The 55,299-nt window shown below is 72.9% G+C and carries 53 protein-coding genes and 1 pseudogene; 22 read left to right on the top strand and 32 right to left on the bottom strand.

Translation table 11 applies throughout. The features are described from left to right. Positions 1 to 130 precede the first annotated feature (130 nt). Positions 131 to 439, top strand: coding sequence for a hypothetical protein (locus ACZ68P_RS25940; protein WP_471010131.1), 309 nt, complete (start codon positions 131 to 133; stop codon positions 437 to 439). Between the two features lie 3 nt (positions 440 to 442). Here the strand turns inward: ACZ68P_RS25940 and ACZ68P_RS25935 are convergent, their stop codons facing one another. The 14 genes from ACZ68P_RS25935 to ACZ68P_RS25870 all read right to left on the bottom strand — a co-directional run bounded on the left by ACZ68P_RS25935 (position 443) and on the right by ACZ68P_RS25870 (position 11,777). Beyond that, positions 443 to 1,069, bottom strand: coding sequence for an OmpA family protein (locus ACZ68P_RS25935; RefSeq protein ID WP_471010129.1), 627 nt, complete (start codon positions 1,067 to 1,069; stop codon positions 443 to 445). Then, complete coding sequence (locus tag ACZ68P_RS25930) at positions 1,069 to 1,650, bottom strand: hypothetical protein (protein ID WP_471010127.1); 582 nt, start codon at positions 1,648 to 1,650, stop codon at positions 1,069 to 1,071. Before ACZ68P_RS25930 ends, ACZ68P_RS25935 begins: the two co-directional genes overlap by 1 nt. A gap of 31 nt (positions 1,651 to 1,681) precedes the next feature. Further along, positions 1,682 to 2,317: a pilus assembly protein TadG-related protein gene (locus ACZ68P_RS25925; RefSeq protein ID WP_471010183.1), complete on the bottom strand. Its 636-nt coding sequence runs from the start codon at positions 2,315 to 2,317 to the stop codon at positions 1,682 to 1,684. Between the two features lie 23 nt (positions 2,318 to 2,340). Continuing rightward, complete coding sequence (locus ACZ68P_RS25920) at positions 2,341 to 2,565, bottom strand: Flp family type IVb pilin (protein ID WP_471010125.1); 225 nt, start codon at positions 2,563 to 2,565, stop codon at positions 2,341 to 2,343. Positions 2,566 to 2,673: 108 nt separating this feature from the next. Further along, positions 2,674 to 3,384: a response regulator gene (locus tag ACZ68P_RS25915; RefSeq protein ID WP_471010124.1), complete on the bottom strand. Its 711-nt coding sequence runs from the start codon at positions 3,382 to 3,384 to the stop codon at positions 2,674 to 2,676. Next, positions 3,381 to 4,673, bottom strand: coding sequence for a sensor histidine kinase (locus tag ACZ68P_RS25910; RefSeq protein WP_471010121.1), 1,293 nt, complete (start codon positions 4,671 to 4,673; stop codon positions 3,381 to 3,383). The genes ACZ68P_RS25915 and ACZ68P_RS25910 overlap by 4 nt, the downstream gene beginning before the upstream one ends. A 7-nt stretch (positions 4,674 to 4,680) precedes the next feature. After that, entirely contained in the window at positions 4,681 to 5,568 is an 888-nt protein-coding gene (locus ACZ68P_RS25905) for a DUF5936 domain-containing protein (protein WP_471010118.1), read from the bottom strand. A gap of 17 nt (positions 5,569 to 5,585) precedes the next feature. Further along, on the bottom strand, positions 5,586 to 6,524 hold the full coding sequence (locus ACZ68P_RS25900; protein WP_471010116.1) for a type II secretion system F family protein: 939 nt from the start codon (positions 6,522 to 6,524) through the stop codon (positions 5,586 to 5,588). Between the two features lie 15 nt (positions 6,525 to 6,539). Then, the gene (locus ACZ68P_RS25895; RefSeq protein ID WP_471010115.1) at positions 6,540 to 7,880 is read right to left on the bottom strand and encodes a CpaF family protein; all 1,341 of its coding nucleotides are present in this window, start codon (positions 7,878 to 7,880) and stop codon (positions 6,540 to 6,542) included. Then, complete coding sequence (locus ACZ68P_RS25890) at positions 7,877 to 8,323, bottom strand: TadE family protein (protein ID WP_471010113.1); 447 nt, start codon at positions 8,321 to 8,323, stop codon at positions 7,877 to 7,879. The genes ACZ68P_RS25895 and ACZ68P_RS25890 overlap by 4 nt, the downstream gene beginning before the upstream one ends. 107 nt (positions 8,324 to 8,430) lie before the next feature. Next, positions 8,431 to 8,751, bottom strand: coding sequence for a pilus assembly protein (locus ACZ68P_RS25885; protein ID WP_471010181.1), 321 nt, complete (start codon positions 8,749 to 8,751; stop codon positions 8,431 to 8,433). Positions 8,752 to 8,811: 60 nt separating this feature from the next. Further along, positions 8,812 to 10,125, bottom strand: coding sequence for an AAA family ATPase (locus tag ACZ68P_RS25880; RefSeq protein WP_471010111.1), 1,314 nt, complete (start codon positions 10,123 to 10,125; stop codon positions 8,812 to 8,814). A 7-nt stretch (positions 10,126 to 10,132) separates the two neighbouring features. Further along, entirely contained in the window at positions 10,133 to 10,840 is a 708-nt protein-coding gene (gene cpaB, locus ACZ68P_RS25875; RefSeq protein ID WP_471010110.1) for a Flp pilus assembly protein CpaB, read from the bottom strand. A gap of 82 nt (positions 10,841 to 10,922) precedes the next feature. After that, positions 10,923 to 11,777: a hypothetical protein gene (locus tag ACZ68P_RS25870; protein WP_471010179.1), complete on the bottom strand. Its 855-nt coding sequence runs from the start codon at positions 11,775 to 11,777 to the stop codon at positions 10,923 to 10,925. Positions 11,778 to 12,110: 333 nt separating this feature from the next. Between ACZ68P_RS25870 and ACZ68P_RS25865 the strand changes: the two genes are divergently transcribed. Next, positions 12,111 to 13,820: a chitinase gene (locus ACZ68P_RS25865; protein ID WP_471010109.1), complete on the top strand. Its 1,710-nt coding sequence runs from the start codon at positions 12,111 to 12,113 to the stop codon at positions 13,818 to 13,820. Between the two features lie 131 nt (positions 13,821 to 13,951). Here the strand turns inward: ACZ68P_RS25865 and ACZ68P_RS25860 are convergent, their stop codons facing one another. Beyond that, positions 13,952 to 15,322, bottom strand: a complete 1,371-nt coding sequence (locus ACZ68P_RS25860) for a serine/threonine-protein kinase (protein WP_471010106.1) — start codon at positions 15,320 to 15,322, stop codon at positions 13,952 to 13,954. A 120-nt stretch (positions 15,323 to 15,442) separates the two neighbouring features. Between ACZ68P_RS25860 and ACZ68P_RS25855 the strand changes: the two genes are divergently transcribed. The 4 genes from ACZ68P_RS25855 to helR all read left to right on the top strand — a co-directional run bounded on the left by ACZ68P_RS25855 (position 15,443) and on the right by helR (position 22,082). After that, positions 15,443 to 16,780 carry a M14 family metallopeptidase gene (locus ACZ68P_RS25855; RefSeq protein WP_471010104.1) on the top strand — a complete coding sequence of 446 codons (1,338 nt, stop codon included), beginning with the start codon at positions 15,443 to 15,445 and terminating at the stop codon, positions 16,778 to 16,780. Between the two features lie 135 nt (positions 16,781 to 16,915). Beyond that, positions 16,916 to 18,886 carry a serine/threonine-protein kinase gene (locus tag ACZ68P_RS25850; protein ID WP_471010101.1) on the top strand — a complete coding sequence of 657 codons (1,971 nt, stop codon included), beginning with the start codon at positions 16,916 to 16,918 and terminating at the stop codon, positions 18,884 to 18,886. Further along, positions 18,868 to 19,746 carry a TIGR04222 domain-containing membrane protein gene (locus ACZ68P_RS25845; protein ID WP_471010100.1) on the top strand — a complete coding sequence of 293 codons (879 nt, stop codon included), beginning with the start codon at positions 18,868 to 18,870 and terminating at the stop codon, positions 19,744 to 19,746. Before ACZ68P_RS25850 ends, ACZ68P_RS25845 begins: the two co-directional genes overlap by 19 nt. A 203-nt stretch (positions 19,747 to 19,949) precedes the next feature. Next, positions 19,950 to 22,082, top strand: a complete 2,133-nt coding sequence (helR, locus tag ACZ68P_RS25840; RefSeq protein WP_471010099.1) for an RNA polymerase recycling motor ATPase HelR — start codon at positions 19,950 to 19,952, stop codon at positions 22,080 to 22,082. 46 nt (positions 22,083 to 22,128) lie between these two features. On the opposite strand, the gene ACZ68P_RS25835 is transcribed toward helR, so the two are convergent. The 4 genes from ACZ68P_RS25835 to ACZ68P_RS25820 all read right to left on the bottom strand — a co-directional run bounded on the left by ACZ68P_RS25835 (position 22,129) and on the right by ACZ68P_RS25820 (position 25,909). Then, a complete protein-coding gene (locus tag ACZ68P_RS25835; RefSeq protein ID WP_471010096.1) occupies positions 22,129 to 23,574 on the bottom strand; it encodes a GntP family permease in 1,446 nt (481 codons plus the stop codon). 100 nt (positions 23,575 to 23,674) lie between these two features. Continuing rightward, positions 23,675 to 24,085 (bottom strand): RidA family protein, encoded by a 411-nt coding sequence (locus tag ACZ68P_RS25830; protein ID WP_471010094.1) that lies wholly within the window; start codon positions 24,083 to 24,085, stop codon positions 23,675 to 23,677. Between the two features lie 10 nt (positions 24,086 to 24,095). After that, on the bottom strand, positions 24,096 to 24,848 hold the full coding sequence (locus ACZ68P_RS25825; RefSeq protein ID WP_365714327.1) for an IclR family transcriptional regulator: 753 nt from the start codon (positions 24,846 to 24,848) through the stop codon (positions 24,096 to 24,098). Continuing rightward, a complete protein-coding gene (locus ACZ68P_RS25820; protein WP_471010176.1) occupies positions 24,845 to 25,909 on the bottom strand; it encodes a sugar kinase in 1,065 nt (354 codons plus the stop codon). The genes ACZ68P_RS25825 and ACZ68P_RS25820 overlap by 4 nt, the downstream gene beginning before the upstream one ends. Before the next feature lie 228 nt (positions 25,910 to 26,137). Between ACZ68P_RS25820 and ACZ68P_RS25815 the strand changes: the two genes are divergently transcribed. Together ACZ68P_RS25815 and ACZ68P_RS25810 are read left to right on the top strand one after the other, a co-directional pair. Beyond that, positions 26,138 to 27,514, top strand: a complete 1,377-nt coding sequence (locus tag ACZ68P_RS25815; RefSeq protein ID WP_471010092.1) for an alanine racemase — start codon at positions 26,138 to 26,140, stop codon at positions 27,512 to 27,514. Positions 27,515 to 27,529: 15 nt separating this feature from the next. Further along, on the top strand, positions 27,530 to 29,155 hold the full coding sequence (locus ACZ68P_RS25810; protein ID WP_471010091.1) for an N-acyl-D-amino-acid deacylase family protein: 1,626 nt from the start codon (positions 27,530 to 27,532) through the stop codon (positions 29,153 to 29,155). 113 nt (positions 29,156 to 29,268) lie between these two features. On the opposite strand, the gene mptB is transcribed toward ACZ68P_RS25810, so the two are convergent. Continuing rightward, positions 29,269 to 30,822, bottom strand: coding sequence for a polyprenol phosphomannose-dependent alpha 1,6 mannosyltransferase MptB (mptB, locus tag ACZ68P_RS25805; RefSeq protein WP_471010089.1), 1,554 nt, complete (start codon positions 30,820 to 30,822; stop codon positions 29,269 to 29,271). 196 nt (positions 30,823 to 31,018) lie between these two features. Further along, positions 31,019 to 31,528 carry a hypothetical protein gene (locus tag ACZ68P_RS25800; protein WP_471010087.1) on the bottom strand — a complete coding sequence of 170 codons (510 nt, stop codon included), beginning with the start codon at positions 31,526 to 31,528 and terminating at the stop codon, positions 31,019 to 31,021. Between the two features lie 164 nt (positions 31,529 to 31,692). Here ACZ68P_RS25800 and ACZ68P_RS25795 point away from each other — a divergent pair, with 164 nt between their 5' ends. Together ACZ68P_RS25795 and ACZ68P_RS25790 are read left to right on the top strand one after the other, a co-directional pair. Beyond that, positions 31,693 to 32,904 (top strand): pyridoxal phosphate-dependent aminotransferase, encoded by a 1,212-nt coding sequence (locus ACZ68P_RS25795; RefSeq protein WP_471010085.1) that lies wholly within the window; start codon positions 31,693 to 31,695, stop codon positions 32,902 to 32,904. A 103-nt stretch (positions 32,905 to 33,007) separates the two neighbouring features. Beyond that, on the top strand, positions 33,008 to 33,400 hold the full coding sequence (locus ACZ68P_RS25790) for an SCO4983 family protein (protein ID WP_365714320.1): 393 nt from the start codon (positions 33,008 to 33,010) through the stop codon (positions 33,398 to 33,400). Positions 33,401 to 33,704: 304 nt separating this feature from the next. Here ACZ68P_RS25790 and ACZ68P_RS25785 read toward each other — a convergent pair whose 3' ends face one another. Next, positions 33,705 to 35,528, bottom strand: a complete 1,824-nt coding sequence (locus ACZ68P_RS25785) for a phosphoenolpyruvate carboxykinase (GTP) (RefSeq protein ID WP_365714319.1) — start codon at positions 35,526 to 35,528, stop codon at positions 33,705 to 33,707. A gap of 207 nt (positions 35,529 to 35,735) precedes the next feature. Between ACZ68P_RS25785 and trhA the strand changes: the two genes are divergently transcribed. Further along, on the top strand, positions 35,736 to 36,410 hold the full coding sequence (gene trhA, locus ACZ68P_RS25780; RefSeq protein WP_471010084.1) for a PAQR family membrane homeostasis protein TrhA: 675 nt from the start codon (positions 35,736 to 35,738) through the stop codon (positions 36,408 to 36,410). 8 nt (positions 36,411 to 36,418) lie between these two features. After that, positions 36,419 to 37,042: a TetR/AcrR family transcriptional regulator gene (locus ACZ68P_RS25775; protein WP_471010082.1), complete on the top strand. Its 624-nt coding sequence runs from the start codon at positions 36,419 to 36,421 to the stop codon at positions 37,040 to 37,042. Here the strand turns inward: ACZ68P_RS25775 and ACZ68P_RS25770 are convergent. The 3 genes from ACZ68P_RS25770 to ACZ68P_RS25760 are packed head-to-tail and all read right to left on the bottom strand — an operon-like array spanning position 37,008 to position 39,195. Next, complete coding sequence (locus ACZ68P_RS25770) at positions 37,008 to 38,027, bottom strand: glycoside hydrolase family 26 protein (protein WP_471010080.1); 1,020 nt, start codon at positions 38,025 to 38,027, stop codon at positions 37,008 to 37,010. The genes ACZ68P_RS25775 and ACZ68P_RS25770 overlap by 35 nt on opposite strands. A gap of 1 nt (position 38,028) precedes the next feature. Next, on the bottom strand, positions 38,029 to 38,673 hold the full coding sequence (locus ACZ68P_RS25765) for a vitamin K epoxide reductase family protein (RefSeq protein WP_471010076.1): 645 nt from the start codon (positions 38,671 to 38,673) through the stop codon (positions 38,029 to 38,031). An 18-nt stretch (positions 38,674 to 38,691) separates the two neighbouring features. Then, positions 38,692 to 39,195: a DUF5949 family protein gene (locus ACZ68P_RS25760; RefSeq protein ID WP_471010074.1), complete on the bottom strand. Its 504-nt coding sequence runs from the start codon at positions 39,193 to 39,195 to the stop codon at positions 38,692 to 38,694. 174 nt (positions 39,196 to 39,369) lie between these two features. Between ACZ68P_RS25760 and ACZ68P_RS25755 the strand changes: the two genes are divergently transcribed. Further along, a complete protein-coding gene (locus tag ACZ68P_RS25755; RefSeq protein ID WP_471010071.1) occupies positions 39,370 to 39,822 on the top strand; it encodes a tyrosinase family oxidase copper chaperone in 453 nt (150 codons plus the stop codon). Further along, a complete protein-coding gene (locus tag ACZ68P_RS25750; RefSeq protein WP_471010069.1) occupies positions 39,806 to 40,672 on the top strand; it encodes a tyrosinase family protein in 867 nt (288 codons plus the stop codon). Before ACZ68P_RS25755 ends, ACZ68P_RS25750 begins: the two co-directional genes overlap by 17 nt. 76 nt (positions 40,673 to 40,748) lie before the next feature. On the opposite strand, the gene ACZ68P_RS25745 is transcribed toward ACZ68P_RS25750, so the two are convergent. The 6 genes from ACZ68P_RS25745 to ACZ68P_RS25720 all read right to left on the bottom strand — a co-directional run bounded on the left by ACZ68P_RS25745 (position 40,749) and on the right by ACZ68P_RS25720 (position 44,804). Further along, complete coding sequence (locus ACZ68P_RS25745; protein ID WP_471010067.1) at positions 40,749 to 41,027, bottom strand: chaplin; 279 nt, start codon at positions 41,025 to 41,027, stop codon at positions 40,749 to 40,751. 291 nt (positions 41,028 to 41,318) lie between these two features. After that, entirely contained in the window at positions 41,319 to 41,831 is a 513-nt protein-coding gene (locus ACZ68P_RS25740) for a hypothetical protein (RefSeq protein WP_471010064.1), read from the bottom strand. Between the two features lie 166 nt (positions 41,832 to 41,997). Continuing rightward, a complete protein-coding gene (locus ACZ68P_RS25735) occupies positions 41,998 to 43,014 on the bottom strand; it encodes a hypothetical protein (RefSeq protein ID WP_471010061.1) in 1,017 nt (338 codons plus the stop codon). A 259-nt stretch (positions 43,015 to 43,273) separates the two neighbouring features. Then, positions 43,274 to 43,540: a hypothetical protein gene (locus ACZ68P_RS25730; protein WP_471010059.1), complete on the bottom strand. Its 267-nt coding sequence runs from the start codon at positions 43,538 to 43,540 to the stop codon at positions 43,274 to 43,276. Between the two features lie 246 nt (positions 43,541 to 43,786). Then, a complete protein-coding gene (locus tag ACZ68P_RS25725) occupies positions 43,787 to 44,308 on the bottom strand; it encodes a hypothetical protein (RefSeq protein WP_471010056.1) in 522 nt (173 codons plus the stop codon). Positions 44,309 to 44,564: 256 nt separating this feature from the next. Further along, positions 44,565 to 44,804 carry a chaplin gene (locus tag ACZ68P_RS25720; RefSeq protein WP_471010055.1) on the bottom strand — a complete coding sequence of 80 codons (240 nt, stop codon included), beginning with the start codon at positions 44,802 to 44,804 and terminating at the stop codon, positions 44,565 to 44,567. Between the two features lie 469 nt (positions 44,805 to 45,273). Here ACZ68P_RS25720 and ACZ68P_RS25715 point away from each other — a divergent pair, with 469 nt between their 5' ends. From ACZ68P_RS25715 to ACZ68P_RS25680, 8 genes are read left to right on the top strand one after another with little or no spacing between them, the layout of a single operon-like run. Beyond that, the gene (locus ACZ68P_RS25715; protein ID WP_471010053.1) at positions 45,274 to 46,428 is read left to right on the top strand and encodes a glycosyltransferase; all 1,155 of its coding nucleotides are present in this window, start codon (positions 45,274 to 45,276) and stop codon (positions 46,426 to 46,428) included. Beyond that, positions 46,425 to 47,879, top strand: a complete 1,455-nt coding sequence (locus tag ACZ68P_RS25710) for a sugar transferase (RefSeq protein WP_471010051.1) — start codon at positions 46,425 to 46,427, stop codon at positions 47,877 to 47,879. Before ACZ68P_RS25715 ends, ACZ68P_RS25710 begins: the two co-directional genes overlap by 4 nt. Before the next feature lie 2 nt (positions 47,880 to 47,881). Continuing rightward, positions 47,882 to 49,192 carry an O-antigen ligase family protein gene (locus ACZ68P_RS25705; RefSeq protein WP_471010048.1) on the top strand — a complete coding sequence of 437 codons (1,311 nt, stop codon included), beginning with the start codon at positions 47,882 to 47,884 and terminating at the stop codon, positions 49,190 to 49,192. Next, complete coding sequence (murJ, locus tag ACZ68P_RS25700) at positions 49,185 to 51,194, top strand: murein biosynthesis integral membrane protein MurJ (protein WP_471010046.1); 2,010 nt, start codon at positions 49,185 to 49,187, stop codon at positions 51,192 to 51,194. Before ACZ68P_RS25705 ends, murJ begins: the two co-directional genes overlap by 8 nt. Then, on the top strand, positions 51,091 to 51,939 hold the full coding sequence (locus tag ACZ68P_RS25695; protein WP_471010043.1) for a polysaccharide deacetylase family protein: 849 nt from the start codon (positions 51,091 to 51,093) through the stop codon (positions 51,937 to 51,939). The genes murJ and ACZ68P_RS25695 overlap by 104 nt, the downstream gene beginning before the upstream one ends. Continuing rightward, positions 51,936 to 53,081: a glycosyltransferase gene (locus tag ACZ68P_RS25690; RefSeq protein WP_471010041.1), complete on the top strand. Its 1,146-nt coding sequence runs from the start codon at positions 51,936 to 51,938 to the stop codon at positions 53,079 to 53,081. Before ACZ68P_RS25695 ends, ACZ68P_RS25690 begins: the two co-directional genes overlap by 4 nt. Next, complete coding sequence (locus ACZ68P_RS25685) at positions 53,078 to 53,797, top strand: YveK family protein (RefSeq protein WP_471010040.1); 720 nt, start codon at positions 53,078 to 53,080, stop codon at positions 53,795 to 53,797. The genes ACZ68P_RS25690 and ACZ68P_RS25685 overlap by 4 nt, the downstream gene beginning before the upstream one ends. Beyond that, positions 53,794 to 54,942, top strand: a complete 1,149-nt coding sequence (locus ACZ68P_RS25680; protein WP_471010038.1) for a GNAT family N-acetyltransferase — start codon at positions 53,794 to 53,796, stop codon at positions 54,940 to 54,942. Before ACZ68P_RS25685 ends, ACZ68P_RS25680 begins: the two co-directional genes overlap by 4 nt. Positions 54,943 to 54,975: 33 nt before the next feature. Here ACZ68P_RS25680 and ACZ68P_RS25675 read toward each other — a convergent pair. Continuing rightward, positions 54,976 to 55,299 (bottom strand): annotated as a pseudogene (locus tag ACZ68P_RS25675) (glycoside hydrolase family 26 protein); the annotation flags it as partial.

The raw sequence follows: 55,299 nt of genomic DNA, 5'->3' as shown, positions 1-55,299 counted from the left end.
GACTTGGTGCGGGCGGTGCCTCTCCGCCCACCCCACCGCCGGTCTCCCCGGCGCGGCCCGGGCCCGTCGGCACCTCCCCCTGACCACCCCGGCCGCCGGCTCCCCCGCCGAGACGATCGCCCGCCTCCGCATGCACGACGCGGACCTCCACCCGGAGCCCCAGCCCCTGCTGCACACCCCCGCGGGCCGGCCCTTGCGCCCCGACTTCCTCTTCCGCGAGGCGGGCCTGGTCGTCGAGATCGAGGGCTACGCCTTCCACGGCACCCGCCATGCCCACGCCCGCGACATCGACCGCTTCAACGCCCTGGCCGATTGCCCGGCGGTGCGGCGCATCCTGCGCTTCACGGCCCTGGACGTCTTCCACCACCCGGGACGCATGATCGCGAGAATCCGGTCGGCGCTGGCGAGACGGTCGTCGGACGACCGAGCCGAGGGGTGAGCGTCAGCCTCCGGTCGTGCGGGGGAAGGAGATCTCCACGCGACGGTTCTTGGTGCGGCCTTCCTCGGTGCTGTTGTCGGCGATCGGGTAGTCCTCGCTGTATCCGCGGATGTCGAACGTCATCCCCGGGTCCAGGCTCTTGGCCAGCTCCTGCTGCACGGCGTTCGCCCGCTCCTTGGAGAGCTTCACCCCGTGCTGGTACGTACCGAGGTTGTCGGTGAACCCGAAGACGCGGACCTTGCGGGAGTCCTGCTTGTTGATCTCGGCGGCGATGGCGGCGATCCGCGCACTGGCGGCGCTGCTGAGCTTGGCACTGTCCTTGCCGAAGAGCACCTCCGCCTGCAGCGCGAAGGTGACGTCCACGTTGGTGTCCTCCCGCCGCTGCTCGCCGCCCTCCTCCTCGACGATCTGCTTGATGTCGAGCACCTTGGCGGGCGCGAGGGTGGCTCCGTCGGGAAGCATCAGCTCGGGCGAGTTCGCGTCGATGGGGGGCGGCGGAGAGGCGCTGGACGTCGAGTTGGGCGGATCGTCGGCGAGGGCGGGGGCGCCGGGGAGGAGGATCAGAAGAAGGGTGGCGGCGGCGAGGGGGGCGGCGAGGCGGCGGGGATTCGTCATGGCAGCGGCGTCCATCAGGAGAGTTTGATGGTGCCGGGTTCGAAGGTGGGGAGCTGGAAGGAGACCTCAGCCGTCCCTGCGGGGGGAGCTGGGAACTGCATGAAAACGGCGATCGAGCGGCCGGCTCCCAGCCCAGGCATCCCAGTGGTGGTCAACGGCCGACCGTCGGTGTCCCGCAGTACGTAATAGCGCTTCTTCCCGACGGAGTCGACCAGGGTCGCACCACCCAGGGAGTTGCCGTGCTTGACCACCTCGGTCTCGTCTCCCGCCGTCTGCGCGGGGATGGCAGTCGCGGAGTCCGACGTATTCGTCAGCCGTCCTTTGATCGTCAGGAATCCACCAGCGTCCCGTTCGGCCACATTGATGGAAAGCTCCAACCCCTTCTGCCCTTTCAGGGCGGCCAGTACTTCTGTCGGCTCCTGCGTCTGCGTCTCCTTGCTGCTGCCGCTGGCCTGCGGCGTGGCGGAGCCAGCGGGAGGCTTGTCGTCCTTCGCCTTCTCTTCGCCCCCGCATCCGGTTGCGAGTAGGGGTAGTCCGACCGCAAGGACTACAGCGGCGAAACCTCTCCGGGTCTTCCTCGCGTGCCGAACACTCATGAATCGCGGTCCTTTACTCGTCACTCGTAGATCAGTCGGCCAGTCGAACAGTGAACAGGTCAGCGGCGCTTGGCAGACGCGGCCGCAGCGGGTCGATCTCCCAGGGTTCGCCTGCACAACTCAATCCCGTGATCGGGTCGGGGTCGGTCGGCGTGGGAACCGGAGTCGGCTCGGGCGGCTCGGGCCGTGGGGGCGGCTCCGGCGGCGGCTCGGGAGCTTCGAAGGTGCAGCGTGGTTCGATGACCGCCTTGGCAGTCGCCACCGCATGCTGCTGCTCCGTGCCCGGTACGACGGATTCTCCCACGGCCTGGAGAGTGCGCACTCGCACGCTGAAGCCCTCTGCACCCGTCGCCAGACGCTCACAGCCACTGCCCCAGAGCATCGCGTCGTTCTTGGCGGCAAAGGAGGCAGCTCGTCGGCAGGCACTGCCTTGCAGGTAGTGCCTGCCGTCGAGAAAGTCAGTCCATCGGGTGGGGTCTGTGATGACTTCGAGCCAACCGTCTCGCAGCTGATCCCTCGCGTCCTGGGCCGCAGCGAGCGCGGCCGCATCGGCTGCGGTCTGGGCACCGTTCCGCGTTGCCGCGGCCTGGCCGACTGCGAAGTACACGAATGCGAGAAGGAGTAGTCCTGCCACGACGGTGATGTAGATGGGGAATGCCTGCCCCAGCTCAGCCCGCCCGCCCTGCAGGGCTACTCGCCACCGCCCCCGGTCAGTTCGGTGATCTTCTGGGAGATGGCGGTCTTGATGGACTGGCCGATGTCCGTGCCGGTGATCGCGATCACGATCGCCACCACCACCACGATGATCCCCAGGTACTCCACCGCCGTCTGCCCCCGGTCCTTCGACGCCTCTCGCGCCCAAGTCCCCATCTGCACCTTGGCCTTCGTCACGGCCTTCAGCATGACGTCGCTCATGGTGGTCCCCTCCGGATCCGTACATCACCGCGCCGATTCCGCCCCGCTCACCGTACGCGACCGGGTCGTGACCCGCACAGGGTCCGGGGGCCCAAAGGCGGGCCCGGGTCATGAGGTGGTCCTGGTGCCGAGCCAGGCGGCTATCGCCTCGCTTCTCGTCGTGCTGCGGAGCTTGGCGAAGATGCGGTTGATGTGGTTCTTGACCGTCTTCTCGCTGATGAAGCAGGTGTCGGCGATCTGGCGGTTGTTCATGCCCGACGCGATCAAGTCCATCACCTCCCCCTCCCTCCGGCTCAGTCCGAAGCATGACACATCGCGTTGCACCTGCGAAGTAAAATCGCCAAATTGCGATTGCCATGGGGTTCTTACCCGCTCCATGGCATGTGCAGTCGCACCCGCATCCATGTCCCGCACCACCCCCAGCACCGCGTTCGCCGCCGTCGGCGTGAAGTGGGCCCGGCCGTCCTTCACGTCACGGACCGCCGTCACCAGTTCCTCCACCGTGAACTCCCCGTGCACCAGGTAGCCCCCCGCCCCCAGCCTCAGGGCCTCCCGCACCACCGCGCTCTCGCCGCTGTACGTCAGCATCAGGACCGGGGCCAGGCGCGTCAGGTAGGGCAGGGCGGTGAGGCCGTCCATGCCCGGCATGCGGACGTCGAGGAGGACCACGTCCGGGCGGTGGCGTTCCGTCGCCTCCACGGCGGCGCGGCCGTCCGGGGCCTCGGCCACCACCTGGAGGTCGGGGCGGCAGGACAGCAGGGAGGTCAGTCCGGCGCGCACGACCGGGTTGTCGTCGGCCACCAGTACCGTCAGGGTCATCGCGTCGCACCCCCGACCGGAAGGCCGACCGGAAGCTCCAGACGTACCTCCGTGCCCGTCGCCGCGCCGCCCTTGCCGATCCTGATCCGGGCTCCGACGCCGGCCGCCCGTTCGACCATCCCCACCAGGCCGAAGTGGCCCGTCCGGCGCAGGTCGTCCAGGGTCGTGCCCGGCGGCAGGCCGGGGCCGTCGTCCCGCACGCTGATGCGGAGCAGGCCCGCGACGACCCCGGCCGAGACGTCCACCCGGGTCGGACGGGCGTGGCGCTCCGCGTTCTCCATCGCCTCCGACGCGATCGTGAGGAGCTGGCGGGCCACGGCGTACGGCACGGGCGGTACGGCACCCTCGCCGACGCCCCGGAAGGCCGCCTCGATGCCCGAGCGGCGGGCGAAGTCGCCTACGCGGTGGCGCAGTTCCGCCGCGACGTCCACGCCCGCTCCGCCACCGTGCGGCCCGCCCCCGTACGACTGTCTGCGCAGGTCGGCCAGGAGTTCGCGTGACTCGGCGGCCGCGCGGCGCGCCGCGCGGGCGACCAGGGGCGCCTGGGACCTGACGGCCCGCGGGTCCTCCGTCGCCGCCAGGCCGTCGGCGGCGAGCGCCAGGCCGTGCAGGGTCTTGGCCACGGAGTCGTGCATCTCGCGGGCGAGCCGGGCGCGTTCCTCCTCCACCGCCTGGGCCGCGGCGAGACGGGTCCGGGCCTCGGTGAGCGCCTGGGTGGCCGAGCCGAAGCGGAGCAGCAGGTTCCGGAGGGTGACGCCCCACGCGCCGGTGATGACGCAGAGCCCCGGCAGGAGCATCGCCTCGCCGAGTGAGGTGTCCAGGTGCCGCGGGTCGGCGGCGTGGATCGCGAACAGGATCAGTGACTGGAGGCAGGCGAAGAAGGCGGCTCCGCGCCAGCCGTAGACGAGCCCGGCGAGCAGCGGGGTGCAGACGCTGACGTAGCCGAGAGTGCTCTGGGGGCCGGCCGTGACGAGCAGCAGCGCGCCGAAGAGGGTGTCCGCCGCCAGGAGGGAGGGGTGGGCGAGGAGCAGGGGGCCGAACCGCTCCCAGTCCCTGAACAGCACGTACGAGACCATGAACGTCACCAGGACGGCGGCTCCGACGAGCTTCTGGGCGAGCCCGGGAGCGGCGTTGAGGAGGGCGGCCGGGGTCGCCAGGGCGATCATCGCCAGCCGGAAGCCGAAGACCTGGCGGGAGAGGGCCTGGAGGGCGTTCACCTGGAGGTCCACGGCCCCGGCGCCGGAGCCCGTGGTGCCGGCCACAGCGCCCTCGGCGCCACCGAGAGGCATCGCCGCCTCACTCCCCCGTGACCGAGCCGAAGTCGGTGCCCGTCCCGAGGAACAGGCCCGCCCCCAGCAGGATCATCGTCGCCGGAACCATCAGGGTCGTGATCACCATGGTCGCCTTGGGGACCGCCTTGGCCGCCTTCCTCCGGGCGTTCTGGGCATCGGTCCTGCGCATGTCGTTGGCGATCTGGATCAGGGTGTCGACGATCGGCGCGCCCAGTTCCTCGCCCTGCTGGAGCGCGGTGACGAACTGGGCGACCTGCTCCGAGTCGTTGCGGCGGCGCAGTTCGTCGAAGGCCTGGCGGCGGCTGACGCCCATGTCCATCTGGCGCAGGGTGATGCGCAGTTCGTCCGCCCAGGGGCCTTCGTACTTGTCCGCCACCCGGTCGAGCGCCTGCCGGAAGCCGAGGCCGGCGCTGACGACGACGGCGAGGACGTCGAGGAAGTCGGGCAGGGTCCGTTCGATCTGGTCCTTGCGGATGCGGATGGCCGACCAGATGCCGACCTCGGTCCAGAAGACGCCGAACGCGAAGAGGAGCAGGGCGACGAGGACGTCTCCGTTGGAGAGCATGACCAGGCCGCCGAGCCCGCCGAGGAAGCCGTAGACGGCGCGCCTGGCGCCGTACCGGTCGATGGTGAGACCGCCGGGGTTGCCCGCCAGGTCGATCCGGCGCCTGACCTGGTTGACGCGTTTGGGTCCCATCAGGCGCAGGACGGCCGGGGAGTAGCGCATGCCGAGCCGGTCCACGACGGAGTCGACGGCTCCGGTGCGGGTGGAGCCGACCTCCAGGGCGAGCTGGAGGTCGTCGGGGAGCCGGGCGTCGGCGCGGTAGAGGCGGATGCCGTAGAGGATTCCGGCGACGGAGAGGCCGGCGGCGAGGGCGAGCAGCAGGTCCATGACGTGTCTCCAGCCCCTCAGACGTCGATCTTCGAGAAGCGGCGGATGACGGCGAAGCCGAGGACGTACAGGCCGAAGGCGAGGACGACGGCGAACTGGCCGAGGCCGGAGCCGGTCATCCGGTCGAGCGCTCCCGGCTGCATGTTGTCGATCAGGAGCAGGGAGCCGATGCCGATGACCGGTACGGCGTAGGCGGTCATGCTGACCTGCGAGAGCTGGGTACGGACCTCGCGCCGGGTCTCCTTGCGTTCTTCCAGGGTCTCGGTGAGGTTGCGCAGCGAGGCGACGACGGTGCCGCCGGCCTTGTTGGCGAGGACGAGGGTGGTGACGAGGACGACGAGTTCGCGGGAGGGCAGCCGCTGGGCGAGTTCTCCGAGGGCGTCGTCGACGGAGGTGCCGACGGCGAGCTGCTGGGCGACCTTCTCCAGTTCGTCGCCCGCCGGTGCCTCCATCTCGTCGGCGGCCATGCTGAGCGCCATCCGCAGGGCGAGTCCGGCCTCGGTGGCGTTGGCGAGGATGCGGGAGAGTTCGGGAAGCTGGTTGATGAACTTCTCGATGCGCTTCTGCCGCTGCCAGTCGAGGAAGCCCAGGGCGACCCACACACCGAGGAAACCGCAGATCGGTCCGAAGAACGGGGACAGCAGGGACTGTCCGGCGATCCACAGCACGGTCACGGTGGCCGCCATGGCGGCGACGAACTCGCCGGGGGTCAGGTCGAGGCCGGTGGCCGCGATCCGCAGGTCGAGGCCGCGTCCGAAGCGGGTCCGCCGCAGACGCCGGTCGAGGGCCCGGAAGCGGCGCCTGCGGCGGCCGGTCCGTTCCGGTTCGCCGGTCTGGGAGAGCCGGGCGACCAGGGCGGCTCGCTGGGCGGCCCCGCTCGCGTACAGCTGCGTGCCGATTACGCCGAGGACGCAGCAGAGCACCGCGACGCCGATCGTCAGCAGGGTCGGATTCATCGTTCGTCGCCTCTCCTACTTCGCTTCCCGGGTCGCGAGCTGCTCGTCCGACGCGGCCACGCCGTAGGCCTGCGGGATGGGCTGGCCGGCGAGGTAGAGCCGTTCGGCGACCCGGCGCGGCAGGGGGTGGTAGGTGAACTCGCCGTGCACCCGTCCGTCGGCCGCGAGCGGCTGGGCGCGGAACCGGCAGACGGTGGCGAGGGTGAACCGTTCGCGTCCGTGGGAGGCGAGGATGGCGATCTCGGTGATGCGGCGGGTGCCGTCGGCGTGGCGGGTGAGCTGCACCAGGACGTCGACGGCGCTGTTGATCTGGTCCCGGAGCGCCTCGAAGGGGACCTTCACCTCCGACATGGAGGCGAGGGTCTGGAGCCGCATGAGGGCGTCCTCGGCGGAGTTGGCGTGGACGGTGGCGAGTGAGCCGTCGTGGCCGGTGGACATCGCCTGGAGCATGTCGAGCGTCTCGCCGCCCCGGACCTCGCCGACGATGATGCGGTCGGGGCGCATGCGCAGGGAATTGCGGACGAGGTCACGGATGCTGACCTGGCCACGGCCCTCGATGTTCGGGGGGCGGCTTTCCAGCCGGATGACGTGGGACTGCTGGAGCTGGAGCTCGGCCGAGTCCTCGATGGTGATGACGCGTTCGCCGTCGGGGATGAGTCCCGAGAGGGCGTTGAGGAGGGTGGTCTTCCCGGTGCCGGTCGCGCCGGAGACGATGATGTTGAACTTCGCCTGCACCAGACCGGCGAGCAGCAGCAGCATGTGCTCGTCGAGCGAGCCGAGGCCGATCATCTCGGTGAGGGTGTACGCGCGGGGGAAGCGGCGGATCGTCAGGGTCGCCCCGGTCAGGGACAGCGGCGGGATGATCACGTTGACGCGCTCGCCGGACGGCAGGCGGGCGTCGACCATCGGGTTCGACTCGTCGACCCGCCGGTTGACGGTGGAGACGATGCGCTCGATGGTCTGCATCAGCTGTTCGTGGGAGGCGAAGCGCAGGGGGAGGAGTTCGACCCGGCCGGCGCGCTCGACGAAGATCTGGTCGGGGCCGTTGACCATGATCTCGGTGATGGACGCGTCTTCGAGGAGCGGTTCGAGGACGCCGAGGCCGAGGGCTTCGTCGACGACGCGGCGGATCAGCTGGGCGCGTTCGGCGGTGGAGAGGACGGGACCCTCGCGGCTGATGATGTGCCCGAGGACGCGCTCCAGGCGGGCCCGGCGCTCGGCGGCGGCGAGCGCGGACATCTCGGTGAGGTCGATCTCCTCCAGGAGCTTGGCGCGGAAGGAGGCGACGAGGTGGCCGTCCTCCCTGGGTCCCGCGCCGTTGTCCTCGGGGGTGCTGATGCGGGCCCGCAGGCTCATGAGTCGTCCTCCTCGGACGCGGACATCGGCAGGGTCGCGGTCTTCGTGACGTTCCCGAAGTCCCAGAAGGGCACGACCGACGGGATGCTTACGGTCACCGTCGCCGTGACCTGGTCGGACCCCGCCGGTGCGGAGACGTCGCTGCGCTCGGCGATCCAGTCGCTCATCGCCGCCGCGCCGGCCGCTTCCGGGTCGAGGGTGGTGTCGTCGTGCGAGGCCGCGCGGGCGGCGGCCCGGGCGCCCGTCCCCGCCTGCTGGGCGGCGTACGCGGCGATGCCGAGCTGGATGCCTGCGAGGGCGACGAGGAGCAGGATGGGGAGGAAGCCGAGGTACTCGACGGCGACCTGGCCCCGGTCCCGCTGCCCGCGAGGGAGCCTTCCGAGGCCCTGGACCGGCCCTTGGTCCGGTCCATGGTCCGGCCCCTGCCCTTGGTCCTGGTGCACGCCCTGGCCATGGCCCGCATGCAAGCCCCGGCCCTGGCCCTGGTTCCAGCCCTGGACCGGCCCTTGCCCCCCACACAAGCCCCGCCCCCGGCCCCCGCCCCCACTGCTCATGACCCGTCCCTCTCTTCCCGTACGGCTCCGGCCTCGCCGCGCACCGTGAAGGGGAAGCTGATCGGCCCGGGAAACAGCACCGGAACGCGCAGTCCGACCTCGGCGTGGACCATGCCGCCCGACTCCAGCGGGCAGCTGACGGACGCGCCGGACGCCCACGCGCCGTCCAGGTGCCGCATCGCGGCCCCCTGGCAGTCACCGCCCACGGCCGCCTCCCGGGCCGCCTCGTCGGCGGCGTTCCCGGCGAGCGTGAAGGTGTAGCCGACCAGGACGCACTGCCACAGCAGCACGAGCGTGAGCAGGATCAGCGGGACCATGCCGAGGAACTCGACAGCCACCTGCCCCCGGTCGTCGTCCCGGTACGACGTCGGCACGGCTCAGCGCCCCTTCCCGCGGCCGCGCCGCAGGCCCGTCGGCCCTCGGTCCCCGGCCCGGCCCGCGGCCCGGTCGCTGCCGCGCGCCACCCGCGCGAGCTGCTTTCCCGCACCCGTACCGCTTCCCGTACCGCCGCTCTGGTCGGGCGCCGCCACCAGACCCAGCTCCCCGGCCAGCGACCACAGCGCCTGCTTCACCGTCGAGCGGGCGTCGAGTTCATGGAGGCGGCCGGCGTCGACGACGCCTTGGAGCTCCTTGAAGTGGGCGGGGACGACGACCCCGGCCATCCGGGTGCCGGTGATCTTCTGGATGAGGGCCGGCTGGATCTCGGTGGAGCGGGTGTAGCGGTTCACGAGGAGGGTGCTCTCCTCCGCCTTGCGGATCTGGAGCCGGTCCCACATCCGTACGATCCGCTTCGCCGCCCGCACCGCGACCACGTCCGGGGTGGTGACGAGGACGGCGGCGTCCGCCGTCTCGATGGCCACGGCGCCGGCGCCCGTGAGGTACGTGCCGCAGTCGACGACCACGACCTCGTAACGGGAGCGGAGGGCCCCGATGATCTGGCGGGCGGACCGGTCGGAGACCTCTTCGCCCCGTTCCCCCTCGGCGGGGGCGAGGAGCAGCGCGATGCCCGTCTCGTGGGTGTAGACGGCGTCCTGGAGGACGCGGGGCGAGATGTCGTCGACGGCCGCGAGGTCGGCGAGGGAGCGGCGGAACTGCACGTCGAGGTAGGAGCCGATGTCGCCGCCCTGGAGGTCCATGTCGACGAGGGCGACACTGCGGCCGGATGCGCGGGAGGCGAGGGCCAGCTGGACGGCCGTCACCGTGGTGCCGACCCCGCCCTTGGCGCCGCTGACGGTGACGACCGTGCCGCCGGGACCGGCGAACACGTCGGGTCCCGCGCCGAGGTGGCGCCGGACGCCCACGGACCACTGGGCGGCGGCGTGGACCCGGCTGGCCAGCTCCTCGTACCCGAGGGGGAGGGTGACCAGGCCACGGGCGCCGGAGTCCATGGCGGCCGAGAAGAGCACGGGGCTCGCGTCGGCGGTGATGAGGACGACGCCGACGGCGGGGAAGCGGAGGGCGACCTCGCGGATGAGTTCCAGGGCGGGGGCGGGACCGATGCGTTCGTGCACCAGGACGACTTCGGGCAGCTCGTCGAGGGATTCGGCGGCGAGCCGGGCGAGGGTGTCGACGAGGTGGGTGGAGTCGCCCACGGGCGCGGCCGGCTCGGCGTCGGGCAGCTGGCTGAGCAGCGTGATGACGGACCGGGCCGCGTCGGGGTCGCCGACGGCCGGCAGGATCCTGGTGGTCATACCGGCCTCACTTGTCCTTGTCGAGCGTGTAGGTGCGGTCGCCGGGCTTGACGGGGGGTTCGCCGCCGGGCGCGACCAGGGCGAGCCGTACGTGTTCGGCGAAGGACTCGGCGTAGGCGACGCGCTGGGTGTCGAGGGTGCTCAGGGCGAAGGTGATGGGCACGGCCTCGGTGGCGCGGTCGGCGCGTTCGTCGCGGCCGGCGTCGATCGGGGTGAGCTCGCCGACGTCGATGACCCGGGCGTTGCTGACGATGACCTTGGACTGGGCGGGCTGTCCGCCGCGTTCGCCGGCGAACGTGGCGTAGATGTTGACCGTGGCGCCGGGGGTGATCTTGCCGGCCACTCCGGTGGCGGCGTCGATCATGATGGCGATCTCCTGCTGGCCGGGCTGGAGTGCGGGGCGTTCCACGATCATGTCGCTCTGGAGGAGCGAGCCGGCCTTGAGCCCGGTCACGGCGATCCTCCCCTCGATGCGGGAGAGGTCGGTGACGGCATTGGCCGAAAGCCACCGCTTGGGCATGGAGATCTTCTGGAAGTGGGTGGGCGCGAGCGGGGTGTAGGGCGCCACGTCCTTCTTGACGCGGTACGCGGTCACCTCGGGCCCGACCTTGGAGTTCACGTCGCCTATCACCGAGAGGACGCCGGCGAACGCCCCCAGGGCGCACAGGACGGACAGCAGGAGGATGATGACGCCACGGCGCTGGCGGGAGTTCATTGCCGTACAACCTCGATCGGTGACATGTGACTCGGCGGACAGGGACCGTAGGACGGGCGGGGGCAGCGGGGCACGGGGCGCGTCACGGGACCCGGGCCGCGCGGGCGTGGTGCTCGGCGGTGGGCAGCGGGGCGGAACAGAAGCCGCAGCGGTCCCCGATGAGCTCCATCGCGCACCAGTGACAGGTCTCGCGCCGCACGGAGGCGACGAGTTGGTGCAGGACCGGCAGGTCCGGCAGATAGGCGGCGAACTCCACGAGCCGGCCGGTGCCCCACCAGCGGGGTGATTCGGCGGGGAGCGGCGCCTCCTGCACGCCCCGCACCTGCCATCGCGGTACGAGGGTGGTGGTCGGCCAGTCGCTCTGGAGCTGTCCCCGGGCCACGACCAGTTCGGTGACGAACTCGGGCCCCGGGGGCGGCGGTACGTCGGGGGCGATCCTGTCGAGGCGGGGCACCGGCCCGGCGAGCACGGCGAACTGCGCGCCCGGCATCCACCCCTTGACGTGGGACTTGAGGCTGACCGGCACGCGGTCGAGCTTGGCGACGGAGCCGAGGACGGCGCCGGCGTAGATGTAGTGGGCGAGCAGCCGGGCCGCGGAGGCGACGACGCCGGGGCTGAAGTCGCAGACGGAGAGCTGGCGCAGCTGGCGCGCGAGGACGGCGGTGCCGAGGGGTGGCAGGTCGGTCTTCACCAGGGCGATGCGGTCGCTCTCCAGGAGGGACCGGATCGCGTGCAGTCGGCGCCCGGTCGCGGCCGGCACGGAGGAGGGGCAGAGCACGACGACGTACCCGTACCGGTCGACCAGGAGCTGGAGTTCGGCGACGGCGGAGGAGAGCGGCTGGGTCTCGGGGGCGGGCAGGACGGCGGCGGCGGGCGTCCGGGGGTCGGTCGGTGGCAGCACCAGATCGGCGCTGGTGACCGCGATCGCTGTCGGCACGTCGAGCTCCCCGTCCACGTCACTCACTGCGTTCACCGCGTCACTGCTCAGCGCGGATGCCTCTGCACTGTATCCACGACTCCCGGGCTGGTGAACACACAATCCGCCAAGCGGCAGGGGATTTCCCGGGCCTTGAGAGGGGCCCGCGGTGGGCCCGGCCTGGGCCCGCCTCCGGGTCCGGATGCGGCCCCGGCGTGGGCCCCTGGACCCATGCACCCAACTTCCGTCCCCACCAGAGGTCTTGACAACTCAATTGGTCTGGACCAACTTGTTCCCTCAGCGGTGGCCACCGTTCCGTACCTCCACCTCCCACTCCCCGACCGGAGGCAGCTAGTGGACCGCACCACCACACGCTCGTACCGACGCAGAGCACTCGGCGGAGCGCTCGCGCTCGCCGTGGGCTCCGGGCTCGTCCTCGTCGGCGGCGCCGGCACCGCCCAGGCCGCGGACGTCAACGTCGCCAAGAACGCGGGCTTCGAGGCCGGGCTGACCAACTGGGCCTGTTCCGCCGGCAGCGGCGCGGCCGTCTCCTCCCCCGTGCGCACCGGAGCCGGGGCCCTCCAGGCCACCCCCGCCGGCCTCGACAACGCCAAGTGCACCCAGACCGTGACCGTGAAGCCGAACGCGACCTACACGCTGAGCGCCTGGGTGCGGGGCGGCTACGCCTACCTGGGCGCGGCCGGCACCGGCACCACGGACGTCTCCACCTGGACCCCCGACAGCGCTTCGTGGAAGCAGCTGACGACCACGTTCACCACCGGCGCGAGCACCACTTCCGTGCAGATCTACACCCACGGCTGGTACGGCACCGCCGCCTACCAGGTCGACGACGTGAGCGTCTTCGGCCCCGACGGGGGCGGCGGCACCGATCCCGACCCCGTCGTCCCGGCCACCCCGGCGGGCCTCGCCGCCGGTACGGCCACCTCGTCCTCCGTCGCCCTGAACTGGAACGCGGTCTCCGGGGCCACCGGCTACAACGTCTACCGCGGCGGCACCAAGGTGCTGTCGGTCGGCGGGACGTCGGCGACCGTCACCGGTCTCACCGCGAACACCTCGTACCAGTTCCAGGTCTCGGCCACGAACTCCGCGGGCGAGTCGGCCAAGTCGGCCACGGTGACCGCCAAGACGAACGGGACCACCGACCCGGGCCCCGGACCGGCCGTGCCCAAGCACGCCCTGACCGGCTACTGGCAGAACTTCAACAACGGCGCGACGGTGCAGAAGCTGCGGGACGTGCAGGCGCAGTACGACATCATCGCCGTCTCCTTCGCCGACTCGACCACGACGCCCGGCCAGATCGTCTTCAACCTCGACCCGGCCGTGGGCTACGCCTCCGTCGCCGACTTCAAGGCCGACATCGCCGCCAAGAAGGCCGCCGGCAAGTCGGTCATCATCTCGGTCGGCGGCGAGAAGGGGAACGTCACCATCAACAGTGACGCCTCAGCGACCGCCTTCGCGAACAGCGCGTACGCCCTGATGCAGGAGTACGGCTTCAACGGGGTCGACATCGACCTGGAGCACGGCATCAACTCGACGTACCTGACGAAGGCGCTGCGCCAGCTGTCCGCCAAGGCCGGCTCGTCGATGGTCCTGACGATGGCTCCGCAGACCATCGACATGCAGAACACCGGCACCGAGTACTTCAAGACCGCGCTCGCCGTGAAGGACATCCTCACGGTGGTGAACATGCAGTACTACAACAGCGGTTCGATGCTGGGCTGCGACGGCAAGGTCTACAGCCAGGGCTCGGTGGACTTCCTCACCGCGCTCGCCTGCATCCAGCTCCAGGGCGGTCTGGACGCCTCCCAGGTCGGCCTCGGGGTGCCCGCCTCGACCCGTGGCGCCGGCAGCGGCTACGTCGACCCGTCCGTCGTGAAGAACGCGCTGGACTGCCTGACCCGCGGCACCGGCTGCGGCACGTTCAAGCCCGCCCAGACCTGGCCGGCCCTGCGGGGCGCGATGACCTGGTCGACCAACTGGGACGCGACGGCCGGGAACGCCTGGTCGAACGCGGTCGGCCCGCACGTCCACAACCTGCCGTAACGCTCCTCGCTCCCCCGAGGACCATCTCCGGGCGCACCACTTCCGGTGTCACCACCTCCGGAGGTACCACCCGGGTGACCCCTCCGAGGAACCACGCAGCGCCGCCGCTTCCCCGGCGGCGCTGCGTGCGTTCACTCCGCGAGGTAGCGGTCGAGCACGAGGTCCAGCTGGGTGGTCCACTCCGTCACGAGGGCCGCGCGGCCGTTGATCTCGCAGTCGTACGAGCTGCCGTCCCGGAGCGTGACGACGACGCGCAGCTGCCGGTCCCGCCGCGCGGTCTCGTACGCGACGGAGCCGATCTCGTCCCAGCCGAACTCCGCCTCCTCGCCGAACAGCTCGAAGGCGATCCCGTCGGCGTCGGCGACCACCCCGCACTCCCCGTCGGCGGCGACGAGCGCGGGCCCGTCCGGCGGGCCGGAGGGCATCGGCGGCGGGGACGGGACCGGAACAGGGGCCACGCTCGGGGGCGCGGCCGGGGCCCCCGGCGGCCGGACGGGCCGCGCGGGTACGGGACCGGGCACGGCGTCCCGCGGGGCACCCCCGCCCCACACGCCACCAGCACCCTGGGTCGGAAGCGCGTACGGCGGTACCGCGTCCCGAGTCGGCAGCGCGTGCGGCGGTACCGCACCCCGGGTCGGCAGCGCGTGCGGGGGTACCGCGTCCTGGACGTCGGCGGGGACGAGAGGGGCGGCGACCACCGTCGGCGTCGGCGGGGTCACCGCCGGAGCCGGAGCGGTGAGCGCGTCGAGGATCCCGCCCGGCGTCGGGCGGGCGCCCGGGTCCTTGGCCAGGCACGACTCCACCAGACCGCGCAGCCCGGCAGGGACCGTCGTCAGGTCGGCCGGCTCGTGGACGGAGCGGTACATCAGTCCCATCGGGGTGCCGTCGCCGAAGGCGCGGCCGCCCGCCGCCGCGACCAGGACGGCGCCCAGCGCGAAGACGTCGGCGGCGCCAGTCACCTCCTCGCCCAGAGCCTGCTCGGGAGCGAGGTAGCCCGGCGTCCCGAACGCCGTCCCGGTGGCGGTGAGCCGGGTCGACTCGACGGCGCGGGCGATCCCGAAGTCGAGGACGCGCGGGCCGTCCGAAGCCATCACGATGTTGCCGGGCTTGAGGTCGCGGTGGACGAGCCCGCAGCCGTGGATGGCCTCCAGGGCCTCGGCGAGCGCGGCCCCGAGGGCGCGCAGCCGCGGTTCCGGCAGGGCGCCCTCGGCCGCGACGAGCCCGGCGAGGGTGGGCCCGGGGATATAGGCCGTGGCCAGCCAGGGCGCGTCGGCGTCCGGATCGGCGTCCACCACCTGGGCGGTGTGGAAGCCTCCGACCCGCCGTGCGGCGGCGACCTCGGCGCGGAAGCGGGCACGGAAGCCCGGATCCGCGGCGAGTTCCGGCCGGGCCACCTTGACGGCCACCGCGCGTCCGCCGCGCGAGCGCGCCAAATACACGGTGCCCATGCCGCCTTCGCCTAGCTTGTGCTCAACCTCGTACGTACCGATCAGCGTCCCCACGCGGGACAGTATGGCCGAACTCCACGTCTTGACCGGTCCATGTCATGGCCTCACGATGTGCCCCGGACACCCGCACCGATTTCTGTCGCACACCCCCACACTCCCCACCCAGGAGACAGCATGCGACTTCGCATCCGCGGAGGAAGGTCCGCCACACTCGCGGCCCTGCTGGCGCTCGCCGTGGCGGCGCCGCTCTCCGTCAGCGCGACCCCCGCCGGGGCCGACCCGGCGCCGACCGCCGCCACCGAGGAAGTGATCCGCCAGTACGAGGTCACCGGCCCCGCCACCCCCGCCGCGCGCACGGCCCTCGCCGCCACCGGAGTCTCGGTGGACGAGGTCGACGCCCGTTCGGTCGTGGTCAGCGCCAACGCCGAGCAGCTGAAGAAGGTCAAGGCCCTCGGCTACAAGGTCGCACCCCTGCCCGGACCGCCCGACCGGTCCATCGAGGGGCTCGGCGTCCGGCCGCTCGACTTCCCCTCCGCCGACTCGAAGTACCACAACTACGCCGAGATGAACGCGGAGATCAACCAGCGTCTCACCCAGTACCCGACCATCATGAGCAAGCGGGTCATCGGGAAGACGTACCAGGGCCGGGACATCATCGCCGTCAAGATCAGCGACAACGTGGGCACCGACGAGGCCGAGCCGGAGGTCCTCTTCACCCACCACCAGCACGCCCGTGAGCACCTCACGGTCGAGATGGCGCTCTACCTGCTGCGCGAGCTCGGCGCCGGCTACGGCACGGACTCCCGGGTCACCAAGGCCGTCGACAGCCGCGAGATCTGGATCGTGCCGGACCTCAACCCGGACGGCGGGGAGTACGACATCGCCTCCGGCTCCTACCGCAGCTGGCGCAAGAACCGGCAGCCCAACAGCGGCTCCAGCTACGTCGGCACGGACATGAACCGGAACTGGGACTACAAGTGGGGCTGCTGCGGCGGCTCCTCCGGCTCCAAGAGCTCCGAGACCTATCGGGGCGCCGCCCCCGAGTCCGCCCCCGAGGTGAAGGTCGTCGCCGACTTCGTCCGCTCCCGGGTGGTGGGCGGCAAGCAGCAGATCAAGGCCGGCGTCGACTTCCACACGTACAGCGAGCTGGTCCTCTGGCCGTTCGGCTGGACCAACGCCGACACCGCCCCGGGCATGACCCAGGACGACCGGGACGCGTTCGCCGCCGTCGGGCGGAAGATGGCCGCGAGCAACGGCTACACGGCGGAGCAGTCCAGCGACCTCTACATCACGGACGGGTCGATCGACGACTATCTGTGGGGTTCGCAGAAGATTTTCGGCTACACCTTCGAGATGTATCCCGCCTCGTCCTGGGACGGCGGCTTCTACCCGCCCGACGAGGTGATCGAGCGCGAGACGAGCCGTAACCGGGACGCCGTCCTCCAGCTCCTGGAGAACGCCGACTGCATGTACCGCTCGATCGGCAAGGCCGCGCAGTACTGCACGGCCTGACGGCCCGGCAGGTCTCTGTCGGTATCGGTTCCGTGAACTCCCCGTCCCGGATGCGTCCGGGACGGGGAGACCCATGGCCGACGCGCCTCCGTCGTGCCACTGTGGAGGGGGACCGGTACCAGGGGGAGGTACGGCATGACGGGGGCGCGCCTGGAGGAGCTTCGCGGGGACGATCCGCGGCGGCTCGGGCAGTACCGGCTGCTCGGCAGGCTCGGTACGGGCGGCATGGGCCGGGTCTATCTCGGCCGCACCGGGGACGGGCGGCTCGTCGCCGTGAAGACCCTGCTCGCCGAGGGCGTCGTCGGTGAGACCGACCGCCGCCGCTTCGCGCGGGAGGTCGCGGTCGCCCAGCGGGTCACCAGCGTGCACACCGCCCGGGTCCTCGACGCGGACGCCACCGCCGAGCGCCCCTGGATGGCGATCGAGTACATCGCCGCCCCCTCGCTCTCCGAACTCGTCCGCTCGAAGGGCGTCCTGCAGGCGTCGGCCATGCGATGGGTGGCCGCCGGGACGGCCGAGGCACTGGTCACGCTGCACCGGATGGGAATCGTCCACCGCGACGTGAAGCCGCAGAACATCCTGCTCCCGCTCGCCGGCCCGCGGCTCATCGACTTCGGCATCTCGCACGCCAGCGACCTCACGCGGACCCAGCTCACCCTCGGGACCATAGCCTTCACCTCCCCGGAACAGGCGCGCGGCGAGGAGTCCACGGCCGCCGCCGACGTCTACTCCCTCGGCGCGACCCTCTTCCACCTCGCCGTGGGCCGGCCGCCGTATCCGGTGGACGGGGACACCCTGCGGCTGCTGGCCCGGGTGCAGCGCGGCGATCTCGACCTCGGCGGGCTGCCCAAGGAGCTGACGCCGCTGATCCGGCCCTGCCTGGCGGCGGAGCCGGACGCGCGCCCTGAACCTGCCGAGGTCCTGCACCAGTTCACCTCCGCGATCGCCGGTCTGCCGAACTCCCCCCGCTCCCCCGCCGGAAGCCGCTGGCTGCCGCCCCGCTGGACGGAGCTGATCGGCGCGTACGAGAGCCAGGGGCGTGCCTTCCAGGCGGCGGACGCCGGGAAGGCCCAGGCGCCCGCCGCCGACGAGCGGACGAGCGCGGTCCCGCCGCCCGGTCCGACCCGGGTGCTCCCCGAGGAGCGGGCGCGCCGGGCCGACCGGGCGCGGGTCGCACGGGAGTCCATGGCGGCGGCCCTCGCCGCTCAGGAGGAGGCCCTCAGAAGGGCCGGGAACGCGGGGGCCTGCGGGAAAGCCGCGGAAGCAGGGGCGGCCGGGAACACCGGGGCCGGCCCCGCCGCGCGGCCGGCCCGTCCGCGCGCGGCGGCGGCACCGCCCCCGGCCCGCCCCCGACCGGCGAGCACGCCACCGGCCGGCACGCCTCCCCCCGCCCGTACGACGCCCGCACCGGCCCCCGCGCCGACCCCCGCGCCGGCGAGCAGCGGCGGGGGCGGTTGGTTCGGGCTCGTCGTCCTCGCCGTCATCGCGTTCTTCGTCTACCAGGCGAACACCGACGACACGAGGTCGACGGGCAGCGGTGCGAACTCGCCGCGCTCCACCTCCACCTACGGCTCCACCACGGCTCCGTCACCCACCCCGGACGCCGAGGACCGCGCCTTCCGGGCCGTCGGCACCGGCGACTGCCTCACCGCGTACGACGACGGCTACGACTCCTGGTCGACGAGCGTGCCGCAGACCGTGGCCTGTTCGGCCGCCAACGCCTTCCTGCGGGTCACCTCGGCGACCGAGGGCATCGACTTCGCCGACTGCCCGACGGGCACCGGCCGCAGCTACTGGTACCACTCCGGCTCGCGCGCCGGCTTCGCCACCACGCTCTGCGTGGAACGGCAGTACCGCAAGGGCCAGTGTTTCGTCGCCAAGCGCAGCGGCACCACCGTCACCGCGTCCCGTCCCATGAACCTGTGGAACTGCGACGCGGACAAGGTGCCCAAGGGCTACAACGCGGTCCTGCAGATCACCGGCTACCACAAGGCGCAGACGTCCTACCCGGCCGGTTACTGCTCACGTGACGGCTACGACCGGAACGTCTACTGGACGTACGAGGTCGACGGGGGAAGGAACGTGCTGTGTACGACAGCGGTCTGACCGTGCTGGTGCCGGTCCTGGCGGGCGGGGCGTCCCTGGTGACGCTGGTGCGGACGAGAAGCGCCGAGCGGTGTGCGCCGGTGGCGCCGGCGCACGGCCCGGACCCGGTCGACCCGGCGCGGATCGCGCTGCTCGCCGGTGGTCCGACGCGGGTCGCGGACACGGTGCTCTTCGGGATGCACACCGCCGGTCTCCTCGTGCTGTCGGGGAGGAAGGCGCGGGCGGGCAGGAGCCGGGCGTACGGCTCCGATCCGCTGCGGCGGTCGGTGCGGGACACGTTCGCGGCGGAGAAGAAGTCGGCCAAGGGCGAGGTGCCGTCGAGCCGGCTGCACGAGCGACTGGCCGCCTCGGCTGACGTGAAGGCGCTGGACGCGGCACTGGTGGGAGAGGGGCTGCTCCGGCCGCTCGCTCCCCTGCGCACCTGGCGGTCTGCCTGGATACTGCACACCGCCGTCTGTGTCGTGTCGGCGTTCGTCGGGATGTTCGCCTCCGACGGGGAAGGCGGGGCCGCCTGGTGGAACCCGGCGTCGCTGCTCGCGGTCGCCCTGCTGGTCACGGGCCTCTTCCTGGCGCCGTTCGGGCGGCTCACCCCGGCGGGCCGGCTGACCCCGGCGGGCGTCGCGGCCCTGGGGCGGCTGCGTGAGACGCACCGTCACCTCGCCGGGTCCGGCTGGGCCGAGGCCCCCGCCTGCGGTGACGACCACGGACACGCCGGCCCGGAGGGGATCGGCGTGGCGCTGTTCGGCACGGGCGGGATACGGGACAAGGGCCTGCGCAGAGCGATCAGGAAGGCCCGCGAGAGAGCGTCGTCCGGCGGGAGCGGCTGCGGCGGAGGGTGCGGGGGCGGCTGCGGCGGCTGAGGAGTGGGGCGGCGGTCGAGGGCCGTGCGGAGAGGGCGGGAACGCCTGCGATCCGGGGCCGCGAAGGGGGCACGGGAGTGTTTGCACTCCTCGCCACTCTCAACTTATAGCGCACGGGGGGTCTTGCGGCAAGGCCCCCTTCGTACCGCAGAATCACTCACCTACCCCGGAACCGGCAGAATTGGGTGATTCACGAAGTGCGTGTGTCCTTGTCAGCTTTCGACCTCCCGGAACGTCTCGCCCCGAAGGCCGATCCCGCGCTGATCGCCGACGACGAGCGGCACTTCGCGGCCATCGCGGAGAGCCTCGACCAGGCGATCGCCGAACTGTCCGACCGTCTCGACGCCACGCGCAGGGCGCCCGGCGGCGTCGGCCGGGAGGCGTTGGAGCGGGACCTGGAGATCCACCGGCTGACCGGCCGGCTGCGCGCCCTGCGCCGCTTCGGCCTCGACCTCTGCCTCGGCCGCGTCGTCGGCGAGGACGACTCCGAACCCCTCTACATCGGACGGCTCGGCCTCACCGACAGCACGGGCCGCCGCCTTCTGATCGACTGGCGCTCCCCCGCGGCCGAGCCGTTCTTCGCGGCGACCCACGCCCGGCCGATGGGTCTGACGAGCCGCCGCAGGTACCGCTGGACCCGCGGCCGGGTCGGTGACTACTGGGACGAGGTGTTCACCGCCGACGGACTCGACCGGCACGCCGCGCTCGACGACCAGTCGGCGTTCATCGCCGGCCTGGGCTCCAGCCGGTCGGCCCGGATGCGCGACGTGCTCGCCACCATCCAGTCCGACCAGGACGCCGTCATCCGGGCGGGCTCCCGCGGCGCTCTCGTCGTCGACGGCGGCCCCGGCACGGGCAAGACCGTCGTCGCCCTGCACCGCTCCGCCTACCTCCTCTACTCCGACCCGCGCCTCGGTCAGCGTCGCGGCGGCGTGCTGTTCGTCGGCCCGCACCAGCCCTACCTGGCCTACGTCGCCGACGTCCTCCCCAGCCTCGGCGAGGAGGGCGTGCGGACCTGCACCGTGCGGGACCTCGTCCCCGAGGGCGCGGGGGCCGTGCCCGAGGCCGACCCGGAGGTGGCCCGGCTGAAGTCGACCGCCGACATGGTGAAGGCGATCGAGAAGGCCGTCGCGTTCTACGAGACGCCTCCCGAGGAGGGAATGACGGTCTCGACCCCCTGGGCCGAGCTCCGGCTGAACGCCGAGGACTGGGCCGAGGCCTTCCGGGCGGCCGGGCCGGGCACCCCGCACAACGAGGCGCGCGAGGCGATCTGGGAGGAGCTCGTCTCGATCCTGCGGGACCGGCTCGACGCCGAGGTCCCGTCCGACCTGTTCCGCCGGGCGCTGCGGCACGACGAGGAGCTCACCGGGGCCCTCTCCCGCGCCTGGCCGCTGCTCGAGGCGGCCGACCTGGTCGGGGACCTGTGGTCGGTGCCCGCGTACCTGCGGATGTGCGCTCCGTGGCTGGGCCCCGACGACGTCCGCAAGCTGCGGCGCGCGGACGCCCAGGCGTGGACGGTGTCCGACCTGCCGCTCCTGGACGCGGCACGGCAGCGGCTCGGCGACCCCGAGGCGTCGCGCCGCAGGCGACGGCACGAGGCGTCCCTCGCCGCCGAGCGCGAGCGGATGGCCGGTGTCATCGACAACGTCCTCGCGGCCGACGACGACGGGGAGGGGGCGGTGACGATGCTGCGCGGGCAGGACCTGCGGAACACCCTGGTCGACGACTCCGTGCTGCCCGCCGCCGACCCGGAGCCCCTGGCCGGCCCGTTCGCGCACATCGTCGTGGACGAGGCGCAGGAACTGACGGACGCGGAATGGCAGATGCTGCTGCTGCGCTGCCCGTCCCGGAGCTTCACGGTCGTCGGTGACCGCGCCCAGGCCCGGGAGGGGTTCACGGAGTCGTGGCGGGAACGTCTCGAACGGGTCGGGCTCGACCGGATCGAGACGACCTCGCTGACCGTCAACTACCGCACGCCGGAAGAGGTGATGGCGGAGGCCGAGCCGGCCATCCGCGCCGCGCTCCCGGACGCCAACGTGCCGACGAGCGTCCGCCGCAGCGGCGTCCCCGTCGTCCACGGATCGGTCGCGGAGCGGGACGCGGTCCTGGAGTCCTGGCTGGACGCGCACGCCGACGGGATCGCCTGCGTCATCGGCGACCCCTCGTTCCGGCCGACCGCCCGGGTCAGGTCGCTCACCCCGGAGCTGGCCAAGGGCCTGGAGTTCGACCTGGTCGTCCTGGTCGCCCCGGAGGCGTTCGGCACGGGGGTCGCGGGAGCGGTCGACCGCTATGTGGCGATGACCCGGGCGACCCAGCGGCTCGTCATCCTCCGCTGAGAGGGTGGTCGGGGGCTGTCCTCGGGACGGCCCCCGCGGGGCACCGCTAGACCAGCAGGCTCAGCGCCGCCGCGACCGCGAAACCGGCCAGGGAGAGCACCGACTCCAGGACCGTCCAGGACTTCAGGGTGTCCCGCTCGGAGATGCCGAAGTACTGGGAGACGATCCAGAACCCGCCGTCGTTGACGTGCGAGGCGAAGATGGAGCCGGCCGAGATCGCCATGATGACCAGCGCGAGGAAGGCCTGCGAGTGGCCGCCGCCCTCCACCAGCGGCAGCACGATCCCCGCCGTGGTGACGATCGCGACCGTCGCCGAGCCCTGGGCGACGCGCAGGACGAGCGAGATCAGATAGGCGAGGACGAGGACCGGCAGGCCGACGTCGTTGAACGTGTCGGAGAGCGCCTGGGCCACGCCGCTGGCCTTGAGGACAGCGCCGAAGACACCGCCGGCGCCGACCACGAGCAGGATGTTGCCGACCGGCTTCAGCGAGGAGGTGGACACCTGCTCCAGGGACGTGCGCGACCAGCCGCGGCGGATGCCGAGCAGGTAGTACGCGAGGACCAGCGCGATCGTCAGGGCGACGAACGGGTTGCCGAAGAACTCGATCACGGACCGCAGGGTCGAGGGGTCGAGACCGATCGAGGAGAAGGTCGCGGCGAGGATGAGGACGAGCGGGGTACCGATGATGAGGAGCACGGTGGAGAGGGGGACCGGCGCCTCGGTGACGCCCGTGCGTTCGGCCTCCACCTTCGCCCTGGCCTCCTCGGCGGCCTCCACCATGTCCTGCGGGACCTCGACGAACAGGCGCTTCCCGATCCACGCGGCGTACCCCCAGGCGGCGAGGACGGCGGGGATGCCGACGAGGACGCCCATGAGGAGGACCCAGCCGAGGGAGACGTGCAGCAGACCGGCGGCGGCGACGGGGCCGGGGTGCGGCGGCAGGAAGGCGTGCGTCATCGACAGGCCGGCGAGCAGCGGCATGCAGTAGAGCAGGATCGACTTGCCGGACCGCTTGGCGGCCGCGTAGACGATCGGCGCGAGCACGAAGATGCCGACGTCGAAGAAGACGGGGATGCCGAAGATGAGCCCGGTGAGGCCCATGGCGAGGGGGGCGCGCCTCTCTCCGAAGAGGCCGAGGAGGCGGGAGCTGAGGACCTCGGCGCCGCCGGAGACCTCGAGTATCGCGCCGAGCATGGTGCCCAGGCCGATGATGATGGCGACGTGGCCGAGGATGCCGCCCATGCCGTTCTCGATGACGGAGGTGGCGGCCGACTTCTGGACGGTGCCGAAGAGTTCGGTGACGGAGAGCCCGGCCGCGAGGCCGACGGTGATCGAGACGGCGAGCAGGGCGACGAAGGGCTGCAGCCGCACCTTGATGATCAGCAGGAGGAGCAGGGCGATGCCGAGCGCGGCGACGGTGAGCAGTCCCGCGGTGCCCGGTATCAGGAGCAGGAGGCCGCCGGTGTGGGGTGGTGGAGCGGTGGGCGTCATGGCCGGGGGGTCCTCGTTCTCGGGTAGGGGGGAGCGCGGCACGGCGTTCCGGTGACGGACGCCGTGCCGTGGAGCGGGAGTTCAGGGAGGGCCGTCCCGGTCAGTCGAGGACCGCGAGGGCGTCGATCTCGATGAGGAGCCCCTTGGGGAGTCCGACGTAGACCGTCGTACGGGCGGAGGCGGGGGCCTTCAGGCCCTGCTCCTCGAAGTACCGGTTGTAGATCTCGTTCATCTCGGCGAAGTGGTCCACGTCGGTGAGGTAGACGCGCATCATCATCACGTCGTCCCAGCTCGCGCCGCCCTCCTCCAGGATCGCCTTGACGTTGGCGAAGGTCTGGAGGGTCTGCTCGCGCAGGGTCGGTCCGGCGGGGGTGGGGGCCTGTCCCTCGACGGCGGGGAGGAAGCCGACCTGCCCGGCGACCTGGAGGATGTTGCCCTTCCTGACGCCGTGGGAGAACTTCGCGGGCGGTGCGGTGTGGGTGGCGGGGGTGAGGGCGGTCTTCTCGCTCATGCGCTGTCCTTCAGTCCTTCGCGGGGTTGCCTGAGTACTCCCGGCTGATGCCGTCGGCGGTGCGGCGCACCAGGGGGAGCAGGGTGAGGAGTTCCTCTGCCGTGACGACCACGTTGGGGGCCGAGACCGACATGGCGGCGACGACCCGGCCGTCCGCCCCGCGGATGGGGGCGCCGATGCAGTTGATGGACTCCTCGTGGCCACCGAGGTCGGTGGCCCAGCCCTGTTCGCGTACGGTCGCCAGCTCCTTGAGGAAGGCGGCGGCGTTCGGGGTCGAACGGGGCGTGTACAGGGGGTAGTCGAGCTTGGCGGCGACGGCGCGCCGCTCGGGCTCGGGCAGGTCGGCGAGCAGGAGCTTGGCGACGGCGGCGACGGTGATCGCGACGGGCTTGCCGATCCGGGAGTACATCCGGACGGGGTAGCGGCTCTCGACCTTGTCGATGTAGAGGACCTCGCTCTCCTCGTACACCGCGAGGTGGACGGTGTGCCCGATCCGCTCGTTGAGCGCGATGAGGTGGGGATGGGCGATCTCGCGGATGTCGAGGTTCTCGACGGCCTCCTGCGCGAGGGCGAAGAGGCGGGCGCCGAGGCGGTAGCGCTGGTCCTGCTGGCGGTAGACGAGTCCGTGCTCGTGGAGGGTGCGCAACAGGCGCAGGGCGGTGGACTTGTGGACGCCGAGCCGTTCGGCGACCTGCCCGAGGTCGGCGGGGCCCTGGGCGAGCAGCGGCAGGATGCTCAGCGCGCGGTCGACGGTCTGACTCATGGCGTACGTACCTCCTGGTCCTCCCCCGTCCAGCCGGGGCCGAGGTGAAGTGTCTCCCAGGCGGCGTCGTCGAGACCGGCCAGCCGGTCGGCGTGCGCGGGGCCGGCGGGGACGCCGAGGTCACCGGGGACGGTGAGGGTGGCGGCGGCCACGAGGTGGCCGTGCCGTATCCGGGTCTTCACGTCGAGCCCCCGCAGGGTGGCGGAGAGGAACCCGGCCGCGAAGGCGTCCCCGGCGCCGACGGGGGCGACGACGTCGACGCGGGGCGCGGGCACGAAGGTGACGGCCTCACCGGCCGGGTCGCGCCGGACCACAGGCTCGACACCGGGTTCGGCGGCCGGGTGGCGCCGGACCACGGGCTCGACGCCGGACTCGGCGGCCGGGTGGCGTTCGAAGACGGCCGCGCCGGCGGCGCCCCGCTTCACGACGAGGACGGCCGGCTCGGGGAGCGCCGCGCGGACGGCCTCGGGGCCGGCCAGTCCCCATGCCTCCCGGGCCTCGTCCTCGCCGACGAAGACGAGGTCGGCGCCGCGGGCCAGCTCCAGGAGCACCGCGCCGCCGGTGCCGTCGCGCCAGAGGCCCGGCCGGAAGTTCACGTCGAACGAGACCAGGGGCCGCCCGGCCCGAGGGGCGGTCAGCGCGCGCATCAGGGCCAGGCAGTCCCCGGACAGGGCGGCGGTGACACCGGAGAGGTGCAGGACGCGCCCGCCGTCGACGTCCCCGTACCCGACCGTCCGCGGGGACATGGCGGACGCGGCGGACCCGGCCCGGTAGTAGACGACCTCGTGCGCGGCGGCGGCCCGGTCCGTGGCGGTGCGGAAGTAGACGCCGGTGGGGCGCAGCGGGTCCCGGCGGACGGCGGAGGTGTCGACGCCGTACCCGGCGATCGCCTCGACGAGGTGGTCGCCGAAGCCGTCGGCGCCGACCCGGCTGACCCAGGTGGTCCGGTGCCCGGCCGCCGCCAGGGCGCAGGCGACGTTGGACTCGGCGCCTCCGATGGTGCGGGTGAAGGCGGGGACGTCGGCGAGGCGGCCCGGCCGGGAGGGCAGGAAGGTGACCATGGACTCGCCGAGGCAGACGACGTCCACGGGCGCGTCGCGGGGCGCGTCCACGGGCGGGCCGACGGGCGGGGTACCGGTCACCTTCGGGGCTCCTCGTCGGTCGTGCGGGTCCGTTGACCCGGGGTTGGCCCGGATGTTAGACAGCTTCAAGCGATATATGCAATGCATGTTGCACATGCTGCAACAGCGCCTGGAACGCGATCCGCGAATCCGCGAAGGAGAGGCCCCATGCCCACCGAGCAGCCGGGGAACGAACAGCCCGCGAACGAGCGGTCGGCCGACGGAGGACCGACCACTGCAGGACCGACCGCCGCAGGGCCGACCACCGGTCGTTCGGCGACCCGGCGGCTGGCGGACGAGCGCGTCGACCACCGCTTCAAGGCGCTGCCCCCCGACGCCGAGGGCCTCACCGTCGGCGAACTGGCCGCCCAGCGCCGCAACCTCTTCACCGGCGGCTTCACCACGCCCGTCCTCGCCCTCTCCGCCGCGTCCGTCGAGCACAACCTCCGCCTCCTGGAGAGCTACGCGGAGCGCCACGGCCTGGCGTTCGCCCCGCACGGCAAGACCTCCATGGCCCCGCAGCTCTTCGACCGCCAGCTGGAGCACGGTGCCTGGGGCATCACGGCCGCCGTGCCGCACCAGGCCCGCGTCTACCGCGCCCACGGCATCGCCCGGATCTTCCTCGCCAACGAACTCGTCGACGCCGCCGCCCTGCGCTGGCTGGCCGCCGAGCTCGACGCCGACCCCGGGTTCCGCTTCGTCTGCTACGTCGACTCCGTGCGCGCGGTGGAGCTGATGGACACGGCTCTCACCGAGGCGGCCGCCCACCGCCCGGTAGACGTCGTCGTGGAGCTGGGCGCGGGCGAGGGAGCGCGTACCGGAGCACGTACCGAGGCCGACTGCACCGCCGTCGCCGACGCGGTCGCGGCGACCACCACCCTGCGTCTCGTCGGCGTCGCCGGCTACGAGGGCGAGGTCCCGAGCGCCACCCCGGAGCGCGTACGGGAGTGGCTGCACCGGCTCGTGTCGCTCGCCGCGGGCTTCGACAAGGCAGGCCGCTTCTCCCCCGACATCGAGCAGATCGTGGTCAGCGCGGGCGGCAGCGCCTGGTTCGACACGGTCGCCGACGTCTTCGCGGAGATCCCCGCCCTCTCCCTGCCCGTCCTGAAGCTGTTGCGCTCCGGCGCGTACGTCTCGCACGACGACGGGCACTACCGCCACCTCACGCCGTTCAACCGGGTCCCCGAGGAAGGCGCCCTGCAGCCCGCGTTCCGGCTCTGGGCCCAGGTCGTCTCCCGGCCCTCCGACGAGCAGGCGTTCACCAACGCGGGCAAGCGGGACGCCGCCTACGACCTGGACCTGCCCGAGGCCCAGGTCGTCCGGTCCGCCCGCGACGGCTCCGTGCGCCCGGCCACCGGCGTCACCGTCACCGGCCTGTCCGACCAGCACGGCTGGCTGCGGACGGAGCCGGGGGCCGGGATCGAGGTCGGCGACTGGCTCGGCATGGGCCTGTCCCACCCCTGCACGTCGTTCGACAAGTGGCAGCTGATCCCGCTCGTCGAGGCGGACGGCACGGTCGTCGACTACATCCGTACGTTCTTCTAGGCCCAGGGAGCCCCCATGGATCTCGTCTTCCGCGACGCGGAGGTCTACGACGGCAGCGGCGGGCCGTCCTACCGCGCCGACGTCGCCCTCCAGGACGGCAGGATCGCCTCGATCGTCAAGGAGGCCGCGGCCGCCGGCTGCCAGCGGCCCACCGCCCGCCGCACGGTGGACGCCGAGGGCCTGGCGCTGTCCCCCGGCTTCATCGACATGCACGCCCACAGCGACCTGGCGCTGCTGCGCGACCCCGACCACAGCGCCAAGGCCGCGCAGGGCGTGACCCTCGAAGTCCTCGGCCAGGACGGCCTGTCGTACGCGCCGGTCGACGACCGCACGCTCGCCGAGGTCCGCCGGGCGATCACCGGCTGGAACGGCGACGGTTCCGACATCGACTTCGACTGGCGCACGGTCGGCGAGTACCTGGACCGTCTCGACCGCTCGCACGGCGGGGAGGGGATCGCCGTCAACGCCGCCTACCTCGTCCCGCAGGGCACGGTGCGGATGTACGCCGTCGGCTGGGAGGACCGCCCCTCCACCGGCGCCGAGCTGGACCGGATGCGTCAGCTCGTCGCCGAGGGCATGGAGCAGGGCGCGGTCGGCATGTCCTCCGGCCTGACGTACACCCCCGGGATGTACGCGCCGGACACCGAACTGACCGAACTGTGCAAGGTCGTGGCCCGGTACGGCGGCTACTACTGCCCCCACCACCGCTCGTACGGCGCCGGTGCGCTCGAGGCGTACGAGGAGATGGTCGCCCTCACCCGGGACGCCGGCTGCGCCCTGCACCTGGCGCACGCGACGATGAACTTCGGCGTGAACGAGGGCCGTGCTCCGGAGCTGCTCGCCCTGCTGGACGAGGCCCTCGACGGCGGAGCCGACATCTCCCTCGACACGTACCCGTACACCCCGGGCTGCACCACGCTGGTGGCGATGCTGCCGAGCTGGGCGAGCGAGGGCGGGCCGGAGGCGGTCCTGGCGCGGCTGCGCGACGACGAGACGGCGGAGCGGATCCGGCACCACCTGGAGGAGACCGGGTCGGACGGCTGCCACGGGGTGCCGATCGAGTGGGACACCATCGAGATCTCGGGGGTGAGCGACCCGGCGCTGGCGCCGTACGTCGGCGTGACGATCGCGCGGTCGGCCGGGGAGCGCGGCGAGAGTCCGTGGGTGACGGCCCGCGGGCTGCTGATCGGCGACCGGCTGGGCACCACGATCCTGCAGCACGTCGGTCACGAGGAGAACGTCCGGACGATCATGCGCCACCGGGTGCACACCGGGGGCTCCGACGGCATCCTCCAGGGCTCCAAGCCGCATCCGCGGGCGTACGGCACGTTCCCCCAGTACCTGGGGACGTACGCCCGGGACCTCGGCGTCCTCTCCCTGGAGGAGTGCGTGGCCCATCTGACGTCCCGCCCGGCGGCCCGCCTGCGCCTGCCGGACCGCGGCCTGGTCCGCGAGGGCTACCGCGCCGACCTGGTCCTCTTCGACCCGGCGACGGTCGCCCCTGGCTCGACGTTCGACGCCCCCCGCACCCTGCCGGTCGGCATCCCGCACGTCCTGATCGACGGCCGCTTCGTCATCGAGGACGGCATCCGCACCACCGCCCTCGCGGGCCGCGCGATCCGCCGCCCGAAGAACCCCTGACGGCCCCCACCACGTGCAGCGCCCCACCGCCGTGTGGGCATGCGTCCCGCATGGTGGTCCCCCAGGACGAAGTCCTCGGGGGGAGGGACGGGTGGGCACACGGGACGGCGCCCCTACGGGCGCGTCCGCTCCCTGTGCCCGTCCGCCACGGACGCCCGCGCCTGCCGGGGCACCGTCGCCCGGGGCCCGCCGCCCCGCCCGCGCCGGGCCCACAGGAGCCCCGCCGCCAGGACGAGCCCCGCCACCACGAAGCCGTACCACGGCGTACGCCCCGTGGGCGCGGTCTCGTACACCAGCGCCGCCGACACCACGGCGAGCACCAGCCCCACCCGGCCTCTCAGGCCGTCCGGGGAGCCCTCCCCCGAGCCCTCCCCGGCCGGCACCCCCGCCGCCGTCGTCCCGGCGGCCGCCGCGACCACCACCGTCCCCCACAGCACGTACCACGGCTGCACCATCGGCGAGAGCGCCACCAGCGCGACCAGCGACAGCCCGAGGCCGAGGACCGGATCGAGCCGCCCCTTCCAGGCCCGCCAGGCCAGCGCCCCGATGACGACCAGCGCCGCCAGGAGACCGAGCTTCTGCACCACGCCCTTGACCGGCTCGGGGCCGTCGCCGAACAGCAGCCCGAGCCCCAGCCCCACGTCGCTGGTCACGGACAGGGCGGTGTGGATCGTCCCGGCGACGCTCTGCGTCCGCAGCCAGCCGAACCCGGTCCCGGCCGCGAGCGTCGCCCCGACGGCCACGGCACCGGCCACCAGCCCCGGCAGGACGAGGCCCCGCACCACACCGCGTACGCCCCCGTCCCGCCGCGCCACCAGCACCCCGATGAAGAGCAGGGCCACCGCCGCCGGCGATTTGATCATCATCGCGAGGCCCACGAGGACGGACCCGAGCACCCAGCGACCGCGCACCGCGAGCACCACGCCGCCTAGCATCAGCCCGATCATCAGGCCGTCGTTGTGCATGCCTCCGACGACGTGGATCAGCAGGAGCGGGTTGAGGGCGCCCAGCCAGAGCGCACCCGCACGCCCGTCTCCCGCGCACCCACCGTCCCCGCTGACGTCCCCGCCGCCCCTGCTCAGGGCCCGCAAGGACACCACGATGAGCGCGAGCGCGCCCAGCGCGATCAGCCGCATTCCGAGGACGGCGGGCACGATCTCCCCACCGGTGAGCTTCACGACGGCCTGGGCGAGGACGAGGAAGACCGGTCCGTAGGGGGCGGGGGTGTCGGTCCAGTGCCCGCCGACGCTGTCGGCGGCGTCCGCGCCGAGGTCGCCCGGGCCGAGGACGGAGGGACCTTCGCCGTAGACGTCGTGGCCTTCGAGGACCATCGCGCCCTGCGCGATGTAGCTGTAGACGTCGGCGCTGTGGAGCGGCGGAGCGAGGAGCAGCGGGGCGGTCCACCAGGCGAGGGTGACCAGGACCCGGTCGCGCGCCCCGGCCGCGAGCAGCCGGCCGTACCGCCACCAGGCCGCCACGAGCAGGGTGAGCCCTGCGTACGCGAGGACGGTGGCGGCGAGGGTGATCCCGGAGCCCCGGGGGACCCAGACGCCCCACGGTTCACGCGCCGGGAGAGTCCCCGCCGCGAGGCCGCCGACGGCGACGGCCAGCGAACCGGCCGCCCCCAGCCACCGGCATCCGGCGGCGCTCGCACTCGAAACCCACATGACGGGTCAACCTATCCTGACGCGCCGGGCACCCCGCCCTCGCTCCCGGACGCCCCTTCGCCCCCGGCCTCGGTCACCCGTTCCCCAGGCCCGGGACGCCCCTCCGCCCCGGCCGCGGCCACCCGTTCCGCCGGCCCCCGGCACCCTCCGCCCCCAGCCCCGGACGCCCCCTCATCGCTCCCGGGCGCCCCTCCCCTCACTCCTTGGGGCGCTTCGACGCCCCAGGCGCCGAGTCGGCCCTGCCGGGCCTCTCGTGGGAGGCCGTGGCAGTCGCGGTCGCGGTGGCAGCGCTCGTGGACCCGCCGGTCGACCCGGTGTCGCCGGCACCGGCGGGGTCGCTCGGCGAGGTGCCCTTCGCACCCGCGGAGACGGTCGGCGACGGCGTTCCCGTGGCACCCGTACCCCGTTCGGCCCCGTCCGCGCCGGCCGATCCGTCGGCCCCGTCCTCCGCGTCGCCGCCGGAGGTGTCCGGCTGGATCAGCGCGGGCGCTCCCGGGTGCTCGCCGTCCCCGGCCGGCGACGGTCCGCCGCCGGCCCCGGACCCGAGAGCGCCCGTGAAGACGGCGACGACGGCTGCTCCGGCGACCGCGACGAGGAGCCCGGCGCCCACGACGACGTTCCGGCCGCCCCGGCCGGAACGTTCCGACCGATGGCGTGCGCGGTGACGCGGGGCGCCGACGGCGCCGTGCTCCTGGTGGTGGTCCATGGCGGCGCATTCTAGGGAGCGCGCCACGCCCGGTGCGAGCCAGGTCACATTCCGGACACACGGCCGCCCGCTCCCCCGGGGCTCCGCCCGGGCGGGACGTCCGAACCGCCCGGCGTGTCCCAAAACACGAGGCGCCCGACCCGGCACCGCCGTAAGCTCACGTCATGCAGGTGATCCAGTCCACGAAGCTCGCCAACGTCTGTTACGAAATCCGGGGCCCGGTGCTCGAAGAGGCGATGCGACTCGAGGCTGCCGGTCATCGGATCCTCAAGCTCAACACCGGCAATCCGGCCGCCTTCGGCTTCGAGTGCCCGCCGGCCATCCTCGAGGACGTCCTACGGAACCTCGCCGACGCGCACGGCTACGGCGACGCGAAGGGCCTGCTCGCCGCCCGCCGCGCGGTGATGAGTCACTACGAGACCAAGGGCATCCCGCTCTCCGTCGAGGACATCTATCTGGGCAACGGCGTCTCCGAGCTGATCCAGATGTCGATGCAGGCGCTGCTCGACGACGGCGACGAGGTGCTCGTCCCGGCGCCGGACTATCCGTTGTGGACGGCCTCGGTCTCCCTGGCGGGCGGCACCGCCGTGCACTACCGCTGCGACGAGCAGGCGGACTGGATGCCGGACCTCGCCGACATCGAGCGGAAGATCACCGACCGCACCAAGGCGATCGTGATCATCAACCCGAACAACCCCACGGGCGCCGTCTACGACGACGAGATGCTCCGCTCGCTCACCGAGATCGCCCGCCGTCACAACCTCGTGGTCTGCTCGGACGAGATCTACGACAAGATCCTCTACGACGGCACGACCCACACCCCGACGGCCGCGCTCGCCCCCGACCTGCTCGTCCTCACGTTCAACGGCATGAGCAAGAACTACCGGGTGGCCGGCTTCCGCTCCGGCTGGCTCGCGGTCTGCGGACCGAAGGCCCACGCCACGTCGTACATCGAGGGCCTGACGATCCTGGCCAACATGCGGCTGTGCGCCAACATGCCGGCGCAGCACGCGGTGGCCGCGGCCCTCCAGGGCAGGCAGTCGATCGAGGACCTGGTGCTGCCCGGCGGGCGGCTGCTGGAACAGCGGGACGTGGCGTACGACCTGCTCACGCAGATCCCCGGCGTGACCTGTGTGAAGCCGAAGGGCGCGCTGTACCTCTTCCCGCGCCTGGACCCGAACGTCTACAAGATCAAGGACGACCGGCAGATGGTCCTCGACCTGCTGCGGGCCGAGAAGATCATGGTGGTGCACGGCACGGGCTTCAACTGGCACGAGCCGGACCACTTCCGCATCGTCACGCTCCCGAACGCCACGGACCTGGCGGACGCGGTGACGCGGATCGGCAACTTCCTGGACGGTTACGGCCAGCCGTGACGGCGGCCCCCTCCCCGGGGGGGCCGGCCCTCCCGGACGGCACTCAACTTTAGACGGAATCTAAGCTAGGATGGCTGCATAGCTGACGCAGGAGGCCATCCCCATGTACGAACCGATCCGCACGAAGTCGGTCCACCGGATGGCCGACGACGACCAGAACGCGTACCCGCACCGCTCCCGCGAGGAAGAGCTGGACATCCAGCTCGCCGGACACCTCTCCGCCCTGCTCGCCGTCACGGACGAGCTGGGTGACACGACGGCCGGCGAGCGCATCGCCCAGCAGGTGGCCCGGCTGCGTGGCGCGCCCCCGGCCCGCCACGCCGGACTGAGCGGCTCCTCCGCCCCGTCCCTCCACCGCCGCGCCCACGCCCTCGCGGGCCGTGCCCTGGTCGTCGCCGCCTCCCGGGCGGACACCGCCGCCGCGATCCTCGCCGCCGAGCGCATGGACGCGCACTCCGCCGCACTGACCTCTCCGGAACTGGTCAGCGCCCCCTGACGGCCCCGGTCCGCGTGCCGGGGAGGCGCGCGGACCGGGTGCCACCCACTCCTGACCCCAGCCCCCAGCTCCGCCCCGATGCCGAGTGCGGCCCCTTGGCGGCCGCCCGGAGAAGGCGGAGCTTTCGCCGTTCCCCGGGGGCCGGGCCACGGTGTCGCCGTCACCCGAAGGCCGGACCGCGAAAAAGGCCGGCCCCCGAAGCTGTGAGGGGCTTCGGGGGCCGGCATGCATCGTGACGGGTCGTCGTGACCCCACTGGTCAGGGCGGTTGTCGTGGGCAACCCGTCACGAGTCTCGGGGCGGGATCAGCCCAGGCGCTCGACCAGCGCGCGGTACTCGTCCCACAGCTCCTTCGGCGTGTGGTCACCGAAGGTGTTCAGGTGCTCGGGGACCAGGGCGGCCTCCTCGCGCCAGACGTCGCGGTCGACCTTGAGCAGGAACTCCAGGTCCTCGGCGGGCAGCTCCAGGCCGTCGGTGTCCAGGGAGTCGACGGTCGGGAGGATGCCGATCGGGGTCTCGACACCCTCGGCCTTGCCCTCCAGGCGCTCCACGATCCACTTCAGGACGCGGCTGTTCTCGCCGAAGCCGGGCCAGACGAACTTGCCGGCGTCGTTCTTGCGGAACCAGTTGACGTAGTAGATCTTCGGCAGCTTGGACGCGTCGGCGTTCTTGCCGACCTTGATCCAGTGGGCCATGTAGTCGCCCATGTTGTAGCCGCAGAAGGGCAGCATCGCGAAGGGGTCGCGGCGCAGCTCGCCGACCTTGCCCTCGGCGGCGGCGGTCTTCTCGGAGGCGACGTTGGCGCCGAGGAAGACGCCGTGCTGCCAGTCGAAGGACTCGGTCACCAGCGGGACGGCCGAGGCGCGGCGGCCGCCGAAGAGGATCGCCGAGATCGGCACGCCCTTGGGGTCCTCCCACTCCGGCGCGGCGATCGGGCACTGCGCGGCGGGGACGGTGAAGCGGGCGTTGGGGTGGGCGGCCGGCGTCTCGGACGCGGGCGTCCAGTCGTTGCCCTTCCAGTCGGTGAGGTGGGCCGGGAGCTCCTCGGTCATGCCCTCCCACCACACGTCGCCGTCGTCGGTGAGCGCGACGTTGGTGAAGACGGCGTTGCCCCAGAGGGTCTTCATGGCGTTGGCGTTGGTGTGCTCGCCGGTGCCGGGCGCGACGCCGAAGAAGCCGGCCTCGGGGTTGATGGCGTAGAGGCGGCCGTCCTCGCCGAACCGCATCCAGGCGATGTCGTCGCCGATGGTCTCGACCGTCCAGCCGGAGATCGTGGGCTCCAGCATGGCGAGGTTGGTCTTGCCACAGGCCGACGGGAAGGCGGCGGCGACGTACTTCGACTCGCCCTGCGGCGGGGTGAGCTTGAGGATCAGCATGTGCTCGGCGAGCCAGCCCTCGTCACGCGCCATGACGGACGCGATGCGCAGCGCGTAGCACTTCTTGCCGAGGAGGGCGTTGCCGCCGTAGCCGGAGCCGTACGACCAGATCTCGCGGGTCTCGGGGAAGTGCGAGATGTACTTGGTGGTGTTGCAGGGCCAGGGCACGTCGGCCTCGCCCTCGGCGAGCGGAGCGCCGAGGGTGTGGACGGCCTTGACGAAGAAGCCGTCGGTACCGAGCTCGTCGAGGACGGCCTGTCCCATGCGGGTCATGGTGCGCATGGAGACGGCGACGTAGGCGGAGTCGGTGATCTCGACGCCGATGGCGGAGAGCGGCGAGCCCACGGGGCCCATGCAGAAGGGCACGACGTACATCGTGCGGCCCTTCATGGAGCCGCGGAAGATGCCCTTCTCACCCGCGAAGACCTCCTTCATCTCCGCCGGGGCCTTCCAGTGGTTGGTCGGGCCCGCGTCCTCCTCCTTCTCGGAGCAGATGAAGGTCCGGTCCTCGACGCGCGCGACGTCGGACGGGTCGGAGGCGGCGTAGTAGGAGTTCGGGCGCTTGATCGCGTCCAGCTTCTTGAACGTTCCCTTGGCGACGAGCTCCTCGCACAGACGCTCGTACTCGGCTTCGGATCCGTCGCACCAGACGATGTCGTCCGGCTGCGTGATCGCCGCGATCTCGTTCACCCAGGAGACCAGTTCCTGGTGCTTGGTGGGGACGGTGGTGGGAGCCGCGTTGTCGCGCGCCACGATTGCTCCTTGATGAGGGGTTTTTAGATGTAGGCCCCTTGGGGGCTGCGACCCGGATGCTTCTCGTGTGGAGACGCTCGCGCTCATCCGGTGCCGACCGCACTCATTTGATCATCCGATGCGCGTGCCCATATGTCCAGAGGGCCGCCCACGTGAGCATCGCCACTCCTCTTCGGCGCCTACGGGGGCGTAGGTAGCATTCGGTTCATGACTTCCGCCATCCCCTCGGTGAACGAGATCGAGCAGTTCGTGAAGCCCCGGCTGAGAGGCTGGCTGCACGCCGGGATGTTTCCGGCGGTGATCGTGGCGGGTGTGGCCCTGGTCGCCCTCGCCGACTCGCCCCGGGCCCGGATCGCCTGCGGGGTCTACGTCCTCACCGCCTGTCTGCTCTTCGGCATCAGCGCGCTGTACCACCGGGGCACCTGGGGCCCGCGCGGCGAGGCGATCCTGCGGCGCCTGGACCACGCCAACATCTTCCTGATCATCGCGGGCACCTACACCCCGCTGACCCTGCTGCTCCTCCCCGACTCCACCGGGCGGCCGCTCATGTGGGCGGTCTGGGTGGCGGCGGCCGCCGGCATCGCGTTCCGGGTCTTCTGGGTCGGCGCGCCTCGCTGGCTGTACACGCCCTGCTACATCGCGATGGGCTGGGCCGCCGTCTTCTTCCTGCCCGACTTCATGCGGGCGGGCGGCATCGCCGTCCTCGTCCTCGTCGTCGTCGGCGGGCTGCTGTACAGCGCGGGCGGCATCATCTACGGCCTCAAGCGCCCCAATCCCTCCCCGCGCTGGTTCGGCTTCCACGAGGTCTTCCACTCGCTGACCCTGGCGGCCTTCGCCGTCCACTACGTCGGCATCTCCCTGGTGGCCTACAAGCACTCCTGACCAGCACAATGACGGCCATGGCCGCCGACAGTCCCGAACGCCCCAGCCTGCGCGAGCGCAAGAAGACCCGGACCCGCGCGGCGATCCGGAAGGCCACCTACCGGCTCGCCGCCGCGCACGGCTGGGAGACCGTCACCGTGGACCGGATCGCGGCCGCCGCCGAGGTGTCCCCTTCCACGGTCGTGCGCTACTTCCCGGCCAAGGAGGACATCCTCCTGACCGACGAGCGGGACCCGCTGATGGAGGCCCGGCTGCGGGCCCGCCCGGCGGGCGAGGAGCCGCTGGAGTCGCTGCGCGCCGTGATCCTCGAAGCGGTGTCCGCGGCGCTGGCCGACGAGCCCGAGGAGACCCGGCTGCGGGCCCGGCTCATGGTCGAGATCCCCGCCGTACGGGCCCGGCTCACCGAGACCACCGCCGACACCGCCCAGCGCCTCGCCCGCGCCCTCGCAGACCGCACCGGCCGCGCCGCCGACGACCTGGAGGTACGGGTCTTCACGGCGGCGGTCCTCGGCGCGCTGCGCGAGGCGACCGTCTACTGGGCCGAGCGCGGCCGGCACGACGACCTGATCCGGCTCCTCGACCGGACCGTCGACGCCCTCAAGGGCGGCCTGACGCTCCGAACGCGCCCCTGACGACCCGCCCCGACTCCGGATTGTCCGCACACGCCCACACCCCGTGCGGGCAGTAGTCCGTGAACGTCTGGTAGACGGGCCGGTGCCGGGCGAACCAGTCGAGCATCCCCCGGACGTACTCGGGGTTGTCGCCGTTGCGGAAGAGGCCCCATTCCGGGTACGAGACGGGTTTGCCGTGCGCCGCCGCGAACCGCACGTGGTCCGCAAGGCCGTACTCCTCCGTCACCTGCCCGGCGAAGTCGAGTCCCTCCGGCTGGTCGTAGGCGTCCATCCCGATGATGTCGACGTGCGCGTCACCCGGATAGCAACGCGTCCACTCCACCGCGTCACGGCCCCGGCTCGCGGTGAAGTCGAAGCGGAAACGCTGCCCCGGCACGGCCCGCAGCACCCCGACGACCCGCTGCCAGTACGTCTTCCAGCTCTCCGGGTCCGGCCCGCAGCGGTGGCTGTAGGTGGTGCCGTTCATCTCCCAGCCGAGGACCAGCACCGCGTCGGCGAGCCGGTGCGCCACGAGCCGCTCCCCCAGGGCGCGGAAGTGGACGTCGTACGCCCCCGCCGCCCCGCCGCGCAGCCCTGCCCGGACCTCGGTGTCCGGCAGCCCCTCCTCGCTGCGGTCGAGCATCGGCACGTTGAGGACGAAGAGCCGCCCCGGCCCCGCCTCCTTCCACCGCGCCCACGGCTCGAAGAGCGCCGGGTGCCCCTCGATGTTGGACCAGCGGTCGCCGGGCAGATAGGTGTGCCCCACGGTCAGCGGCGCGCCGCCGAGCCAGCGCTGGAGCTCGCCGATCCGCCGCACACCGGTCTCGTCGGAGCCGGTGAAGAACCCGGACGGCACCGTCAGCGGCACCGGACCCGCCTCGGGGGCGGCGGGCTCCGCGGTGGTGTACCGGGAGCCCGGCGCGAGCCGGTCGCCCGGCAGGACCAGCGCGAGAACGGCCGCGAGCAGCACGGTCAGTGGTACCCGCGGCCGGAGGGATGACGTCACGTCAGCTGGTCCAGAAGTCCCACCACCGGGTCAGGATCAGCATCCCGATGATCCCGATGTGCAGGACGGGCAGGGCGAAGGTGAACTCCTCGAAGAACCCCTTCAGGGCGGCCGGCGCGGGCAGCAGACCCGCCCGGACGTTCAGCGAGGTCACGTACCAGAACATCACGATCGTCGCGACCCAGGCAAGACAGCACCACAGGCACAGCGAGTTGATCTCGTACAGCGACTGGTACATCAGCCAGGTGCAGAATCCGACGCCGAAGAGCATCCCGGCGTTGAGCCCCAGCCAGAACCAGCCCCGGTACTGGGCACCGGCGAGCAGCCCGGCACCGACCGCGACGACCATCGCGTAGGTCACGAGCCCCAGCATCGGGTTGGGGAACCCGAACACCGCCGCCTGCTCGCTCTTCATGATGTTGCCGCAGGAGACCACCGGGTTGAGGCTGCATCCCGGCTGGAAGTCCGGATCCTCCAGGAGCAGGAACTTGTCGATCGTGATGACCCAGCCGGACAGCACGCCGGCCGCGCCGGTGACCACCAGCATCCAGGCGAAGGCCCGGCTCGCGCCGATCACCCCGCCGCTCTCCCGGGCCCCGTCCTGCCGCTGCTCCGGCACCCCGCCCCGTACGCTCACCGTCGCCATGACGCCGCCCCCCGCCGCTCAGCGCTGCAGCCGCCGCACCGGCAGAAGCAGGTGCGCCCCGGCCGCCAGGACCTCCTCGTCGGAGGCGAAGGCCCGCAGCCGCTCCTCCGAGACCGGCTCGCCGGGCACGGCCTCGGGCCAGGGACGCACGGAACAGATGAGGTAGGCGTGCCCGATCGCCTTCGCGGCCGCCTCCCACTCCGCCGGCACCGGGCACTGCACCTTCATGAACGGCAGCGTGAGCACGGCCTGCTGGGCCTCGACGAGCAGGTGGGCACCGACGCTGGGCTCCTTCGCCACGTCGACCACCTGGCCACCGAGCGGCAGCCCCATGCCCTCCAGGGCGGACCGCATCGCTTCTTCGCCGGCCTCCGGGCCGTCACGGCCGTCGCCGAGTGAATACACCATCAGGAAAGGAGTGATGGGGGTATCGCCGACCGGTCCGGTCGTCCACGAGACGACGGTCAGCGTTCCCAGCGGGGAGGCGCTGAGTTCCGAGGAAACCACAGGGGAAGAGGTCATGCCTCGGGATGCTAGTGGCCGAACGCCTTTCGCTCGGGCAGGAATTCACCCGATCGGCCGATATTCACCCCGGCGGTATTTCCCTCGCAACGAATGGGCGTTTCCGTCGTTAAGCCCTGAGGGCATTCTCCCCTCGCCTCCGGCGGGGGACTCCCGACCACCAGGAGATCGCTCATGATCGTCTCGCGTCGCGTCGCGCTGCGGTCCCTCTTCACCCTGACCGTGGCCGCGTTCACGGGCGGCGTACTCGCCCGTATCACCACCACCCCGCGCACGGGCCGCCCCGCGGCCGGCGCGGACACCGCCGACGCCTCCCGCACCGCCGACGCCTCCGAGGAGACGTTCGACGAGATGTACCGGGGGCGCCGCATCCAGGCCCGTGCCACGCCGACGGGCGTGCCGGAGGTCCTCGTCGACGGACGGCCGCTGCATCTGATGCGCTGCGCCGACGGCGGCTATCTCACCCCCGTCGATCACTACGAATCCTGTCCGACGCCACGGGCGGCCACCCGCGCGGCCGTGGACCAGCTGGGGTCCGCGCCCCTGTCCCGTCTCGCCGCGGTCCACGGCGTCCGGGGCGGTCACGGCGCCGGCCCGGGAGGGAGCCCGCGTGGTCCACACGCGTAAGAACCAGCGCGACCTGACCAGCGCCGAGCGGAGGAAGTTCGTCTCCGCCGTTCTGGAACTCAAGCGCCAAGGCACGTACGACGAGTTCGTCCGTACGCACATCGACTACTACGTCGCCGACGGCGAGACCCGCCTCCGCCTGGCCCACGCGACGCCCAGCTTCCTGCCCTGGCACCGCAAGTTCCTGCTGGAGTTCGAGCGGGAGCTGCGCCGGATCGACCCGACGGTGACCGTGCCCTACTGGGACTGGACCCGCGACAACACCCCTGCCGCCTCCCTCTGGGGCGAGGACTTCATGGGCGGCAACGGACGCCGGGGCGACCTCCGGGTGACGACCGGCCCCTTCGCCCACGCGGGCGGGCGATGGAACATCGTCTACGGCATGACCGAAGGCGGTTTCCTGACCCGGGACTTCGGCCGCCCGTCAAGCCCCCTCACGCTCCCCACCAGGGCGCAGGTCGACGCGGTGATGCGGGAGACGGTGTACGACGTGGCGCCCTGGAACTCCACGAGCGCCTCCGGCTTCCGCAACGGCCTGGAGGGGTGGGGCCCGGGCCGGACCAACGACCGCTTCCGGCTCCACAACCGGGTGCACCGCTGGGTGGGCGGCCTGATGCTGGGCGGCGCCTCGGTCAACGACCCGGTGTTCTGGCTGCACCACTCCTTCGTCGACCTGCTCTGGTCGCGCTGGCAGCAGCGCCACCCGCGGGCCGGCTACCTCCCGAGGCGCCAGCCTCCGCCGGGCGACGCGCAGCGCGGTCGGATCGCGGCCCTCGACGAGCGGATGGGGCCGTGGGGCGTCACCCCGGCGCAGATGCTCGACCACAGCGCGATCTACCGGTACGCGTGAGGTGCGGGCGTACGAAGCGGCCCCCCGGCAGGTGTGCCGGGGGGCCGCTCGGTGATCGGCTCGGTGTCCGGGCGGATCAGGCGCCGTAGCCACCGTCACGGTGCTCGTCGTGACCGTCGACGTTCGCGCACTGGTTGCCGAACGCCGGGTTGATCAGGCCGATGACGGTCACGGTGTTGCCGCACAGGTTGACCGGGACGTGGACCGGGACCTGCACCACGTTGCCGGAGGCCAGACCGGGCGAGTTGAGCGCGGCACCCTGGGCACCCGAGTCGGCGACGGCCATGCCGGCTCCGCTGAGGGCAACGGCACCCGTGCCGGCGAGAACAGCGGCAGCCTTCGCGATGCGAGACATCAAGAACTCCTTGGACGTGGAAAATCGACCGCGAGAATCACGGCCGTCGTTCCCCTTCAACGCCGAAAGGGCGCGCGAGTCACGGCCTTTAGGCCGTACGGAACGACATCGGGAAAGAGTGGCCCGCAGACCGGTGGCCCGCCCGCCGCCGGATACGACGGAGCGGACCCCCGGATCTGCGAGCCGCGGCCATGCGACAAGCCTTCCGGTGTAACGAGCAACGACCCCTCGGGTGGCGGGGAAGAATCGTGTCTTCACCCGCCGGGTCGTCGGTCGCACACAAGAACGCCGTCAGGCCGTCGGCTGCGCCAGGCCCAGCTCGGGGCCGAGCGTTCCCCGCACGGCGGGGCCGATGACGCCGAGCTGCGGCTCCGCGAGGGCGGGAAGCCCCGCGTGCTCACCGCGCGGCTGGGTGAGGGGGTTGCCGAGCGTGGCGCCGGGGGTCGCGGTCGCCATCCGGGCGCGCGGGTTGGCCACCTGGGCGGTGCCGGGCCGGCTGCCGTCCAGCACCTCGGGCAGCGGGGCGGCCACGAGGGTCTCCGGGACGGTGGTGCCGAGCGGCACCTGGGGCAGGCCGACGTCCGGCAGGGCGGCGGCGCGGCCGTGCTGGAAGCCGGTGGGGGCTCCGGGGACGGGCATGGGGACCCCGCTCGCCACGGTGGGGGCGTCCATCGGGATCACCGGCTCGAGGCCCTGGAGCGGAACGATCACCGGCGCCTCAGCGGCGGTCGCGGGGGCCGCCATGGCCGCGGAGGCGAGAGCGGTCATGAGGATTCCCATGCCGGCTTGAGCTCGCAGATTCATGACTGCGTACGTCCTTCAGAGCAGGAGACAAGGGTGCGGTGGTGCTGCCTCCTGTGAACGAGCCCGCCGCGGAAAACGTCGCGAAAATTCGCCTGGTTGCAGCAACGGGAGAGCCCCCCACCGGTGACGGCGGGGGGCTCGGTTGACGGCGCGTCAGCGTGGCTTGTCAGCCGTCGCGCTCGGAGCGCCGGGCGCGGACGAGGCGGCTGCCGCGGAGGCGGATGACGGCCCCGCCGACCATCAGCGCCGCGCTCGCGGCGGCGGCACCGGACAGCTCGGGCGCACTCCCGGTCTCCGGCAGCACGGCCCTGCCAGGCCCGCCCGGCGCGCCGGGGGTGTCGTCGTCCGGGGACGCCGGCTGGTCGGGCGTGCCCGGCTGGTCGGGGGTTCCAGGCTGGTCGGGCGTGCCCGGCTGATCCGGGGTTCCCGGCTGGCCCGGGTTGTCAGGAGTACCAGGGGTGTCCGGGCTACCGGGGCCACCGGGGGTGTCAGGAGTGCCGGGGTGGTCCGGGCCGCCGGGGGTGTCAGGAGTGCCGGGGTGGTCAGGGCTGCCAGGGCCGCCGGGGGTGTCCGGCTGGTCCGGATTCCCGGGCTGGTCCGGATTCCCGCCGGGGCCGCCCGGGGTGTCAGGGCCACCGGGGTGGTCGGGGGTTCCCGGCTGACCCGGGTTGTCAGGGTGACCAGGGTGGTCAGGGGTGCCGGGGCCGCCCGGGGTGTCAGGAGTACCGGGGTGGTCAGGGCCACCAGGGGTGTCCGGGCTACCGGGGCCGCCCGGAGTATCAGGAGTACCGGGGTTGTCCGGGCCGCCCGGGTGGTCAGGGCTGCCGGGGCCCCCGGGGGTGTCCGGCTGGTCGGGGTTCCCGCCGGGGCTGTCCGGCTGGTCGGGGGTGCCGGGTGGCTGGGGGTACTCGTCGTCCGGCTGGTCGCCGTAGCCACCGGGCTCGTCGCCGTACCCGCCCGGCTCGTCGCCGTAGCCGTCCGGCTCGTCGCCGTAGCCGCCGGACTCGTCTTCGTGGCCGTGGCCGTGGCCGCCCGCCTCGTCCGCGGCGGAGTGGGCCTGTGGGTGCCGGCCCGTGGCGGTGCCGGGCACGGCTTCCGCCGACGCGGCGAAGCCGCCGGTCAGCGACAGGACACCCGTCGCGGCCGCGGCGGTGAGCAGCTTCCTGCTGATGATGGATCGCATACCGCTCTTCCTCTGGAGAAAGGGAGAGACCGGCAGGGAATCCCCCCTCGCTCCGACCGGCCTGTCCACGCATTCGGTACGTCGGTCGTCGACGGACCGGTCGTCATGGGGTTGGCGAGAGCGTAAGGAGCGGCGCACCGCGGGGACCGGAACCACAGGTCGGCGATCGGGGAGAGTCATTCGATCAGCCGAAAGGGGGCAGCGGTCGGACGCGGAGGGAGCGAGCGCCCGCCGGGTGGAGCGAGGGTGCGGGCGGCCGTCAGCCGCCGAGCGGAAGGCCACCGAGGAGCTGCGTGCCCTTGCTGGTGTCGTTCAGCGTCTCCGTGGTCTCCCCCACGGTCTCGACGACGGAGCCGTCCGTGGTGCTGCTCAGCGTGTCCGTCTTGAGTCCGTCGCTGCTGAGCGCCCCGAGACCACCGTCCAGGCTGGTGGGGACGGCCGTCGGCTCGGCGGCCATGGCGGGCGCGGCGGCGGCCAGCGCCATCACAGAACCGGCGACGACCGCGGCAACCTTGGTGGGCTTCATGGAGTGAGTCCTTCCTCGATGACGTCTTCACAAGCAAGTCGCTTGCCGCACAGGCTTCTTGGCGGATTCCTGTACGTCGTTCCGTCTTCTGTAACGAGACGTTCGCTCCCCGGAAACTCCGGGAGGAAGGATTTCTCGACACTGCACCCGAACGAAGGGGCGCGGTCCTATTTGCCGATCGCACACGCGAGCGCCGTGCCGGTCCGGGAATACCGGACCGGCACGGCGCGGGTTCGTGCGCCGCCGCTACGGGGCGGAGAGGGGCGCCTCGGCGGGAAGCTGCGGCGCATTCGCCGGCGGGGTGGCCGGCAGCTCCGGCAGTGCGGGGAGGTCGGGCAGGGGGAGCCCGCCGAGGAGGGATTTCACGAGCTGGTCGATCAGCGAGGTCAGGGGTGTGGTGACCTGCGAGACCAGATCGGTGACGCCTCCGAGGGGAAGGGAGGCGAGCAGATCCGCCACCGTCTTCTCGACGGCGGCGACGGTGTCGCCGATCGGGTCGGCGGGCACCGCCTTCCGGGCGGGGGTCTCGGAATCGGTGCGCGTCGCGGCTTCCGCGGCGGCTCCGGCGGAGACCCGGGCGGCCACTTCCTCGGCGACCTCGGTGGCGACCTCGTCGGCGGTCCGCGGTGTGAGCGCGTCCGCTTCCACGACGACCGGGGAGGGGCGGGCGGGGTGGTGTTCGTCGGCGAGGGCGGATCCCGCCGCGCCGAGGGTGAGTGCGGCGGATATCGCCAGGACGGTGAGACGGCGTGATGCCAGGGGACGCATATGTGTTCCTTTTCCTTATGCGTCGGACAACTTCTCCGCCACCGTGCCTGCAGTGATAGCGCTCCGCAACGGCTGTGCTACGCAGCGCCATACCTCCGTTCGGGTGAATCCACCCCTCTGACCTGCTCCTCCAAGGGGCGTACGCCGTTGCACCGGACGGCGCACAAGGGTGCGTCCGAACGAGGAAAGGCCGACACGCCGCTCCCTGACGGGGCGGCGCGCCGGCCTTGGAGGGACCGCGATGCGGGGCGCGAGATCAGACGTTGGCGCAGGTGTTGCCGAAGGTCGGGTTCAGGAGCCCGATGACGTTGACGGTGTTGCCGCAGAGGTTGATCGGCACGTGGACCGGGACCTGCACGACGTTGCCGGACACGGCGCCACCGGAGTTCAGGGCCGCACCCTCGGCGCCGGAGTCGGCGGCGGCGACACCGGCGGCACCCGCGACGGACGCGGCGACACCGATGGTCAGGACTACAGCCTTCGCGATACGGGACATGGGGAAGCGCTCCTCGATTGTTTTCTTGGCCTCGGGACCGGACGACCGGCTCGCGCACGGCTTCGCCCGACTCCCTCAACAACGCGGACCCATTTCTTTGGTTGCGCTCCCGAACGGGTGACGTTCAACCGATCTTTGGGCCATAGGAGGGCCATTTGGGGGAGTGGGCCGGGAATGGCGCAACACGCTCAACGAGGAACCGGCCGACCGGATACGGGAGTTAGCGTTTCCGGGCATCTAATGCTTACTATCGCCCGGCATCGGGGTTATAACGTTCCCGAACGTTGCTTCCGGTCCCGCCGCGCGTTCACCCCTTTCGTGCGGACGACATCTCCCTCTCTCCCGATCTTCACGGGTCTTCCCTTCCTCCTCTCATCAAAGCGGAGAACCTGTATGCGGAATTCAACGGTTCGTGACGCGCACCGCGGTGCTTTGTGCGCCCTTTCCGCGAACGCCGTCCGGTCCTGACGTGCGGTCCTCACGAGAATCGGATTCTTCCGCCGCGTTCACCGTTCTGCACGCGGTCCAGCCCGGTGACGCGGGGGTCGCCCGCGTCGTCACGGACCTGGTCCGGGGGCAGCTGGGCGAGGGGATGCGGGTGGAGGTCGCCTGTCCGCCCGGCACGCCCCTCGCGGACGCCGTCCGCGCCGAGGGCGCCGCGGTGCACGCCTGGCGGGCCGGGCGCGAGCCCGGCCCCGGGCTGGTCCGGGAGACCCGCGACCTCGCACGGCTGATCCGCGGCGTCGGCCCCTCGCTGGTCCACGCGCACAGCGCCAAGGCCGGGTTGTGCGCGCGGCTGGCCCTGCGCGGACGCGTGCCGACGGTGTACCAGCCGCACGCCTGGTCCTTCGAGGCGGCCGACGGCGCGGTCGGTGCCCTGGCCCGGCGCTGGGAGCGCTGGGCGGCGCGCTGGGCGCACCGGATCGTCTGCGTCAGCGAGGCCGAGCGCCGCACCGGCGAGAAGGCGGGCGTCCGGGGAGCCTGGTCGGTCGTCCACAACGGTGTGGACACGGCCAGGTTCGCGGCCGCCGCGGCGAGGTTCCCCGCCCTGGAACCGGGCGAGGGCCCCCTCGTCGTCTGCGTCGGGCGGCTGTGCCGGCAGAAGGGGCAGGACGTGCTCCTCGCCGCCTGGCCCGCCGTCCTCGCCGACGCCCCCCGGGCCCGGCTCGTCCTCGTCGGCGACGGGCCGGACGCCGCACGGCTGCGCGGCCGGGCACCGAAGTCGGTGCGTTTCGTCGGCGCCGTGGACGACATCGCCCCCTGGTACCGCGCGGCCGATCTCGTCGTCCTGCCGTCCCGCTGGGAGGGCATGGCGCTGGCGCCGCTGGAGGCCATGGCGAGCGGCCGGCCGGTGGTCGTCAGCGATGTGGCGGGGGCGCGCGAGAGCCTGCCGCCGGAGCACGAACCGCTGTGTCTGGTCCCGCCGGACGACCCGGCCGCCCTCGCCGCCGCCATCGGCCGCCTCCTCGGCCGGCCGGAGCTGCGGCACTCCCTGGGCCGCCAGGCCCACGAGCACGTACTCAGCAGATTCGATGTGCGGCGCACCGGCGCGGCCGTCGCGGACGTGTACCGCGAGCTGGCCGGAGTGCGGTGCACCGAGCACAGAGAGCCGATTGCGCAGTGACTACGGAAAGCACGAGCGTTCCTCCTTCGCCGGGCCCCTGGCCCTCGGCGCGCAAGGCCGCCCACGGTCTCGCCTCCCTCGCCCCGCCGCGGGACGCGTCGGACCGGCTGGCGCTCCCGCCGCGCCGCCCCGCGCCGGTGCGGTTCACCGCCGTGCCGCTCATCGCGGCCGACGCCCTGGCCGTGCTGCTCGCCGCCTGGCTGATGCCCGCTCCGTACCCCGCGGTCCGGCTGGTGCTGCTGGTCGCGGGGTGCGTCCTCGCGCTCAACTCGTACGCGGGTCTGCACCGGCCCGGCTCCCTCACCGCCGTCCTGGACGAGGTGCCCGCTCTCGCCGCGCGCGCCGGGGTCGCCTGGTGCGCGGGGGCCGCCGCCGTCGCCGCGTTCACCCCCTCCCTCGCGCTCGGTCCCGGCGCCCTCTGTGCCGCGTACGCCACGCACCTCGCCACGGTGTGCGTGGTGCGCGGCACGGTCCGGGCCCGGCGGCGGCGGGTGGCCCGGGCGCAGCCGCGCTCGGCGCTGGTGGTCGGCGGGACGGGTGCGGCGCGCCGGTTCGCGGCGACGATCGGCCAGCACCCGGAGTACGGGATCCGGCCGGTCGGGATCGTCGGCAGCCGGCAGGACGGCGGGACCCCGCGGCCGGCCGGTGAGCCGGGGCTGCCGGTGCTGACGAGCATGGAGGAGATCCACCGGGCGGTCATCCAGAACACCGTCCGGGACGCGGTCTTCCTGACCGAGGACGCCGGCCTGGTGAAGCTCTTCCAGCACTACGGCTGCACGACCTGGCGGGTGGGCGGCGAGGGGCAGGACGGGCCGATGAGCGACCATCTCTGGGGGTACGGCTGCCGCCGTCTCGTGCCGCCGTCCGAGCGGCGCGGGCTGACCGCGAAGCGCGCGCTCGACCTCGCGGTGGCGGGTCCCGCCCTGGCCCTGGCACTGCCCGTGCTGCTCGTCTGCGCGATGGCCGTGCGGCTGGCCGACGGGCCCGGAGTGCTCTTCCGGCAGGAGCGGGTGGGCCAGAACGGCCGGCTGTTCACGCTGCTGAAGTTCCGTACGCTGCGCCCGACCGACGAGACGGAGTCGGCGACCCGGTGGAGCGTGGCCAACGACCGGCGGATGAGCGCGGTCGGCAACTTCCTCCGCCGGACCTCCCTCGACGAGCTGCCGCAGCTGTGGAACGTGCTGCGCGGGGACATGAGCCTCGTCGGGCCGCGCCCTGAGCGCCCGTACTTCGTCGCCCAGTTCAGCCGCATCCACGCCGGCTACGCCGCGCGCCACCGGATGCCGGTGGGGCTGACCGGGCTCGCGCAGGTGCACGGGCTGCGCGGTGACACCTCGATCGAGGACCGCTGCCGGTTCGACAACCACTACATCGATCACTGGTCGCTCTGGCAGGACGTCCGCATTCTGCTGCGGACCGCCGCCGGGCTCGTGCGACCGGCGGGGAGCTGATGATGGCGACGGCCGTGGCGGTCGTCACCCCGTTCCACGGCGTACGCGACGGGGTGCGCAGGGCGGTGGCGCTGTCCCCGGTCCTGCTGGTGATCGCGCTGCTGCTCGTCCCGGCCGCCGGGGGCGCCGAGGGCGGGACCGGAGGTACGGGGACGATCGCGGACGCGGCCTCGGGGCTGCTCGTGCTGATCTGCCTGGTGCGGGTGATGCGCGACGGGACGCGGCCGCTGACCCGGTGGGCGGCGGTCGTGCTCGGCCTGCCGGTCCTCGGGATCTGTCTGGCCGCGATCACCTCGCACGACCCGGCGGCGAGCCTGCCGGGTGTCGCCCGCTACGTCCAGATCTTCGTCCTCGTCCCGGCGGCCGTGCTCCTGACGATCCGCGACCGGCGGGACTTCGCCGTGATCGCGTGGGCGCTGGTCGCCCTGGCGCTGCTTCAGGGCGCGGTCGGCGTGACGCAGTACCTGACCGGCACGGGCGCCTCGTACATGGGTGAGGACGTCCGGGCGGTGGGGACCTTCGGGCCGACCGACGTGATGGGGATGGCGACGGTCGTCTCGTACGGACTCGTCGTCGTCACCGGGATCGCGCTGGGCAGCGGACGGGGTCGGACGCGGACGGCCGCCCTGGTGTGCGCGGGGCTGCTGGCCGTGCCGCTGACGCTGTCGTTCAGCCGGGGCGCGTGGATCGCGACCGTGCTCGCGTGCGCGCTGCAGCTGCTGCTCTCCGGGCTGCGGAGGGCCGGGCGGGTGGCGCTCGTGACGGGCGCGCTCGGGGTGGTCCTGGTGGGCGGCTTCGGGGTCGGCTCGGCGATGGTGAAGGAGCGGGTCACCAGCATCACGCAGGTGGCGGCGGCGCCGGACCAGTCGGTGACGGACCGGTACACGATGTGGGCGGCGGCCGGGCGGATGTGGCGGTCGGAGCCGGTGACGGGGGTGGGCCTGAAGGGCTTCCCGCAGTACCGCGACTCGCACGCCTCGGTCGCGCTGTCCTCGGGCAGTGACACGGCGGGCGCGGGAGCGGCGTTCCAGCGCCAGCCACTGCTCTCCCCGCACAACATGTACCTGCTGGTGCTGAGCGAGCAGGGCCTGGTGGGTCTCGTGGCGCTGGCCGGCAGCTGGGCGGCGCTGCTCGTGGGGGCGCTGCGGCGGCGGTCGCGGGGTGCGGACTGCGCGCTGGTGGCGACCGGGCTGCTGTCCTGGCAGCTCATCGACTTCTGCTACGCGGACATCGGCGGCCCTTCCACGGTGCTGATGTCGGTCGTCCTCGGCCTGGCGGCCTGGTGGTCGCTGGCGGAGGTGAAGCGTGCGTGACCCCTGGCGCGGGGAGCCGGAGCCGACGGACGGGCCCCGCCCGCCGGAGGGCCCGGGCAGCGGCGCCGCCGCCCCCCCGCCCGCCGCTCCCCCGCTCGCCGGACAGCCGCTCGCCGAACAGCCGCCGGGGCACCGGCCACAGGCCGTGGCCACGGCGGCCCGCGTGCCGTCGTGGGCCGCGGAGCGGGCAGCGGGTGGCGTCGAGCCACGTCCGGGCGGTGGCGGGCAGCCCGCCCGGGCCGCGGACGGCGGCGATGGCGGCGGCGGCAGGGAGTCCCGTCCGGGCGCGGGGCGTGGTGGCGAGCACCGCCGGGTCCGGGGCCGGAGGGGGCGGCGGTCGCGGCCGTGGTCGGCGTCCGGCAGGTTCCTGGCGCGGGCCGCGGCCGTCACGGCGGGGCTGACCGCCGCCGGGGCCGTCCTGGGGCTGGTCCGGGACCAGATCCTGGCGCGCTACTTCGGGGCGGGTGCCGAGACGGACGCCTTCCTCATCGCCTGGACCGTGCCGGAGTTCGCCTCGACGCTGCTCATCGAGGACGCGATGGCGCTCATCCTCGTGCCCGCGTTCGCCCGCGCCCTCGCCCGTCGCGGCGGCGGCCTGTCCGGCGACCCCGTCCGTGCCCTCGTACGCTCCACGCTTCCCCGGCTCGCGCTCACCGTCAGCGCCGTCTCCGCGCTGCTGATCCTCGGCGCACCGCTGCTCGTCGCCGCCCTCGCCCCCGGGCTGCCCGACCCCCGGCTCGCCGTCGACTGCACCCGGCTGACCGCCACCTGCGTGCTGACCTTCGCGCTCGCCGGCTACTGCTCGGCCGCTCTGCGCGCCCACGGCCGCTTCCTGCCGCCGGCCGCCATCTACGTCGCGTACAACGTCGGGATCATCGGCACGATCGTCCTGCTCCGCGAACCGTTCGGCGTGCGGTCGGCGGCGGCCGGGGTGGCCGTCGGCGGCGCGCTGATGGTGCTCGTCCAAGCGCCCTTCCTGCTGCGGGAGCTGCGCCGGCGGCCGGCGCCGAAGGAGCGGCACTCCGGTCCCCTCGGGGGCGACGGGCGGCTCCTCATGCTCGGGCTCATCGCCCCGGTCATCGCCTTCGCGCTCTCCCGCCAGTCCCAGATCCTCGTCGAGCGGTTCCTCGCCTCCCCCCTTCCCTCCGGCGCCATCTCGCATCTGAACTACGCCCAGAAGGTGGCGCAGATGCCGATGATCCTGTCCCTGATGCTCTGCACCGTGAGCTTCCCGGTCATCGCCCGCGCCATGGCCGCAGGTGACGTCGAGGGCGCCCGCCGCCGCGTCGAACGGGATCTGCTCCTCGCCGCCGTCGTCGTCCTCACCGGCGCCTCGATCGTGATCGCCGCCGCCCCGCAGATCGTCGAACTCCTCTTCCAGCGGGGGGCGTTCGACGCCGACGACACCGCCTCGACCGCCGCCGTGATGCGCGTCTACGCCCTCGGGCTGCTCGGCCAGACGATGGTCGGCACGCTGGTCCGCTGCTACTTCTCCGCGGCCCGCCCCCTGTGGTACCCGGCCGCCGCGATGGCCGCGGGGCTCGCCGTCACGGCCGCCGCCGGGGTGCCGGCGGCGGCGCAGTGGGGTGCCGTCGGCATCGCCGCCGCCAACGCGCTCGGCATCACCATGACCGCCGTGATGCTGCTGGCCGGGGCACACCGCCAGTCCATCCCGGTCCACGTCCGCCACCTCGGCGTGGGCCTGCTGCGGCTGGCCACCGCCGCCGCCTGGGCCACCGCCGCCGGCTGGCTCTGCTCGGTCCTCATCGCCCCGGTGGTCCTCTCCCTCAGCGTCGCGGCCCTGACCGCCACCGGCGTCTTCCTCCTCTTCCTCGCCTGCGCCGCCCGTGCGCCGGACATCCCGCCCCTCACCCGCACCGCATCACGAAGGCTCGCCCATGCCCGCTGTCATGGCGCCCCGCGCCGCCGCGATTCGCCGTCTGCTGCCGAAGCCGCCCCCGTGGGTGGCGATGTACCACTCGATCGCGGACGTTCCGGATGATCCGTACCGGGTGACCGTCTCCCCCGTCCGTTTCGCCCGGCAGTTGCACTGGCTGAACGACCGAGGGCTGCGTGGTGTCTCGGTGGGTGAGCTGCTCGAGGCGACCGCCGCCGGGCGCGCCAAGGGCCTGGTCGGCCTCACCTTCGACGACGGTTACGCCGACTTCCTCGACGCGGCCCTCCCCCTGCTGCGCGCCCACCACTTCACGGCCACCGTCTACGTCCTGCCCGGCCGTCTCGGCGGCGAGAACGCCTGGGACGAGGACGGTCCCCGCAAGCCGCTGCTGACCGAGGACGGGATCCGGCGCATCGCCGACGCCGGGATGGAGATCGGATCGCACGGTCTGCGGCACGTCTCGCTCCCCGCCGCCGACGACGCGACCCTGGCCGACGAGACCGGCCGCAGCCGCGCCCTCCTGGAGGAGATCACCGGCGCGACGGTGACCGGCTTCTGCTACCCGTACGGCCATGTCGACGCCCGGGTGATCCGGGCGGTACGGGAAGCGGGCTACGGCCACGCCTGCGCCATCGACCCCGGGCGGCTGACCGGCGTGTACGCGCTGCCGCGGGTGCACATCGACGACCAGGACACGTCCTGGCGGCTCACCGCCAAGCGCGCCCTGCACCCCCTGCGCCGTCGCTACCCGGCCGACCTGACGTCCCCCGAGGACGCCCGGGACATCCGGGGCGGCCGGCCGGTCCCGGGCGGCGAGACCGCCCGGCGGTCCTCGGCGGACGTGTCATGAAGGTCCTCCACGTCATCACGGGACTGGACATCGGGGGCGCCGAGCAGCAGCTCCGGCTGATGCTGCGCCACCTTCCGGCCCGCAACGAGGTCGTCACCCTCACCCACCCCGGGCCCGTCGCCCGGGGCATCGAGGCGGACGGCGTGCCCGTCACCCACCTGGGCATGGCCGGCAACCGCGACCTCGGCGCGCTGCCCCGCCTCACCCGGATCGTCCGCCAGGGCCGCTACGACCTCGTCCACACCCATCTCTACCGCGCCTGTGTGTACGGCAGGATCGCCGCCCGCCTCGCCGGGGTCCGCGCGGTCCTCGCCACCGAGCACTCCCTCGGTGACACCCAGATCGAGGGCCGGCCCCTCTCCACCGGCACCCGCGCGCTCTACCGGGCGACCGAACGGCTCGGGACCGCCACGGTCGCCGTCTCGCCGAGCGTCGCCCGCCGGCTGGAGGGATGGGGCGTGGCCCCCTCCCGTATCCACGTCGTCCCCAACGGCATCGAGACGGCCCGCTTCGGCTACGCGGAGGACGCCCGCCGCCTCACCCGCAAGACGCTCGGCCTTCCCGAGGAGGCCTTCGTCGTCGGCGGGGTGGGGCGGCTCGCCCCCGGCAAACGCTTCGACCGTCTCGTACGGGCGGTGGCGTCCGTGCCGGAGGCGCGGCTGCTCCTCGTCGGCGAGGGACCGGAGCGCGAGCGGCTCCTCTCCGCGGCCCGCGAGGGCGGGGCCGCCGACCGGACGCTGCTGGTGGGCGCGTGCGAGGACCCGCCGCCCGCGGGGGCCGAGCGGCCCGACCTGCCCTCGCTGCTCGCCGCGATGGACGTCTTCGTCTCCACCTCCCCCGACGAGACCTTCGGGCTCGCGGTCGTCGAGGCGCTGGCCGCCGGGCTGCCGGCGTTGTACGTGGCCTGTCCGGCGATCGACGACCTGCCGCCCGACGCGGCCCCCGGGGCCCGCCGGATCGGCCCGTCCGTCCCCGAGCTGATCAGCGCGCTGCGCGGGATCCGGGATGCCCGCCTCGCCCGGCTGCCGCAGCCGGCCGCCGCACACCGCTACGACATCGCCCACAGCGCCCGGCAGTTGATGTCCCTCTACGAACAGGCCGTCCACGGCACCCCTCCTCCCGCTAAGCGAGCTGCCCGATGAACCCGTCACGATCCGCCCTGAGAGACACCCTGCGCACCCCGCGCCGGTGGTGGGTGCTGCCCGCCTCCGTACTCGTCGGCGCCACCCTCGGCGGCGGCTACGGCGCCCTGAAGACCCCGCAGTACGCGGCGACCAGCTACGTCATCGTGGTCCCCGGCGAGAAGTCGGACCCGGCGGCCGCCCTCGGGTTCGCCCAGGCGTACGGCAGGGTCGCCACCGACATCGCGGTGACCGGCGACGCCCAGGTGTGGGCCGGTGTGTCGGCCGCGACCCTGCGCTCCGGGGTGCAGACCGCCACCTCCCCGGACGCGCCGATGATCTCCATCACCGCGCGGGCGGCCAAGCCCGCCAAGGCGGTGGCGATGGCCGACGGCGTCGCCCGCGCGCTGGTCCTCAACAGCACGCACGTCTCCGCCAGCACGGGCGTGAAGGTCGTGCAGTTCTCCCGGGCGACCAAGCCCGTCGCACCCGTCTCGCCGTCCGCGCCGCTCTCGGCGCTGGTCGGCGGCTCCGCGGGTGGGCTGCTCGGCGGGCTGGTGCTGCTCGTCCGGCCCCGGCGCGGCGTCCGGCCGGAGGGCGGCTCCACCCGGCAGCAGCCCTCGGCTCCGGTCCCGGGCCCGGCCGCGGCCTCGTCGCCGTCGTCCGGGTCGTCGGCCCCGTCGTCGCCCGCGTCCGTGCCGGCGGACGCGCGCCGGCCGGAACCGGAGTCGGTGTGACCGCGGGCGCCGCGCACGGTCTGCGCGGCGAGGTCTGCCGCGACGGCGCGGAGTTCGGCCGGCTCGGCGAGCGGTGGACGTCGCTGTACGCCCGCTGTTCCACGGCGACCCCGTTCCAGTCCCACTCGTGGCTGCACTCCTGGTGGCTGTCGTACGGCAGGCCCGGGGCGCTGCGCGTGGTCCTCGTACGGCGGCAGGACGGCGAACTGGTGGCGGCGGCGCCGCTGATGCGCGCACCCGGGCCGCTCCCTGTCCTCACCCAGCTCGGCGGCACGATCACCGACTTCACCGACGTCCTCCTCGACGACGCCTGCCCCGAGGCCGCGTCCGCGCTGGCCGAGACACTGGCCGGGGTGGCGCGGGGCGCGGTGATCGACCTGCGTGAGGTGCGACCCGGTGCCGCGGCCGAGCGGGTCCACGCCTGCTGGCGCGGCCCGCGTCGGCGGCTGGCCGACTCGCTCTGTCTCGAGCTGCCGGCGGTGCCGATGGACGCCCTGCTGGAGCGGATCCCCTCGGGCAAGGCCCAGCGGGTGCGGGCCAAGCTGCGGAAGCTGGACGCCCTCGGGATCGACGAGCGGATCGTGAGCGGCGAGGAGGTCCCGGCGGCCCTGGAGCAGCTCCTGAGGCTGCACCAGCTCCAGTGGCGCGGCCGGGGGGTGACCGCGGAGCACACCAGCGACCGGTTCGCCCAGCACCTGGCGCGGGCCGTCCGGCCCATGGTCGAGCGGGGGGACGCGATGGTGACCGAGTTCCGGCTGGCCGGTGACGTGGTGGCCACCGATCTCACCCTGATGTCACCCCGGCTCGCCGGGGGTTATCTGTACGGCGCCGATCCCGAGCTGCGCGCCCGCAAGGTCGACGTGGCGACGATGCTGCTGCGGCACGGATCGCGTCAGACCAGCGCGAGCGGGCGCTCGACGCTGAGCATGCTCCGGGGCACCGAACCGTACAAGCTCCACTGGCGGCCCGAGACCGTCCCCAACCAGCGTCTGATGATGACCGGTCCGGCGACGGCCCCGCTGCTGTGGCTGCGGGCGGGCGCCGCGGACGGCCGGCGCTGGGCGGCCCGGCAGGCACGGGAGCGGGAATGGCTGGGCCGGGCGGTGCGGCGGCTGCAGGGGCGGACGAACGGCGGCGGAGGATGATCTCCTCCGCCGCCGTGGGGAGTCGGTGACGGGTCAGAACGGCCAGGCGCCGTTCATGAAGCCCGCCCAGTCGACCTTCACGGAGTCCTTCCAGCCGCCCTTGGGGACGCAGACGGGGCCACCGATCCAGCTCTCCACCCACGAGCCGAGGTCCAGAGCCCAGCACTCGGGCGCGGGAGCGGGCTGGGGAACCGGCTGCGGCTGCGGCAGGGGCTTCGGGGGGACCTCCGGCTTGGGCTCGGCCTTGGGCGGGACCTCGGGCTTGGGTTCAGCCTTCGGGGGGACCTCGGGCTTGGGTTCAGCCTTCGGGGGGACCTCGGGCTTGGGCTCGACCTTCGGGGGGACCTCAGGCTTGGG

Source organism: Streptomyces sp. NPDC036822, assembly GCF_055609145.1.
Note: the sequence above shows the minus strand (reverse complement) of the source record. Positions and strands in the feature narration are given on the sequence as shown.

What these genes read in the sequence shown, in the direction of transcription:
- ACZ68P_RS25725 (WP_471010056.1), bottom strand. Translation starts at nt 44,308, where the DNA reads ATGCGTCCCCTGGCATCACGCCGTCTCACCGTCCTGGCGATATCCGCC.
- ACZ68P_RS25720 (WP_471010055.1), bottom strand. Translation starts at nt 44,804, where the DNA reads ATGTCCCGTATCGCGAAGGCTGTAGTCCTGACCATCGGTGTCGCCGCG.
- ACZ68P_RS25855 (WP_471010104.1), top strand. Translation starts at nt 15,443, where the DNA reads ATGCGACTTCGCATCCGCGGAGGAAGGTCCGCCACACTCGCGGCCCTG.
- ACZ68P_RS25795 (WP_471010085.1), top strand. Translation starts at nt 31,693, where the DNA reads ATGCAGGTGATCCAGTCCACGAAGCTCGCCAACGTCTGTTACGAAATC.
- ACZ68P_RS25850 (WP_471010101.1), top strand. Translation starts at nt 16,916, where the DNA reads ATGACGGGGGCGCGCCTGGAGGAGCTTCGCGGGGACGATCCGCGGCGG.
- ACZ68P_RS25685 (WP_471010040.1), top strand. Translation starts at nt 53,078, where the DNA reads ATGAACCCGTCACGATCCGCCCTGAGAGACACCCTGCGCACCCCGCGC.
- mptB (WP_471010089.1), bottom strand. Translation starts at nt 30,822, where the DNA reads ATGTGGGTTTCGAGTGCGAGCGCCGCCGGATGCCGGTGGCTGGGGGCG.
- ACZ68P_RS25790 (WP_365714320.1), top strand. Translation starts at nt 33,008, where the DNA reads ATGTACGAACCGATCCGCACGAAGTCGGTCCACCGGATGGCCGACGAC.
- ACZ68P_RS25765 (WP_471010076.1), bottom strand. Translation starts at nt 38,673, where the DNA reads ATGGCGACGGTGAGCGTACGGGGCGGGGTGCCGGAGCAGCGGCAGGAC.
- ACZ68P_RS25695 (WP_471010043.1), top strand. Translation starts at nt 51,091, where the DNA reads ATGCCCGCTGTCATGGCGCCCCGCGCCGCCGCGATTCGCCGTCTGCTG.
- ACZ68P_RS25910 (WP_471010121.1), bottom strand. Translation starts at nt 4,673, where the DNA reads ATGCCTCTCGGTGGCGCCGAGGGCGCTGTGGCCGGCACCACGGGCTCC.
- ACZ68P_RS25740 (WP_471010064.1), bottom strand. Translation starts at nt 41,831, where the DNA reads ATGAATCTGCGAGCTCAAGCCGGCATGGGAATCCTCATGACCGCTCTC.
- ACZ68P_RS25690 (WP_471010041.1), top strand. Translation starts at nt 51,936, where the DNA reads ATGAAGGTCCTCCACGTCATCACGGGACTGGACATCGGGGGCGCCGAG.
- ACZ68P_RS25745 (WP_471010067.1), bottom strand. Translation starts at nt 41,027, where the DNA reads ATGTCTCGCATCGCGAAGGCTGCCGCTGTTCTCGCCGGCACGGGTGCC.
- ACZ68P_RS25915 (WP_471010124.1), bottom strand. Translation starts at nt 3,384, where the DNA reads ATGACCCTGACGGTACTGGTGGCCGACGACAACCCGGTCGTGCGCGCC.
- ACZ68P_RS25760 (WP_471010074.1), bottom strand. Translation starts at nt 39,195, where the DNA reads ATGACCTCTTCCCCTGTGGTTTCCTCGGAACTCAGCGCCTCCCCGCTG.
- ACZ68P_RS25735 (WP_471010061.1), bottom strand. Translation starts at nt 43,014, where the DNA reads ATGCGATCCATCATCAGCAGGAAGCTGCTCACCGCCGCGGCCGCGACG.
- ACZ68P_RS25755 (WP_471010071.1), top strand. Translation starts at nt 39,370, where the DNA reads ATGATCGTCTCGCGTCGCGTCGCGCTGCGGTCCCTCTTCACCCTGACC.
- ACZ68P_RS25730 (WP_471010059.1), bottom strand. Translation starts at nt 43,540, where the DNA reads ATGAAGCCCACCAAGGTTGCCGCGGTCGTCGCCGGTTCTGTGATGGCG.
- ACZ68P_RS25820 (WP_471010176.1), bottom strand. Translation starts at nt 25,909, where the DNA reads ATGGTCACCTTCCTGCCCTCCCGGCCGGGCCGCCTCGCCGACGTCCCC.
- ACZ68P_RS25800 (WP_471010087.1), bottom strand. Translation starts at nt 31,528, where the DNA reads ATGGACCACCACCAGGAGCACGGCGCCGTCGGCGCCCCGCGTCACCGC.
- ACZ68P_RS25775 (WP_471010082.1), top strand. Translation starts at nt 36,419, where the DNA reads ATGACGGCCATGGCCGCCGACAGTCCCGAACGCCCCAGCCTGCGCGAG.
- trhA (WP_471010084.1), top strand. Translation starts at nt 35,736, where the DNA reads ATGACTTCCGCCATCCCCTCGGTGAACGAGATCGAGCAGTTCGTGAAG.
- ACZ68P_RS25895 (WP_471010115.1), bottom strand. Translation starts at nt 7,880, where the DNA reads ATGAGCCTGCGGGCCCGCATCAGCACCCCCGAGGACAACGGCGCGGGA.
- ACZ68P_RS25900 (WP_471010116.1), bottom strand. Translation starts at nt 6,524, where the DNA reads ATGAATCCGACCCTGCTGACGATCGGCGTCGCGGTGCTCTGCTGCGTC.
- ACZ68P_RS25935 (WP_471010129.1), bottom strand. Translation starts at nt 1,069, where the DNA reads ATGGACGCCGCTGCCATGACGAATCCCCGCCGCCTCGCCGCCCCCCTC.
- ACZ68P_RS25825 (WP_365714327.1), bottom strand. Translation starts at nt 24,848, where the DNA reads ATGAGTCAGACCGTCGACCGCGCGCTGAGCATCCTGCCGCTGCTCGCC.
- ACZ68P_RS25920 (WP_471010125.1), bottom strand. Translation starts at nt 2,565, where the DNA reads ATGAGCGACGTCATGCTGAAGGCCGTGACGAAGGCCAAGGTGCAGATG.
- ACZ68P_RS25880 (WP_471010111.1), bottom strand. Translation starts at nt 10,125, where the DNA reads ATGACCACCAGGATCCTGCCGGCCGTCGGCGACCCCGACGCGGCCCGG.
- ACZ68P_RS25835 (WP_471010096.1), bottom strand. Translation starts at nt 23,574, where the DNA reads ATGACGCCCACCGCTCCACCACCCCACACCGGCGGCCTCCTGCTCCTG.
- ACZ68P_RS25810 (WP_471010091.1), top strand. Translation starts at nt 27,530, where the DNA reads ATGGATCTCGTCTTCCGCGACGCGGAGGTCTACGACGGCAGCGGCGGG.
- ACZ68P_RS25905 (WP_471010118.1), bottom strand. Translation starts at nt 5,568, where the DNA reads ATGGACCTGCTGCTCGCCCTCGCCGCCGGCCTCTCCGTCGCCGGAATC.
- ACZ68P_RS25705 (WP_471010048.1), top strand. Translation starts at nt 47,882, where the DNA reads ATGGCGACGGCCGTGGCGGTCGTCACCCCGTTCCACGGCGTACGCGAC.
- ACZ68P_RS25930 (WP_471010127.1), bottom strand. Translation starts at nt 1,650, where the DNA reads ATGAGTGTTCGGCACGCGAGGAAGACCCGGAGAGGTTTCGCCGCTGTA.
- cpaB (WP_471010110.1), bottom strand. Translation starts at nt 10,840, where the DNA reads ATGAACTCCCGCCAGCGCCGTGGCGTCATCATCCTCCTGCTGTCCGTC.
- ACZ68P_RS25815 (WP_471010092.1), top strand. Translation starts at nt 26,138, where the DNA reads ATGCCCACCGAGCAGCCGGGGAACGAACAGCCCGCGAACGAGCGGTCG.
- ACZ68P_RS25940 (WP_471010131.1), top strand. Translation starts at nt 131, where the DNA reads ATGCACGACGCGGACCTCCACCCGGAGCCCCAGCCCCTGCTGCACACC.
- ACZ68P_RS25885 (WP_471010181.1), bottom strand. Translation starts at nt 8,751, where the DNA reads ATGGTCCCGCTGATCCTGCTCACGCTCGTGCTGCTGTGGCAGTGCGTC.
- ACZ68P_RS25830 (WP_471010094.1), bottom strand. Translation starts at nt 24,085, where the DNA reads ATGAGCGAGAAGACCGCCCTCACCCCCGCCACCCACACCGCACCGCCC.